The organism is Pseudarthrobacter sp. 05T312 (genome assembly GCF_056396685.1).
Genome location: NZ_JBFTLY010000010.1, coordinates 1 through 55,837, shown reverse-complemented (window position 1 = coordinate 55,837; position 55,837 = coordinate 1). Strand labels below are relative to the sequence as shown.

At 67.3% G+C, this 55,837-nt stretch carries 56 protein-coding genes (1 of these 56 cut by a window edge); 38 read left to right on the top strand and 18 right to left on the bottom strand.

Features of this window, described 5'->3' with window-relative positions:
- The 4 genes in view from AC1DIP_RS13920 to AC1DIP_RS13905 are tightly spaced (at most 32 nt apart) and all read right to left on the bottom strand, a layout consistent with a single transcriptional unit that may run on beyond the window.
- Positions 1-91 carry the 5' end (the start) of a sodium:solute symporter family transporter gene (locus AC1DIP_RS13920; RefSeq protein WP_476211861.1) on the bottom strand. It extends 1,376 nt beyond the left edge of the window, so 91 of the gene's 1,467 nt are visible here — the first part of the coding sequence; it begins with the start codon at positions 89-91; its stop codon lies beyond the left edge, outside the window.
- Positions 92-98: 7 nt separating this feature from the next.
- On the bottom strand, positions 99-470 hold the full coding sequence (locus AC1DIP_RS13915; protein WP_477734078.1) for a DUF485 domain-containing protein: 372 nt from the start codon (positions 468-470) through the stop codon (positions 99-101).
- Positions 467-1,183 carry a response regulator gene (locus AC1DIP_RS13910; RefSeq protein ID WP_476210249.1) on the bottom strand — a complete coding sequence of 239 codons (717 nt, stop codon included), beginning with the start codon at positions 1,181-1,183 and terminating at the stop codon, positions 467-469. Before AC1DIP_RS13910 ends, AC1DIP_RS13915 begins: the two co-directional genes overlap by 4 nt.
- A gap of 32 nt (positions 1,184-1,215) precedes the next feature.
- Positions 1,216-2,397, bottom strand: coding sequence for a sensor histidine kinase (locus AC1DIP_RS13905; protein WP_477734077.1), 1,182 nt, complete (start codon positions 2,395-2,397; stop codon positions 1,216-1,218).
- A 214-nt stretch (positions 2,398-2,611) separates the two neighbouring features.
- Between AC1DIP_RS13905 and AC1DIP_RS13900 the strand changes: the two genes are divergently transcribed.
- Both AC1DIP_RS13900 and AC1DIP_RS13895 read left to right on the top strand, forming a co-directional pair.
- Positions 2,612-2,992, top strand: a complete 381-nt coding sequence (locus AC1DIP_RS13900) for a DUF485 domain-containing protein (RefSeq protein ID WP_476210253.1) — start codon at positions 2,612-2,614, stop codon at positions 2,990-2,992.
- Complete coding sequence (locus AC1DIP_RS13895; protein ID WP_477734076.1) at positions 2,989-4,605, top strand: solute symporter family protein; 1,617 nt, start codon at positions 2,989-2,991, stop codon at positions 4,603-4,605. The genes AC1DIP_RS13900 and AC1DIP_RS13895 overlap by 4 nt, the downstream gene beginning before the upstream one ends.
- A 136-nt stretch (positions 4,606-4,741) precedes the next feature.
- Here AC1DIP_RS13895 and AC1DIP_RS13890 read toward each other — a convergent pair whose 3' ends face one another.
- The 4 genes from AC1DIP_RS13890 to AC1DIP_RS13875 all read right to left on the bottom strand — a co-directional run bounded on the left by AC1DIP_RS13890 (position 4,742) and on the right by AC1DIP_RS13875 (position 7,104).
- The gene (locus tag AC1DIP_RS13890) at positions 4,742-5,362 is read right to left on the bottom strand and encodes a hypothetical protein (RefSeq protein WP_477734075.1); all 621 of its coding nucleotides are present in this window, start codon (positions 5,360-5,362) and stop codon (positions 4,742-4,744) included.
- A 16-nt stretch (positions 5,363-5,378) separates the two neighbouring features.
- Positions 5,379-5,783, bottom strand: a complete 405-nt coding sequence (locus AC1DIP_RS13885; RefSeq protein WP_476210257.1) for a DUF4383 domain-containing protein — start codon at positions 5,781-5,783, stop codon at positions 5,379-5,381.
- 147 nt (positions 5,784-5,930) lie between these two features.
- Positions 5,931-6,494 (bottom strand): hypothetical protein, encoded by a 564-nt coding sequence (locus AC1DIP_RS13880; protein WP_477734074.1) that lies wholly within the window; start codon positions 6,492-6,494, stop codon positions 5,931-5,933.
- A gap of 136 nt (positions 6,495-6,630) precedes the next feature.
- Positions 6,631-7,104, bottom strand: a complete 474-nt coding sequence (locus AC1DIP_RS13875; RefSeq protein WP_476210260.1) for an Lrp/AsnC ligand binding domain-containing protein — start codon at positions 7,102-7,104, stop codon at positions 6,631-6,633.
- Positions 7,105-7,297: 193 nt separating this feature from the next.
- Here AC1DIP_RS13875 and pdhA point away from each other — a divergent pair, with 193 nt between their 5' ends.
- The 3 genes from pdhA to AC1DIP_RS13860 are packed head-to-tail and all read left to right on the top strand — an operon-like array spanning position 7,298 to position 10,895.
- On the top strand, positions 7,298-8,467 hold the full coding sequence (gene pdhA / locus AC1DIP_RS13870) for a pyruvate dehydrogenase (acetyl-transferring) E1 component subunit alpha (RefSeq protein WP_477734073.1): 1,170 nt from the start codon (positions 7,298-7,300) through the stop codon (positions 8,465-8,467).
- Entirely contained in the window at positions 8,467-9,477 is a 1,011-nt protein-coding gene (locus AC1DIP_RS13865; protein ID WP_477734072.1) for an alpha-ketoacid dehydrogenase subunit beta, read from the top strand. The genes pdhA and AC1DIP_RS13865 overlap by 1 nt, the downstream gene beginning before the upstream one ends.
- A complete protein-coding gene (locus AC1DIP_RS13860) occupies positions 9,474-10,895 on the top strand; it encodes a 2-oxo acid dehydrogenase subunit E2 (RefSeq protein ID WP_477734071.1) in 1,422 nt (473 codons plus the stop codon). The genes AC1DIP_RS13865 and AC1DIP_RS13860 overlap by 4 nt, the downstream gene beginning before the upstream one ends.
- A gap of 92 nt (positions 10,896-10,987) precedes the next feature.
- Here the strand turns inward: AC1DIP_RS13860 and AC1DIP_RS13855 are convergent, their stop codons facing one another.
- Entirely contained in the window at positions 10,988-11,626 is a 639-nt protein-coding gene (locus AC1DIP_RS13855) for an SACE_7040 family transcriptional regulator (RefSeq protein ID WP_477734070.1), read from the bottom strand.
- 147 nt (positions 11,627-11,773) lie between these two features.
- Between AC1DIP_RS13855 and AC1DIP_RS13850 the strand changes: the two genes are divergently transcribed.
- From AC1DIP_RS13850 to AC1DIP_RS13820, 7 genes are read left to right on the top strand one after another with little or no spacing between them, the layout of a single operon-like run.
- A complete protein-coding gene (locus AC1DIP_RS13850) occupies positions 11,774-13,381 on the top strand; it encodes a carboxyl transferase domain-containing protein (protein WP_477734069.1) in 1,608 nt (535 codons plus the stop codon).
- A gap of 7 nt (positions 13,382-13,388) precedes the next feature.
- On the top strand, positions 13,389-15,575 hold the full coding sequence (locus tag AC1DIP_RS13845; RefSeq protein WP_477734068.1) for an acetyl/propionyl/methylcrotonyl-CoA carboxylase subunit alpha: 2,187 nt from the start codon (positions 13,389-13,391) through the stop codon (positions 15,573-15,575).
- A 2-nt stretch (positions 15,576-15,577) separates the two neighbouring features.
- On the top strand, positions 15,578-16,741 hold the full coding sequence (locus AC1DIP_RS13840; protein ID WP_476210271.1) for an acyl-CoA dehydrogenase family protein: 1,164 nt from the start codon (positions 15,578-15,580) through the stop codon (positions 16,739-16,741).
- A gap of 19 nt (positions 16,742-16,760) precedes the next feature.
- On the top strand, positions 16,761-17,525 hold the full coding sequence (locus AC1DIP_RS13835; protein ID WP_477734124.1) for a CoA transferase subunit A: 765 nt from the start codon (positions 16,761-16,763) through the stop codon (positions 17,523-17,525).
- Positions 17,522-18,304, top strand: coding sequence for a 3-oxoacid CoA-transferase subunit B (locus AC1DIP_RS13830; protein WP_476210272.1), 783 nt, complete (start codon positions 17,522-17,524; stop codon positions 18,302-18,304). The genes AC1DIP_RS13835 and AC1DIP_RS13830 overlap by 4 nt, the downstream gene beginning before the upstream one ends.
- Positions 18,301-18,852, top strand: a complete 552-nt coding sequence (locus AC1DIP_RS13825) for a MaoC/PaaZ C-terminal domain-containing protein (RefSeq protein ID WP_476210273.1) — start codon at positions 18,301-18,303, stop codon at positions 18,850-18,852. The genes AC1DIP_RS13830 and AC1DIP_RS13825 overlap by 4 nt, the downstream gene beginning before the upstream one ends.
- 4 nt (positions 18,853-18,856) lie before the next feature.
- Positions 18,857-19,696: an aldolase/citrate lyase family protein gene (locus tag AC1DIP_RS13820; protein WP_476210274.1), complete on the top strand. Its 840-nt coding sequence runs from the start codon at positions 18,857-18,859 to the stop codon at positions 19,694-19,696.
- On the opposite strand, the gene AC1DIP_RS13815 is transcribed toward AC1DIP_RS13820, so the two are convergent.
- Positions 19,697-21,166 carry a lipase maturation factor family protein gene (locus AC1DIP_RS13815; RefSeq protein ID WP_477734067.1) on the bottom strand — a complete coding sequence of 490 codons (1,470 nt, stop codon included), beginning with the start codon at positions 21,164-21,166 and terminating at the stop codon, positions 19,697-19,699.
- A gap of 127 nt (positions 21,167-21,293) precedes the next feature.
- Between AC1DIP_RS13815 and dxr the strand changes: the two genes are divergently transcribed.
- The 8 genes from dxr (at position 21,294) to AC1DIP_RS13775 (ending at position 28,434) form a co-directional block, all read left to right on the top strand.
- A complete protein-coding gene (gene dxr / locus AC1DIP_RS13810; RefSeq protein ID WP_477734066.1) occupies positions 21,294-22,478 on the top strand; it encodes a 1-deoxy-D-xylulose-5-phosphate reductoisomerase in 1,185 nt (394 codons plus the stop codon).
- A 17-nt stretch (positions 22,479-22,495) separates the two neighbouring features.
- Complete coding sequence (locus tag AC1DIP_RS13805) at positions 22,496-23,827, top strand: M50 family metallopeptidase (RefSeq protein ID WP_477734065.1); 1,332 nt, start codon at positions 22,496-22,498, stop codon at positions 23,825-23,827.
- A gap of 77 nt (positions 23,828-23,904) precedes the next feature.
- The gene (locus AC1DIP_RS13800; RefSeq protein WP_477734064.1) at positions 23,905-24,660 is read left to right on the top strand and encodes a MarR family transcriptional regulator; all 756 of its coding nucleotides are present in this window, start codon (positions 23,905-23,907) and stop codon (positions 24,658-24,660) included.
- Positions 24,657-25,187: a hypothetical protein gene (locus AC1DIP_RS13795; protein ID WP_477734063.1), complete on the top strand. Its 531-nt coding sequence runs from the start codon at positions 24,657-24,659 to the stop codon at positions 25,185-25,187. Before AC1DIP_RS13800 ends, AC1DIP_RS13795 begins: the two co-directional genes overlap by 4 nt.
- 98 nt (positions 25,188-25,285) lie before the next feature.
- The gene (locus AC1DIP_RS13790) at positions 25,286-25,579 is read left to right on the top strand and encodes a YciI family protein (protein WP_387560272.1); all 294 of its coding nucleotides are present in this window, start codon (positions 25,286-25,288) and stop codon (positions 25,577-25,579) included.
- A 34-nt stretch (positions 25,580-25,613) separates the two neighbouring features.
- Positions 25,614-26,780 carry a flavodoxin-dependent (E)-4-hydroxy-3-methylbut-2-enyl-diphosphate synthase gene (gene ispG / locus AC1DIP_RS13785; RefSeq protein ID WP_018771945.1) on the top strand — a complete coding sequence of 389 codons (1,167 nt, stop codon included), beginning with the start codon at positions 25,614-25,616 and terminating at the stop codon, positions 26,778-26,780.
- Positions 26,743-27,633, top strand: coding sequence for a GNAT family N-acetyltransferase (locus AC1DIP_RS13780; RefSeq protein ID WP_477734123.1), 891 nt, complete (start codon positions 26,743-26,745; stop codon positions 27,631-27,633). Before ispG ends, AC1DIP_RS13780 begins: the two co-directional genes overlap by 38 nt.
- Before the next feature lie 36 nt (positions 27,634-27,669).
- On the top strand, positions 27,670-28,434 hold the full coding sequence (locus AC1DIP_RS13775) for a hypothetical protein (RefSeq protein ID WP_476210282.1): 765 nt from the start codon (positions 27,670-27,672) through the stop codon (positions 28,432-28,434).
- 30 nt (positions 28,435-28,464) lie between these two features.
- On the opposite strand, the gene AC1DIP_RS13770 is transcribed toward AC1DIP_RS13775, so the two are convergent.
- From AC1DIP_RS13770 to AC1DIP_RS13760, 3 genes are read right to left on the bottom strand one after another with little or no spacing between them, the layout of a single operon-like run.
- Positions 28,465-29,055: a TetR/AcrR family transcriptional regulator gene (locus AC1DIP_RS13770; RefSeq protein ID WP_476210283.1), complete on the bottom strand. Its 591-nt coding sequence runs from the start codon at positions 29,053-29,055 to the stop codon at positions 28,465-28,467.
- 44 nt (positions 29,056-29,099) lie between these two features.
- Positions 29,100-29,855 carry an ABC transporter permease gene (locus tag AC1DIP_RS13765; RefSeq protein ID WP_476210284.1) on the bottom strand — a complete coding sequence of 252 codons (756 nt, stop codon included), beginning with the start codon at positions 29,853-29,855 and terminating at the stop codon, positions 29,100-29,102.
- Entirely contained in the window at positions 29,855-30,682 is an 828-nt protein-coding gene (locus AC1DIP_RS13760) for an ABC transporter ATP-binding protein (RefSeq protein WP_477734062.1), read from the bottom strand. The genes AC1DIP_RS13765 and AC1DIP_RS13760 overlap by 1 nt, the downstream gene beginning before the upstream one ends.
- A 427-nt stretch (positions 30,683-31,109) precedes the next feature.
- Here AC1DIP_RS13760 and AC1DIP_RS13755 point away from each other — a divergent pair, with 427 nt between their 5' ends.
- From AC1DIP_RS13755 to AC1DIP_RS13745, 3 genes are read left to right on the top strand one after another with little or no spacing between them, the layout of a single operon-like run.
- The gene (locus tag AC1DIP_RS13755; protein WP_476210287.1) at positions 31,110-32,921 is read left to right on the top strand and encodes a proline--tRNA ligase; all 1,812 of its coding nucleotides are present in this window, start codon (positions 31,110-31,112) and stop codon (positions 32,919-32,921) included.
- Entirely contained in the window at positions 32,918-33,712 is a 795-nt protein-coding gene (locus AC1DIP_RS13750) for a TSUP family transporter (protein ID WP_476210288.1), read from the top strand. The genes AC1DIP_RS13755 and AC1DIP_RS13750 overlap by 4 nt, the downstream gene beginning before the upstream one ends.
- Positions 33,713-33,767: 55 nt before the next feature.
- Positions 33,768-35,162, top strand: a complete 1,395-nt coding sequence (locus AC1DIP_RS13745; RefSeq protein ID WP_476210289.1) for a pyridoxal-dependent decarboxylase — start codon at positions 33,768-33,770, stop codon at positions 35,160-35,162.
- Positions 35,163-35,184: 22 nt separating this feature from the next.
- Here AC1DIP_RS13745 and AC1DIP_RS13740 read toward each other — a convergent pair whose 3' ends face one another.
- The 3 genes from AC1DIP_RS13740 to AC1DIP_RS13730 form a co-directional block, all read right to left on the bottom strand.
- Complete coding sequence (locus tag AC1DIP_RS13740) at positions 35,185-36,198, bottom strand: aminoglycoside phosphotransferase family protein (RefSeq protein WP_476211864.1); 1,014 nt, start codon at positions 36,196-36,198, stop codon at positions 35,185-35,187.
- Between the two features lie 19 nt (positions 36,199-36,217).
- Positions 36,218-36,985, bottom strand: coding sequence for a VIT1/CCC1 transporter family protein (locus AC1DIP_RS13735; RefSeq protein WP_476210291.1), 768 nt, complete (start codon positions 36,983-36,985; stop codon positions 36,218-36,220).
- 102 nt (positions 36,986-37,087) lie between these two features.
- Positions 37,088-38,197 (bottom strand): DUF4439 domain-containing protein, encoded by a 1,110-nt coding sequence (locus AC1DIP_RS13730; RefSeq protein WP_477734061.1) that lies wholly within the window; start codon positions 38,195-38,197, stop codon positions 37,088-37,090.
- Between the two features lie 107 nt (positions 38,198-38,304).
- On the opposite strand from AC1DIP_RS13730, the gene AC1DIP_RS13725 reads away from it, so the two are divergent.
- The 5 genes from AC1DIP_RS13725 (at position 38,305) to rbfA (ending at position 44,230) form a co-directional block, all read left to right on the top strand.
- Positions 38,305-38,916: a ribosome maturation factor RimP gene (locus AC1DIP_RS13725; protein ID WP_476210295.1), complete on the top strand. Its 612-nt coding sequence runs from the start codon at positions 38,305-38,307 to the stop codon at positions 38,914-38,916.
- Positions 38,916-39,896 carry a transcription termination factor NusA gene (gene nusA / locus AC1DIP_RS13720; RefSeq protein WP_457949314.1) on the top strand — a complete coding sequence of 327 codons (981 nt, stop codon included), beginning with the start codon at positions 38,916-38,918 and terminating at the stop codon, positions 39,894-39,896. The genes AC1DIP_RS13725 and nusA overlap by 1 nt, the downstream gene beginning before the upstream one ends.
- 176 nt (positions 39,897-40,072) lie before the next feature.
- Positions 40,073-40,420: a DUF448 domain-containing protein gene (locus AC1DIP_RS13715; protein ID WP_476210298.1), complete on the top strand. Its 348-nt coding sequence runs from the start codon at positions 40,073-40,075 to the stop codon at positions 40,418-40,420.
- Positions 40,421-40,572: 152 nt separating this feature from the next.
- The gene (gene infB, locus AC1DIP_RS13710) at positions 40,573-43,485 is read left to right on the top strand and encodes a translation initiation factor IF-2 (RefSeq protein WP_477734060.1); all 2,913 of its coding nucleotides are present in this window, start codon (positions 40,573-40,575) and stop codon (positions 43,483-43,485) included.
- A gap of 235 nt (positions 43,486-43,720) precedes the next feature.
- Positions 43,721-44,230: a 30S ribosome-binding factor RbfA gene (gene rbfA / locus AC1DIP_RS13705; RefSeq protein WP_476210299.1), complete on the top strand. Its 510-nt coding sequence runs from the start codon at positions 43,721-43,723 to the stop codon at positions 44,228-44,230.
- 70 nt (positions 44,231-44,300) lie between these two features.
- On the opposite strand, the gene AC1DIP_RS13700 is transcribed toward rbfA, so the two are convergent.
- The gene (locus AC1DIP_RS13700) at positions 44,301-45,434 is read right to left on the bottom strand and encodes a ScyD/ScyE family protein (protein ID WP_477734059.1); all 1,134 of its coding nucleotides are present in this window, start codon (positions 45,432-45,434) and stop codon (positions 44,301-44,303) included.
- A gap of 174 nt (positions 45,435-45,608) precedes the next feature.
- Between AC1DIP_RS13700 and AC1DIP_RS13695 the strand changes: the two genes are divergently transcribed.
- Both AC1DIP_RS13695 and trxA read left to right on the top strand, forming a co-directional pair.
- Positions 45,609-46,112 carry a deaminase gene (locus tag AC1DIP_RS13695; RefSeq protein ID WP_476210303.1) on the top strand — a complete coding sequence of 168 codons (504 nt, stop codon included), beginning with the start codon at positions 45,609-45,611 and terminating at the stop codon, positions 46,110-46,112.
- A gap of 2 nt (positions 46,113-46,114) precedes the next feature.
- Positions 46,115-46,552, top strand: coding sequence for a thioredoxin (trxA, locus tag AC1DIP_RS13690; RefSeq protein ID WP_476210305.1), 438 nt, complete (start codon positions 46,115-46,117; stop codon positions 46,550-46,552).
- 9 nt (positions 46,553-46,561) lie between these two features.
- On the opposite strand, the gene AC1DIP_RS13685 is transcribed toward trxA, so the two are convergent.
- Entirely contained in the window at positions 46,562-47,719 is a 1,158-nt protein-coding gene (locus AC1DIP_RS13685) for an aminotransferase class I/II-fold pyridoxal phosphate-dependent enzyme (RefSeq protein ID WP_476210306.1), read from the bottom strand.
- A 135-nt stretch (positions 47,720-47,854) separates the two neighbouring features.
- On the opposite strand from AC1DIP_RS13685, the gene truB reads away from it, so the two are divergent.
- The 8 genes from truB (at position 47,855) to AC1DIP_RS13645 (ending at position 55,800) form a co-directional block, all read left to right on the top strand.
- Entirely contained in the window at positions 47,855-48,790 is a 936-nt protein-coding gene (truB, locus tag AC1DIP_RS13680; protein ID WP_476210307.1) for a tRNA pseudouridine(55) synthase TruB, read from the top strand.
- Positions 48,791-48,793: 3 nt separating this feature from the next.
- Positions 48,794-49,147, top strand: coding sequence for a hypothetical protein (locus AC1DIP_RS13675; RefSeq protein ID WP_476210309.1), 354 nt, complete (start codon positions 48,794-48,796; stop codon positions 49,145-49,147).
- 19 nt (positions 49,148-49,166) lie between these two features.
- Positions 49,167-49,616: a hypothetical protein gene (locus AC1DIP_RS13670; RefSeq protein WP_476210310.1), complete on the top strand. Its 450-nt coding sequence runs from the start codon at positions 49,167-49,169 to the stop codon at positions 49,614-49,616.
- 79 nt (positions 49,617-49,695) lie between these two features.
- The gene (locus AC1DIP_RS13665) at positions 49,696-50,679 is read left to right on the top strand and encodes a bifunctional riboflavin kinase/FAD synthetase (RefSeq protein ID WP_476210312.1); all 984 of its coding nucleotides are present in this window, start codon (positions 49,696-49,698) and stop codon (positions 50,677-50,679) included.
- Positions 50,680-50,717: 38 nt separating this feature from the next.
- A complete protein-coding gene (gene kynA, locus AC1DIP_RS13660; RefSeq protein WP_476211865.1) occupies positions 50,718-51,572 on the top strand; it encodes a tryptophan 2,3-dioxygenase in 855 nt (284 codons plus the stop codon).
- A complete protein-coding gene (locus tag AC1DIP_RS13655) occupies positions 51,569-52,828 on the top strand; it encodes a kynureninase (RefSeq protein WP_477734058.1) in 1,260 nt (419 codons plus the stop codon). The genes kynA and AC1DIP_RS13655 overlap by 4 nt, the downstream gene beginning before the upstream one ends.
- A 200-nt stretch (positions 52,829-53,028) precedes the next feature.
- On the top strand, positions 53,029-53,298 hold the full coding sequence (gene rpsO, locus AC1DIP_RS13650; RefSeq protein WP_043452786.1) for a 30S ribosomal protein S15: 270 nt from the start codon (positions 53,029-53,031) through the stop codon (positions 53,296-53,298).
- 243 nt (positions 53,299-53,541) lie between these two features.
- Entirely contained in the window at positions 53,542-55,800 is a 2,259-nt protein-coding gene (locus tag AC1DIP_RS13645; protein WP_476211866.1) for a polyribonucleotide nucleotidyltransferase, read from the top strand.
- Positions 55,801-55,837 lie beyond the last annotated feature (37 nt).

Below are 55,837 nucleotides of genomic sequence, written 5' to 3'. Positions count from 1 at the left end.
TGGTGCGTGAAATGCGCAGCCCGTAAAACCCGATGATGGCGGTGGCAAGGGACACCACCGTGACGGCGGTGATGGCGATGCCGGCATTCACGGCCGCGTCACTGGTCCCCGGCCAGGTCCCGGTAGCGCGCCTCATTGCGCGCCGCGGTCCTGACATACAGCCAGGCGCCCAACCCGATCACCGGGTAGATTCCCACGCCCAGCAGCAGCCAGCCGAACGGAATGCCGGCGATCCGGGTCTCTGCCAGGCCGGGAACCAGCACCAGCGTCAGCGGGAACGCGGCCAGGATCAGCAGGAAGCCGCCGGCCACCACCAGGGCCAGCCGCAGCTGGGACCTGATCAGCGACCTGACGAACACCTGGCCTACCTCGGAGTCCTGCGCGGCTTCCCGCGACTCAAACGGACGCGGGGCATTCCGGACCGCCGTGCGCGCAGACGCCCGCGGGGCCGTAACCCGGACCCGCGTCATGCGTGCGGCCTGATCCTGGTTGCCTCCAGCTTCTCCCGCACAATGGGCAGGTGCCGCCGGCTGATGGGCAGCCCGGCGCCGGCCACCGTGACGCGCGGCCCGTCGGCGGCCAGCTTCATCGAGGAAACGTGCTTGAGTGCCACCAGGTAGGAGCGGTGCGTCCGGATGAAGCCGGCGTCCGCCCATTGCTGTTCTAGGTCAGCCAGCGGCACCCGGATGAGGTAGCTTGCGTCGGCCGTGTGCAGCCGGGCGTAGTCGCCCTGGGCCTGCACGTACGTGACGTCGTCGCGCCGGATCATCCTGGTGGTCCCGCCCTGGTCCACCGTGATCATCTCCGGCGCCGCTCCGCCGTCGCGCAGCTCGCAGATCCGTCCCACCGAACGCGCCAGGCGCTCCGCACGCACCGGCTTGAGCAGGTAGTCCACGGCGGCAAGTTCGAACGCGGCCAGGGCGTGGTCCTCGTCGGCGGTGACAAAAACCACGGCCGGCGGATTGCTGCTCCGGGCGATGGCGGCGGCGATGTCCAGGCCCGAGACCGCAGGCATGTGGATGTCCAGGAAGACGGCGTCGATGCTGCCGCCGGACAGGGCCGTGAGCGCCTCTGCGCCGGACGTGGCCCGCAGGACCCTGCCGATGCGCTCGTCCCTGCCCAGCAGGAAGGCCAGCTCCTCAACGGCGGGCAGCTCATCATCAACGACGAGGACGTTAATCATGCTCCTAGGTTACTTCCAGCGGCAGGCCGGCCTCACGCATCATGCCCCGGCTGGGATTTCGGCACCCTCATGGTGATCAGCGTTCCCTCGCCCGGCGCCGTTTCCACCACCAGCCCGTGGTCGTTGCCGTACACCTGGCGCAGCCGCGCATCCACATTCCGCAGCCCCACGTGGTCCCCGTCGGTATGGCCCGCCAGCATGGACCTCAGCTGCTCCGGATCCATCCCCACACCGTCGTCCTCGATGGTGACCTCGGCGAACGCCCCCGCGTCCTCGGCCTTAATGGTGATGTGCCCCGGGCCTTCCTTGGCCTCGAGCCCGTGCCGGACGGCGTTTTCAACCAGCGGCTGCAGGCTGAGGAACGGGATAACGGTGCCCAGCACTTCCGGGGCGACCCGGAGGCTGACCTGGACGCGCTCGCCGAACCGGGCCCGCTCCAGGAGCAGGTAGCGGTCAATGCAGCGGAGCTCTTCGGCGAGGGTGGTGAAGTCGCCGTGCCGCCGGAAGGAGTAGCGGGTGAAATCCGCGAACTCCACCACCAGCTCCCTGGCCCGCTCCGGATCGGTGTTGATGAAGGAGGCGATGGCATTGAGCGAGTTGTAGATGAAGTGCGGGCTGATCTGGGCCCGCAGCGCCCGGACTTCCGCTTCCATCAGGAGGTTCCGTGACGCGTCCAGTTCGGCGAGTTCCACCTGGACAGCCACCCAGTCCGCCACTTCCCCGGTTGCCCTGACCAGGCCTGCCCCCGCGGACGGCGCGAAGGCTGCCACCGCGCCCACCACGCGGGTGCCGGCGCGTACCGGGGCGATGACCCCGGCAAGGTGCCCGCCGGTTCCCTCCGTGCCGGCGGACAGCACAGCCGTCCGGCCGGACGCCAGGACATCCGCTGCGAGTTCCATCAGGCGCGGCCGGATGTCCTCGGCTGCCCCGTCCCAGGCCAGTACACCGGAGGTGTCAGTGATCGCCAGGGCATCGCAGGCAAGGAGGGTCCGCAGCTGGCGGCTGGCTTTCGCGGCGCCGGCGGGGTTCAGGCCGCGCCTGAGGTGCTGCCCTGCCTGGGAGGCGGCGTGGAGCGTGTGGTACGTGGCGCGCTCAGCGTCGGTTCCCAGTTCCCGGAAGGAGCGGAGCACCTTCAGGCCAACGCCGACGACGACGGCAATGGCCATGGCGATCACCGCAACGGCTGCGGCGGTGAGGAGGGGGGAGTCCGGCATGGTGCCCAGCGTAGCGGCGGGCGCCGCTTGCCGCAGCATCGCAGCCGTTGAGCGACAGCGGGCGGTGAAGTGCTGGAACAGGGACACGGCAGGGCGGCACAGTGATTGGTGTCACATCTGCGGTGCCCCCGCGTGGTGCTGCCGGCCAGGGACCCTGTCCGGCGGTTCGGGGCCCTCCGCCCGGTGTGTTCCGGCAACTCAATGAGGAGGAACGATGGGTAATGATGCCCATACTCCGGACGCAGCGGCGTCCGTGGACTTCGAGCAGGTCCAGTCGACCGGGCAGTTCCAGGAATTGCGCAAGCGTCACCGCAGCTTTGTCTTCCCCATGGCAGTGGCCTTCCTGCTGTGGTACTTCGCCTATGTCCTGCTCGCGGACTATGCGGTGGGCTTCATGTCCACCAAGGTTTGGGGCAACATCAACATCGGACTGATCCTGGGCCTGCTCCAGTTCGTCTCGACGTTCGCGATCACCGGCTGGTACGTCCACTATTCCAACAAGCGGCTGGACCCCATTGCCACGGAGATCAGGCACGAGATCGAGGGCCACGAATTCGACAAGAACCCAAACCGAGTGGGCGGAGCCAACAAATGATCGCAATTCCCGCTGCGGTGGATGTCGCCGCGCTCAAGGACACCACCCTGCTGAACATGGGCATCTTCGGCCTCTTCGTGGCCGTGACCATGGTGATCGTGCTGCGCGCCAGCAGGAACAACAAGACCGCCGCCGACTACTACGCCGCCGGGCGCTCGTTCACCGGCTCACAAAACGGCACCGCCATCGCCGGCGATTACCTGTCCGCGGCATCCTTCCTGGGCATCACCGGCGCCATCGCCATCAACGGCTATGACGGGTTCATGTACTCCATCGGGTTCCTGGTGGCCTGGCTGGTGGCGCTGCTGCTGGTGGCCGAACTGCTGCGAAACACCGGCAAGTTCACCATGGCAGACGTACTGTCCTTCCGGCTCAAGCAGCGCCCGGTCCGGATCGCCGCCGCCATCTCCACCCTCGCGGTCTGCTTCTTCTACCTGCTGGCCCAGATGGCCGGCGCGGGAAGCCTGATCTCCCTCCTCCTGGGCATCAGCGACTGGACCGGACAGGCCCTGGTGATCATCGTCGTCGGCGCCCTCATGATCATGTACGTCCTGATCGGCGGCATGAAGGGCACCACCTGGGTCCAAATCATCAAGGCCATGCTGCTGATCGCAGGCGCCGCCGTGATGACCCTCTGGGTCCTGGCTATTTACGGCTTCAACCTCTCGGCCCTGCTGGGCGGCGCCGTGGAGACTGCCAACAACCCGGCAGTCCTCAACCCGGGCCTGCAGTACGGCAAGACGGAGACCTCCAAGCTGGACTTCATGTCCCTCGGCCTGGCCCTGGTCCTGGGCACGGCGGCCCTGCCACACGTGCTGATGCGCTTCTACACCGTGCCTACGGCCAAGGAAGCCCGCAAGTCCGTGGTCTGGTCCATCTGGCTGATCGGCCTGTTCTACCTGTTCACCCTGGTGCTGGGCTACGGTGCAGCTGCCCTGGTAGGAGCGGACACCATCAAGTCCGCCCCGGGCGGCGTCAACGCTGCCGCCCCGCTGCTGGCCTTCCACCTGGGCGGGCCACTGCTGCTGGGCTTCATCTCCGCGGTGGCGTTCGCCACCATCCTGGCGGTGGTGGCCGGCCTGACCATCACTGCCGCAGCATCCTTTGCGCATGACATCTACGCCAACGTCATCGCCAAGGGCAAGGCCGACGCCGCCACAGAAGTCCGGGTGGCCCGGCGCACCGTGGTGGTCATCGGCATCCTGGCCATCCTGGGCGGCATCTTCGCCAACGGCCAGAACGTGGCCTTCCTGGTGGCGCTGGCCTTTGCCGTCGCTGCGTCGGCGAACCTGCCCACCATCATCTACTCACTGTTCTGGCGGAAGTTCACCACCCAGGGCGCGGTGTGGAGCATGTACGGCGGCCTGGCCTCGGCGATCCTGCTCATCATCTTCTCCCCGGTGGTCTCGGGACTGAAGACCTCCATGATCCCCGGGGCAAACTTCGCCCTCTTCCCGCTCAGCAACCCGGGCATCGTCTCCATCCCGCTGGCCTTCTTCCTGGGCTGGCTGGGCACCACCCTGGACAAGAGGCGGGAAGACGTGTCGAAGCAGGCCGAGATGGAAGTCCGCTCGCTGACCGGCATCGGTGCCGAAAAGGCGGTGGACCACTAAGCCGGGGCGCCCGGAAACAGGGACCACGCCAACCTGCCCGGAACCTGTTCGGGTGACACGTGAAGAGCCTCCTGCCGCGGATGCGGCACGGAGGCTCTTTCGTTGGGACGGACCCGGTGTGTTTTCCGGCGGCCGATCAGGGATGGTGGTGGCCGCCCGGTGCCAGGTTCCCGTGTTCACCGTGTGGCACGGCGTACTGTCCCGCCGTCGAGGCGGCGAGGCCCGGCGTCGTAATGCCTGCCACGAGCACCGCACCGGCGAACGCTGCCAGCAACAGCCTGCCCGGTCGCATGCCGACCCCTGCTGGCTGCGGCGTCCCGTCCGCCGGGGTGCTGTGCCGCTGGAGCCACCCGAGCGAGGCGATGATCATCAGCGTCAGCAGCAGCGCCGACAGCTGCGTCAGGCTGAGCCGGGAGGACGTTGATAAGGGGAACGCAATGGCGCCCAGGTGGGCGGCGGCAGCGCCCGCCAGGGTGTACCGCGCCCACCTGTTGCCGGCCAGCCGGTCCTTGGCCAGGAACGCCACGGCTCCGGCCAGCAGGGCGGTGCCCCACAGGCCGGCCGTCAGGCCCGCAAGCAGGCCTGCCGGGGCCGGGGAGCCTGCCGCGAAGAAGCTGGACGAGATGGCCAGGTTGACCGCGGCTGCACCGAAGCCGGCGAACCCTGTGACCAGGCGGACCCAAGAGTCCGCCCGGGGTGCCGGGGGCTGCACCACCACGGGGCGGGCGCCCGGTGCCGTGGGCCGGAGCGGGGACATGCCGGACCTTGGCATGCTAGGCGCGGACAGCGGCGGGGGACTTGTCCAGGGACAGGCCCACGCCGAGGAGGAGCACGGCGCTGGCGAGGTGGAGGACGTTGTCGGCACCGTTCAGGGCGATGATGTTCAGCGGCGAATTCAGCAGGAACAGCCCCACGATGCCAACCAGGAGGTAGACGGCGCCGACGGCGGAGTTCACGGTGCGTGCGCTGTCAATCCCGCGGAGTCCGGCGAAGAGCAGTGCGGCGCCGATGGCCAGGTGGATCACGTTGTGCAGCGGGTTCACCTCGAAGATGATGAGGTTCGCGCCTTCCGTGGCGACGAATCCGACGCCTGAGGTTACGGCGAAGCCCAGGAGGCCCACCAGCAGGTAGACGGCTCCGAAAACGGAGGCGACGAGGCGGTTGGGTGAATTTCGCATGACCCGAATCCTTCCTTCAGGGCGGGTGGATTGTCCCGCCGGATATTGGCCCCCTGGTGGGGCCCTCGGAAGCGATTCGGATCATTGACCGGGTCGGATGGGTAAAAGGATCAGTAGCCTTTCCTTCTACCGTCCGGCTGGTGGTGCCTAGGCCGCAGGCCGCAGCTTGATGTTGGTCATCAGCAGTTTGTCGGTGCCCTCGAACCGGTAGGCGAGGTCCACCTTCTTGCCGGTGCAGCTGATCTGGCCCACCACTTCGGCCGACTTGACGCCGTTCTCCGTGGCCACCTTGAGGTCGGTGTAGGCGGGCTTGCAGGAACTGTCCATTTCCAGGCTCTGCACGCCCGAGATGAAAGCCTCCTTGGAAAGCTGCTTCTGCAGGGCAGGGTCAAGGTACTGGTCGTAGGCGCCCGAGGTATCGCCGGCAATCACCTTTTTGGTGAAATCATCGGCCAGGCCCCGGGCCTGGTTGGTGGCACTGCCCACCACATTCACCAGGATCACCACGCCGAGGATCACCAGGAGCAGCACCCCGCCAATGCTGCCCAGGATGATCCATAGCCGCCTGCGGCTCCTCGGCGGTGGTGGTTCCCCGGGGAGGCCGAACGGTGCCGGCCGGCCCGGCATCGGGGGCAACCCCTGTGGGGTGAAACCCGCCTGGCCTTGCCGGTACGGATCCTCGGGACTGCCCGGACCGTGGGAACTGCTCAAAGGGGAAGCCTTTCGTCGAACAGGCGCTGCGGCGCCGGCGAAGTGGTCCGGACCTCCCCGGCCCGGCGCATGACTTGGACCAGCCTATAACCCTGCCTGCCGGCGTCGTCCCTGTTGCTGTGGCCGGACGCTGCCGCTACCCGGCTTCGGAGCCCCGGTCCAGCAGCGGCTGCACCCGGAAGGGGATCAACTCGCCCATGGCGAGGGCGGTGTCTGCCCGCTCCACGCCATCGCAGGCCAGGATCTTGCCGTTAATGCGGAAGAGGTCCTCCGCGTCCCTGGCCACCACGCGCAGCAGCAGGTCTGCCGAACCCGTCAGCCCGTAGCCCTCCAAGACCTCGGGGATGGCGGCGATTTCCTCTGCCAGCCGCCCAAGTTTTTGTTGCTGCACGTGGACCGAAATGAAAGCCATGAGCGGGTAGCCCAGGGCTGCCGGATTGAGGCGCCGCTCGAAGGACAGGAAGACGTGCTTCTTTTCCAGCTGGGCCATGCGCGCCTGGACGGTATTGCGGGACAGGCCCAGCTTCTGGGCGAGGGCCACCACCGTCCGGCGGGGGTCCTGCGCCAACGCCGCCAGCAGGCGGGTGTCAGTGCCATCCAAAGCTCGCATAATGCGCAACGCTAGCACGGTACAGCGGAGCCGGACAGGGCACTTTGCTCAGTAATGGCAGCAGTGGTTGTACCTCCTGGCCGTTGTGAGTAGGGTCACAGTATCTGGAGCAATGACGCCCGGAAGGCCGGTGGCGGCAGGAGCCAAAAGCCCCAAAACCACAGGTCAACGACGTTCGAAGGTTGCGGCAATCGTGTCTACAGACCAAGCGGGCCATAGCGGCGCAAGTACCCCCGAAAGCGCAGGAAATGCCGGTGCAGCAGGGCCGGAATTCCTCCAGCTGATCACCCCCGCCGGTGAGCGGATCAGCCACCCGGAGTTCGATTTCTGGGTCAGGGACATCACGGACGACCAGCTGTGCTCCCTCTTCGAGGACATGACCGTCATCCGGCGGATCGATGTTGAAGCCACGGCGCTGCAGCGGCAGGGTGAGCTTGCCCTCTGGCCGCCGCTCCTGGGGCAGGAGGCAGCCCAGATCGGCTCCGGGCGGTCGCTGCGCGCGGACGATTTCGTGTTCTCCAGCTACCGCGAGAACGGCGTGGCCTACTGCCGCGGCGTGGACCTGACGGACCTGCTGCGGGTCTGGCGCGGCAACGCCTCCGGCGGCTGGGATCCGTACACCATCAACATGGCCACCCCGCAAATCATCATCGGCGCCCAGACCCTGCACGCCACCGGCTACGCCATGGGCATCCAAAACGACGGTGCCGATGCCGTGGCCGTCACCTACTTTGGCGACGGGGCCACCAGCGAGGGCGACGTCAACGAGGCCATGGTGTTCGCGGCCAGCTTCCAGGTCCCGGTGGTGTTCTTCTGCACCAACAACCACTGGGCCATCTCGGAGCCCGTGCGCCTGCAGTCGCACATCCAGCTCGCGGACCGCGCCGCCGGATTCGGCATCCCCAGCCTCCGGGTGGACGGCAATGACGTCCTGGCGGTCATGGCTGCCACCCGGCTGGCCCTGGACCGGGCGCGGCGCGGCGGCGGTCCCACCTTCATCGAAGCCGTCACCTACCGCATGGGCCCGCACACCACCGCCGATGATCCCACCCGTTACCGCGACGCCAACGAACTGGAGGACTGGGCAGCCAAGGACCCCATTTCCCGGCTGGCCGGCCTGCTGGAGCGGAAGGGGCTGCTGACCGCGGAGCTGCAGCAGCAGGTCAAGGACAAAGCCGACACCGTGGCAGCGCAGATGCGCCGTGGATGCACCACCATGCCGGAGCCCCAGCCCATGGACGTCTTTAAGCATGTCTACAGCACGCCCAATTCCTGGCTGGAACGCCAGCAGGACCACTATGCAAGGTATTTGGCCTCCTTCGGTGATCCCGCAGGAGCCGTTTCAGAAGAAGGTGCCCGCTGATGACCCAGTTGACCTTTGCCCGTGCCATCAACGCCGGGCTCCGAAAGTCCCTGGAAAACGACTCGAAGGTGGTCCTCCTCGGGGAAGACATTGGCGCCCTGGGCGGCGTGTTCCGGGTGACGGACGGGCTGCAGAAGGACTTCGGCGCCCACCGGGTGGTGGACACGCCCCTGGCGGAGTCCGCCATCGTGGGAACCGCCGTCGGCCTGGCCTACCGCGGCTACCGGCCCGTGGTGGAAATCCAGTTCGACGGGTTCATCTACCCTGCGTTCGACCAGATCGTCAGCCAGGTGGCCAAGCTGCACTACCGCACCCGCGGGGCAGTCAAGATGCCCATCACCATCAGGGTCCCGTTCGGTGGCGGCATCGGCTCGCCGGAGCACCATTCCGAGTCCCCGGAAGCGTATTTCACGCACACCTCCGGGCTGCGCGTGGTCACTGTTGCCAACCCGCAGGACGCCTACACCGTCATCCAGCAGGCCATCGCCTGTGACGATCCCGTCCTGTACTTCGAGCCCAAGCGCCGCTACCACGACAAGGGCGAAGTCGACGAGGGCGTGGATCCGGCCACAGCCGTGCCCATGGACAAGGCGCGGGTGCTGACCGACGGCAGTGACGTCACCCTGGTGGCCTACGGGCCACTGGTCAAGACCGCCCTGGACGCGGCATCCGCGGCGGCGGACGAAGGCATCTCCATCGAAGTCATCGACCTGCGCTCGCTGGCGCCCGTGGACTACGAACCTGTGGTGGCGTCCGTGCGGAAGACCGGGCGCCTGGTGGTCACGCACGAGGCAGGGCAGTCCGGCGGGCTCGGCGCGGAAGTGGCGGCCAGCATCACCGAGCGGTGCTTCTACCACCTTGAAGCCGCGCCGGTGCGCGTCACGGGCTTCGACATTCCCTACCCGTACTCCAAGCTGGAAATGCACCACCTGCCGGGCCTGGACCGCATCCTGGACGGCGTGGACCGTGCCCTTGGCCGCCCCAATTCCCTGAGTGGACTGGAAGGATGAGCGCCACCATGATCAAGGAATTCCGTCTCCCGGACCTGGGCGAGGGACTCACAGAATCCGAAATCCTCAGTTGGAAAGTGGACGTTGGCGACACCGTCAGCCTGAACCAGGTCATCGCCGAGGTGGAAACCGCCAAGGCCGTGGTGGAGCTTCCCTCGCCGTTCGCCGGGGTGATCAAGGAACTCCACGAACAACCTGGCTCCGTCGTGGAGGTGGGCAAGCCGATCGTCTCCTTTGAGGTGGCGGACGACGCCGGCGCCGCACCTTCGGCACCGTCCGGCGCCGTGGGCGCAGGGTCCGGGGAGGCCGTGGCTGAGACTCCGAAACGGGAACCTAACCTCGTGGGGTACGGCGCCGTCGTCGAAGGTTCCGGACGCCCCACCCGCCGGGCGCGGACGTTTGCTCCGGCGGTTGAGCCTGCCGAAACCACGCCCCCGGTGGTTGAGCCTGTCGAAACCAAGCCTGTCGAAACCAAGCCCGTCGAAACCGGTCCTGCTGAAACCCCGCCGGCTGACACCAGGCCAGCCGAACGTCCCCGGTCCACGCCTCCCGTCCGCAAGCTCGCCAAGGACCTGGGGCTGGACCTCGCACAGGTTCCGGGGACCGGTCCCGGCGGCCTGATTACGCGGGAGGACGTGCAGGCGTTTTCCGGCCACGGCGCGGAACCTGCCCCACAGGAGCGGGGTGCCGCGTCTTCAGCTGGAGCCGGGCCGGGGGAGCGGGAGACCCGGACGCCCATCAAGGGGGTGCGCAAGCACACCGCTGCCGCCATGGTGCAAAGCGCCTTCACCGCGCCCCATGCCACCGAGTTCCTGACCGTGGACGTCACGCCAAGCCTTGAACTCCTGGCCAAGCTCAAGACCGGCAGGGAATTCTCGGGAATCAAGCTGACCCCGTTGACGCTGGCCGCCAAAGCCGTGCTGATCGCCTTGGGGCGGAATCCGGCGCTGAACTCCCGCTGGGACGAGGAAAACCAGGAGATCGTCACTTTCAATTACGTGAACCTGGGCATCGCTGCCGCCACACCGCGCGGGCTCATGGTTCCCAATATCAAGGACGCAGACGCCCTGCCGTTCCCGAGGCTGGCGCAGGAGCTCGCGGCGCTCGCCGACGCCGCGCGGGCAGGCAAGACCACGCCGTCTGACCTCTCCGGCGGCACCATCTCCATTACCAACATCGGTGTCTTCGGCATCGACGCCGGTACCCCCATCCTCAACCCGGGGGAGGCAGCGATCCTTGGCCTCGGAGCTGTCCGGACCATGCCATGGGAATACCGGGGCGAGGTGGCGCTGCGCCAGGTGCTCACGTTGAGCCTGTCCTTCGACCACCGCCTGGTGGATGGGGAGCAGGGTTCCCGGTTCCTGGCGGACGTGGGAGCCATCCTGGCCGAGCCCGGCATGGTACTCACCATGGTCTAAGGGAGTCCCACCACCGGCCCCGGCCCGCACAGGCGGTGCTGTCCGGGGCCGGTTGTGCGGTCAGCGGCCGTTGGTGTCCGGGGTGGTGCGGGTCAGGCCGAGGGCACCGTCAGGGCGGCCATGGCCATGGCCTCCAGGAGGGGACGCGCGGTCCTCGAGGCCATCCTGCGGCCATGGCTGCGGACGGAGTGCGGGGTGGAATTGATGAGCCCGAATGTGGCATGGGCCCGCATCCGCAGGTCTGAAACGTCGGTATCGGGATGGATCCGGGCCAGGACGTCCACCCAGAGTTCCACGTAGCTGCGCTGGAGCGACCGCACGGCCAGCTGGTCCTGCTCCGACAGATTCGGAAGGTCCCGGTCCTGCACCCGGATCACGTCCGGCTTGCCGAGGGCGAAGTTGACCTGGAACTCCACCAGCTGCCGCAGGGCAGCCAGGGGGTCGGCCGTGCGCTCCACGACCTGCCGCCCGCCATCGAGCAGTTCCTGGCTCACGGTGACCAGCAGGTCGGCCAGGACTGCCTGCTTGCCGGAAAAGTGGCGGTACACGGCAGGACCGCTGACACCTGCCGCCGCGCCAAGGTCTTCCAGTGAAACCCGGTTGAAGCCGTTGGCCGCGAACAGGGAGGCGGCGGCGGAGAGCAACGCCTGCCGCCGGTTCTCCTTGGCCTTGCCGCGCTGGGTGGTGGGGGCCTGGGCGGCAGGGGCCGGCTGCGCGGTATTGCTGGACACTTTTCCTCCTTGGGCCGTCCCAGAGTCTAGCAATGCGATGCTGTGTTGGACATCACAGTTAATCGAGACTAACCTGAATTTCAGTTATTAGTCACTAACCGAGTTGGCCTTGGCAGCCGCACGGACCCACTCAAGGACGGAGCGTCGATGGAGACCCTGGCCACCCGGCTCGACCCGGCAAGCGAGTCCTTCCGCGCCAACCGGGAGGAGCAGTCATCGCTCGCGGGGGAGCTGCGGAAGAAGCTGGCAGATGCTGCCCTCGGCGGCCCCCAAAAGTCGCGGGACCGCCATGTGGCCCGTGGCAAGCTGCTGCCGCGGGACCGGATCGACCAGCTCCTGGATGACGGCAGCCCTTTCCTGGAAATCGCCCCGCTCGCCGCCAACGGCATGTACGGCGACGACGCTCCCGGTGCCGGAGTCATCGCAGGCATTGGCCTGGTGCATGGCCGGCAGGTCCTGGTCATCTCCAACGACGCCACCGTCAAGGGCGGCACCTATTACCCCATGACGGTGAAGAAGCACCTCCGCGCCCAGGAGATCGCCCTGGAAAACCGGCTGCCCTGCATCTACCTGGTCGATTCGGGCGGGGCCTTCCTGCCCATGCAGGACGAGGTCTTCCCGGACAAGGACCACTTTGGCCGGATCTTCTATAACCAGGCGCGGCTCTCCGCCGCCAAGATTCCGCAGCTCGCCGCCGTCATGGGGTCCTGCACTGCCGGCGGAGCCTACGTCCCCGCCATGAGCGACGAGACAGTCATTGTCCGGAACCAGGGCACCATCTTCCTCGGCGGGCCGCCGCTGGTAAAGGCAGCCATCGGAGAAATCGTCACCGCCGAGGAACTGGGCGGGGGCGACGTGCACTCGAAAATCTCCGGAGTCACCGATCATCTGGCAGAAAACGACGAACACGCCCTCCAGATCATCAGGGACATCGTTGCCACCCTGCCGCCTCCGGCCGCGCCCGCCTGGCAGGTGGAACCCGCCGTCGAACCGGCCGTGGACCCGGAAGGGCTCTACGGCGCCGTGCCCACGGACGTCAACGCCCCCTACGACGTCCACGAGGTCATTGCCCGGCTGGTGGACGGCAGTAAGTTCCACGAGTTCAAGAAGGATTACGGCACCACCCTGGTCACCGGATTCGCCCGGATTGATGGGCACCCCGTAGGGATTGTGGCCAACAACGGCGTGCTGTTCAGCGAGTCCTCGCTCAAGGGCGCGCATTTCATTGAACTGTGCGACCAGCGCGGCATCCCGCTGCTCTTCCTGCAGAACATCTCCGGCTTCATGGTGGGCAGGGACGCCGAGCAGGGTGGCATCGCCAAGAACGGCGCCAAGATGGTGACCGCCGTTGCCACGGCCCGGGTCCCCAAACTGACGGTGGTCATTGGCGGCTCCTTCGGCGCCGGAAACTACTCCATGTGCGGCCGGGCCTATTCGCCGCGGTTCCTGTGGATGTGGCCCGCGGCCCGGATCTCGGTGATGGGCGGCAACCAGGCCGCCAGCGTGCTGGCCACGGTCAAACGGGACCAGTACGAAGCCGCCGGGGAGGAATGGGCTGCCGACGACGAGGAAGCCTTCAAGGCACCCATCCGCCGGCAGTACGAGGACCAGGGCAGTCCCTACTACTCCACCGCCCGGCTGTGGGATGACGGCGTCATCGACCCCGCCGATACCCGCACCGTCCTGGGCCTGGCCCTCGATGTCGTCTCCCGCACCCCCTTGCCGGAAACTTCCTTCGGCCTCTTCCGGATGTGAGCCAGCAATGACCATGCAGACCAACACCGCAACGCAGCGGTCCACCCCAGGCACGCAGGCCGGCAGCGCCGAAACCCGCGGCGCAGCCCTCTTCAGCACCGTCCTGGTGGCCAACCGGGGGGAAATCGCCTGCCGCGTCATCCGCACGCTGCGCGCCCTGGGAATCCGTTCGGTGGCCGTTTACAGCGATGCCGACGCCGGTGCCCGCCACGTCCGTGAAGCTGACACGGCCCTGCGCATCGGCCCGGCAGCGGCAACCGAAAGCTACCTCAGCATCGACGCCATCCTTGAGGCCTGCCGGCAGTCCGGCGCGGAAGCGGTCCACCCCGGCTACGGTTTCCTGAGCGAGAATGCTGACTTCGCCCGTGCGCTCGGGAAGGCCGGCATTGCCTTCATTGGTCCCGGCGTGGATGCGTTGAACGTCATGGGCGACAAAATCCGCGCCAAAAACCATGTGGCAGGCTACTCCGTCCCGGTTGTCCCCGGCATCGCCAGGCCCGGCATGACGGACAGTGAGCTTGAGGAAGCCGCCGGCGCCGTCGGCTACCCGCTCCTGATCAAGCCCTCCGCCGGAGGCGGCGGCAAAGGCATGCACGTCGTCGAAAAGACGGCGGACCTGCCCGCCGCCCTGGCCACCGCGCGGCGGGTGGCCGCCGCCGCGTTCGGTGACGACAGCCTTTTCCTGGAGCGGCTGGTGACCACACCGCGGCATATCGAAGTCCAGGTGCTGGCGGACGGCCACGGCAATGTCATCCACCTGGGCGAACGCGAATGCTCCCTGCAGCGGCGGCACCAGAAGGTCATCGAGGAAGCCCCGTCGCCCCTGCTGGAGGGTCTGCCCAACGGGGCGGACGTGCGTGCGCGGATCGGCGAGGCCGCCTGCAACGCAGCCCGCAGCGTGAACTACACCGGGGCCGGAACCGTGGAGTTCCTGGTCTCGGACAACGCACCGGATGAGTTCTTCTTCATGGAGATGAACACCCGGCTGCAGGTGGAGCACCCCGTCACGGAAATGGTGACGGGCATCGACCTGGTGGAATGGCAGGTGCGGATCGCCGCCGGTGAACCGCTCACCATCCGGCAGGCTGACGTCGGGCTTTCGGGCCACGCGGTGGAGGCGCGCGTCTACGCCGAGGTGCCGGAGAAGAACTTCCTTCCCTCCACCGGGACGGTGCTCCGGCTGGCCGAGCTGCCCGACGCCGCTGACAGCCGGGTCCGGGTGGATTCCTCGCTGGTGGAAGGACTGGAGCTCTCCGCCAACTACGACCCCATGATCTCCAAAGTCATCGCCTGGGGCGGAGACCGTGCAGAGGCCCTGGAAACCCTCGACAGGGCGCTGGCCGGCTATACGGCACTGGGCATCGAGACCAACGTCGAGTACCTGCGGCTTCTGCTCAACGATCCCGACGTCCGCGCCGGGCGACTGGACACCGGACTGATCGAACGGAAAATGCCGGCGCTGGAATTTCGGCGCATTGGGGATCACGAACTGGTGGCTGCCGCGCTGTACTCACTCTCGCTGGAGGAAGAGAACCATCCCACTCCCGCCGGTGGGCCATGGCAGGCCAGGAGCGGCTGGCGGTTGGGGGCACCGGCGCCCCGCCGGATCAGCCTGGGAACGCCCGACGGCGGTGTGGCCACAGTGCAGATCAGCGGAAGTCCCACCGGTGCGGACACCGCCGTGGTTGCTGTTGACGGCGGCGCCAGGCAGGCCGCGGCGCTGAGCCTGGCGGAGGACGGCAGCTCAGTCCTTACCCTTGGCGGGGCGGCACGGGAGTACCAGGTGGCCACGGCCCCCGGGCAACTCTTCCTTGGCAGCGGCGGCTGGTCCTGCCGCCTGGAACGCCTGACGCGGGAAGCCCGGCTGGAACGGGTGCTCGCGGCAGTCCAGCGCCAGGAAGGTGCCGCCGATCCCGAGGTGCGGTCGCCGATGCCGGGAACCGTCGTGGCGGTCCCGGTCAGCGACGGAGATGCGGTGGAGGCGGGCGAGGTCCTGGTATCCGTCGAGGCCATGAAGATGGAACACCATCTGGTGGCCCCCCTGGCCGGCACCGTCCACCTCACCGCCCGTACCGGTGACCTTGTCAAGGCCGACCAAATCCTGGCCACCATCCACCCTGCGGATGCGGAACCCGCACACCCCGACGCAGACACCGCTACAGGCGCAGCTGCAGAACAAGGCGAAGGAGCCTGACCATGACCGGTTTTGAACTCACCGAGGAATACCAGGACCTCAGCGACACCGTCCGCGACTTCGCGGACAACGTGGTGGCCCCGGTGTCCGCCAAACACGACGAAGAGCACAGCTTCCCCTATGAAGTGGTGAAGCAGATGGCGGAAATGGGCCTGTTCGGACTGCCGTTCCCGGAGGAATACGGCGGCATGGGCGGGGACTATTTCGCCCTGGCCCTCGCACTGGAACAGCTGGGCCGCGTGGACCAGTCCGTCGCCATCACCCTGGAGGCCGGCGTGTCCCTCGGTGCCATGCCGGTGTACCGGTTCGGGACGGACGCACAGAAACAGGAATGGCTGCCCATGCTGGCGTCCGGCCAGGCGCTCGCCGGGTTCGGGCTCACCGAACCCGAAGCAGGCTCCGACGCCGGCGGCACCAAGACCCACGCCCGGCGGGAGGACGGCCACTGGGTCATCAACGGCAACAAGGAGTTCATCACCAACTCCGGAACCGACATCACCCGCCTGGTCACCGTTACCGCCGTCACCGGGCAGCAGGAACGCCCGGACGGCAGCATCAAGAAGGACATCTCCACCATCCTTGTGCCCACCGACACTCCGGGCTTCAAGGCGGAAAAGCCCTACAACAAGGTGGGCTGGAACGCCTCGGACACCCACCCCCTCACCCTGAAGGACGTCCGGGTACCGGAGGAAAACCTGCTAGGGACCGAGGGGCGCGGCTACGCCAACTTCCTGTCCATCCTGGACGAGGGCCGGATTGCCATCGCCGCCCTGGCCACCGGTGCCGCGCAGGGCTGCGTCGACCAGTCCGTCAGGTACGCCCGCGAGCGCCGCGCTTTCGGCCACGAAATCGGCAAGTACCAGGCCATCTCCTTCAAGATCGCCCGGATGGAGGCGCGCGCCCACACCGCCCGCCTGGCGTACTACGACGCGGCCGCCCGGATGCTTGCCGGCAAGCCGTTCAAGACCCAGGCGGCCATCGCTAAGATGGTCGCAGGCGAGGCGGCCATGGACAATGCGCGGGATGCCACCCAGGTATTCGGCGGCTATGGCTTCATCAACGAGTTCACCGTGGCACGTCACTACCGCGACTCCAAGATCCTTGAAGTGGGGGAGGGCACCACGGAGGTCCAGCTGATGCTGATCGCCCGCGAACTGGGACTCTAGCCGGCCGAAAGGATCAATGATGATTGACAAGGTTGTTGCGAGCGCTGAGGAAGCCGTCGCGGACATCCCCGATGGCGCCTCGCTGGCCGTGGGCGGATTCGGGCTCTGCGGAATCCCTGTGGCCCTGATCGACGCCCTCCACCGGGCCGGCACCACGGACCTGGAAACCGTCAGCAACAATTGCGGCGTGGACGACTGGGGGCTCGGCATCCTGCTTCGCGACGGCCGCATCCGCCGCACCATCAGCTCCTACGTAGGCGAGAACAAGGAGTTCGCCCGCCAGTACCTTGCCGGCGAGCTCGAGGTGGTGCTCACCCCGCAGGGCACGCTGGCCGAGAAGCTGCGGGCCGGCGGGGCTGGGATCCCGGCGTTCTATACCAAGGCGGGGGTAGGCACGCAGGTGTCCGACGGCGGCCTGCCGCAGAAGTACGACGCCAACGGCTGGATCGCGGTGGCCTCCGCCGCGAAGGAAGTGCGCCCCTTCGGGGGAGTGGACTACGTCCTGGAAGAGTCGCTCACACCGGACTTCGGGCTGGTGCACGCGTGGAAGGGCGACCGGCACGGCAACCTGGTCTTCCACGCCACGGCCATGAACTTCAACCCGCTGTGCGCCATGGCAGGGCGCATCACCATCGCCGAGGTGGAGGAACTCGTGGAGCCCGGCGAACTGGACCCCGAACATATCCACACCCCCGGCATTTTCGTCCAGCGGGTGGTCCTGGCCCAGGACGGGGAAAAGCGGATCGAAAAGCGGACGGTGGCACTCAACCAGGCAGGAGCATGACCATGGATCCTAACAGCCCCGACGCCCCGCGGCCCGAAGCCGTACGTCCGGAATACCGGCGGCCCGGTTCCCGGCAGCACACCGGTGCCGGTGATTCGGCATCGGCGGCGGAAACAAAAGGCTGGACGCGGAACGAGCTGGCCGCCCGGGTGGCCAAGGAACTCCGCAACGGCCAGTACGTGAACCTGGGCATCGGGATGCCCACCCTGATCCCCAACTACATCCCGGACGGAGTGGAGGTGGTGCTGCACTCCGAGAACGGCATCCTCGGCGTCGGCCCCTACCCGGCGGAGGACGCAATCGACCCCGACCTGATCAACGCCGGCAAGGAGACCGTGACCGTCAACAGGGGAGCGGCGTTCTTCGACTCGGCCACGTCCTTCGGCATGATCCGCGGCGGCCACGTTGACGTGGCCGTGCTCGGCGCCATGGAGGTGGCCGCCAACGGTGACCTGGCCAACTGGATGATCCCGGGAAAAATGGTCAAGGGAATGGGCGGGGCCATGGACCTGGTGTTCGGGGCCAAGCGCGTGATCGTGATGATGGAGCATGTTGACCGCAACGGCAAACCCAAGATCGTGACGGAATGCTCCCTCCCGCTGACCGGAAAGGGCTGCGTGGACCGGATCATCACGGACCTGGCCGTCATCGACGTCGTCCGGGACGGCAGCGGATCACGGCTGGTCCTGAGCGAACTGGCCCCCAACGTCTCGGTAGAGGATGTAGTGTCCGCCACCGGTGCGGATCTGTTCGAGGAAGACAGGGAACTCACCGTATGACCGGCAGCAACCCCATGGACGGCAACGCTGCGCCCGACGGCGGCCGGCGCGTCATCGAGCAGCGCGGGCTGTACTTCGACGAACTGGAGGAGGGGCTGGTGTACGCCCACCGTCCCGGCAGGACGGTGACGGAGACGGACAACGTCCTGTTCAGCACCCTGACCATGAACACCCAGGCGCTGCACCTGGACGCCGCCTGGAGCGCCGGCCAGCCTTTCGGGCAACGGCTAATGAACTCCATGTTCACGCTGGCCACCATGGTGGGCCAGTCCGTCACCCAGCTGACCCAGGGGACCATCATCGCCCAGCTGGGCCTGACGGACGTTTCCTTCCCGCACCCGCTGTACCACGGGGACACGCTGTACACGGAGACAGTCGTCACCGGCAGGAGGCTTTCGGCCTCACGCCCGGGCCAGGGCATCGTGACCATGGAGCACACCGGCCGCAACCAGGACGGAGCCGTAGTGGCACGGGCCACCCGCAGCTGCCTGATGTGGACACGGGAGGCCCATCAGAACGCGCAGAGCAGCCAAAACGTCGGAGAATAGCCTTATGACCTTTGTGATGGGCCCCGCCCTGCTCTTCTGCCCCGCCGACCGTCCCGAGCGCTACCAAAAGGCCGCGGCCCGGGCGGACGCGGTCATCCTGGACCTCGAGGACGCGGTGGCGCCGGCGGACAAGCAGCGGGCCCGCGGCGCCATCCTGGCCCAACTGGGAACCACCGGCGTGGAACCCGAGCTTGAGCCCAGCTGCACCATCGTCAGGGTGAACCCCGTGGGCACCGAGGATTTCGAAAAGGACCTGCACTGCCTGGCGCACACGCCCTACCGCACCATCATGCTGGCCAAGGCGGAATCGGCCGACCAGCTCAAGGCGCTGGAGGGCTACCAGGTGATTGCGCTGTGCGAAACGGCCCTGGGTGTGCTCAACGCCCCTGCCATCGCTGCTGCCCCCAACGTGGTGGGCCTGATGTGGGGGGCCGAGGACCTGCTGGCTTCCCTGGGCGGTACGTCCAGCCGGACGGACGACGGCGGCTACCGGGCAGTGGCGCTGCACGCCCGCTCGTCAGTGCTCCTGGCAGCGCGCGCCCACGGCAAGGAAGCAGTGGACGCCGTGTACACCAACATCCCGGACCTCGACGGGCTGGCTGCGGAAGCGGCCGACGCCGTCGCCTCCGGCTTCAGTTCCAAGGCCTGCATCCATCCCAGCCAGGCAGCCGTGGTCCGCAAGGCCTATGCGCCCTCGGCCGATGAGGTGGCCGCAGCTACCGCCCTGCTGGACGCTGCCGCGTCGGCGGGCTCCGGGGTCTTCAAGTACCAGGGCAAAATGATCGACGGCCCCATCCTCAAGCACGCCCAGGAGATCGTCCGGCGCGCCGCCGTGGAGGCATAACTACCGCTGCCGTCCCTCCGGCCGCCGGAGGGACGTGGCCGGGATCGGCTCATACAGCAGCGTCCGTACCCAGCGGTTCCCCGTTTCCCGGAACTCCTTCCGGCCGGCGAAGCGGTAATGGAAGCTGCGCACGCGCACCCAACGTGGCGCGGCGCCGTCGAACGGGTCCTTCCGCAGCAGCCGCAACATCTGCCGGTCCGCCGCCAGCAGCTTGCCCAGGAAGGCGTAGAACCATTCCTCGTGCACCGTCCGCAGGGGCAGGAACCACATCAGCCAGTCCAGCCGCAGGTGGTAGGGGGCCCACTGCCGAGGGATCCGGCGGACGTCCCCCGGCTTGCCCTTAAAGCCGTACTCGCGCCAGTCCGAACCGTCATCGGGATCCTCATCCAGCGTGCCCTCCACCACGATCTCGATGCGCTGTTTGGTCACCGTGCCGAACGCCCCGTAGGCATTGACCAGCTGCCACCGGTTGAAGCTGGCGTTCATCAGCTGCCGGCGGGAGAAGAGGTTCCGCAACGGCCAGTAGCTCAGCACCAGCAGCAGGACCGACGCCGCCAGGGTGACGGCCAGCCACCACAGCGGGGTTTCCGGCCTGGCGCCCGTGGCGGCGCTCCAGTCCGCGGGGATGGCCGGAAACACGGCGTGCGCCACGGGGTCGCTGACGGCCGCGAACGCCAGCACGATCGCCATCCAGTTGAGCCAGGCGAAGTTGCCGCTGGCCACCAGCCACAGCTGGGTCACCACCACCACCCCAGCAGCGACGCCCGCCACCGGCTGGGGTGCGAACAGCAGGAACGGCACCACCAGCTGGGCGATGTGGTTGCCCACCACCTCGATCCGGTGCAGCGGCCTGGGCAGCAGGTGCGCCTGCCGGCTCAACGGCCCGGGCATGGGCTGGGTTTCATGGTGGTAGTACAGGGCGGTCAGGTCGCGCCACTCCCTGCCGCCGCGGATCTTGATCATTCCCGCGCCGAACTCCAGCCGGAACACCAGCCACACGGTCAGGACCAGGATGGTCCGGGGCGGCTCCGTCTGGTTGGAACCCAGGAAGCCCACCGTGAAACCCGCCTCCAGGAGCAGCATTTCCCAGCCGAACCCGTAGAAAGTCTGCCCCACGTTCACGATGGACATGTACAGCAGCCACAGGGACAGGAACGCAAGCAGCGGCACCCAGGGCGGGCCCAGCTGCGGGATCCCGGCCACCAGCAGCGCCGACACCACCAGGCCGGCGGCGCAAACTCCGCGCAGCAGCCCGTCCGAGTACCGCCAGCGGAACAGCGTCGGGCGCCGCAACCGGCTGAACCCGGCCACGAGCGCCGGCACCGGCAGCAGCCCGCGCTCGCCGAGCAGGGCGGGGAACTGGTTCAGGGTGGACAGGAACGCCACGAAATAGAGCGCCGCGACACCCCGTTGCAGCACCTGCCGGGCGAATTGGTATTCCGGCGCATCAAACCACCACAGCCAGTCCACGCCTTCCACGTTACGCGCGGCCCCGTGCCGGTCAAGGGTCCAACAGCAGGTCAGGGCCGGGTGGGTGCTTTCCTGCTCCCAACTGGCCGGGCGCACGGAGCCGTGGAGGGTGCGGGATACTTAAAGGATGCAGCCACGCAGAATCGTCCTCCTCGGATCCACCGGTTCCATCGGCACCCAGGCGATTGACGTCGTCGACGGCGCCCCGCACCTGTTCGACGTAGTGGCCCTCAGCGCCGGGGGCGGCAACCTGGAACTCCTGGCGCAGCAGGCGGTCCACACCGGCGCCGCCGCGGTGGGGATTGCCGGCGGGGATCCTGCCCGGCTGGCAGCGCTGATCGGCGACGCCGCTGCTGCGGCAGGCCGCCAGGGGTACCGGCCGGAGATCGTGGCGGGCCCGGACGCCTCCGCCCGCATCGCGGCGATGGAAGCGGACGTGGTGCTCAACGGCATCACCGGGTCAATCGGCCTGGCCCCCACCCTCGCGGCCCTCAAGTCCGGAGCCACCCTGGCCCTTGCCAACAAGGAATCCCTGATCGTGGGTGGCAGCCTGGTCAAGGCAGGGGCGCGCGAAGGCCAGATTGTCCCGGTGGATTCGGAGCACTCGGCCATTGCCCAGTGCCTGCGCTCCGGCACCGCCGCGGAGGTGGACAAGCTCATCCTCACCGCATCCGGGGGACCGTTCCGTGGCCGGAGCCGGGCGGAACTCCACGCCGTCACCCCGCAGGAGGCCCTGGCCCACCCCACGTGGGACATGGGAGTCATGGTCACCACCAACTCCGCCACGCTGGTGAACAAGGGCCTGGAGGTCATTGAGGCGCACCTGTTGTTCGATATTCCGCTGGACCGGATCGACGTCGTGGTGCACCCCCAGTCCGTGGTCCACTCCATGGTCCAGTTCGTGGACGGCTCCACCATCGCCCAGGCCTCCCCGCCGGACATGCGCCTGCCCATCGCGCTGGGGCTCGGCTGGCCCGCCCGTGTGCCCAAGGCAGCCAGCCCCTGCGACTGGACCCAGGCCGCGGCGTGGACCTTCGAACCGCTGGACACCGCAGCATTCCCTGCCGTCGGACTGGCCAAGGACGCCGCCAAGCAGGGGAGCACCTATCCGGCTGTCTTCAACGCAGCCAATGAGGAAGCGGTCACGGCGTTCCATTCCGGCCGGATCCGGTTCACCGACATCGTCGATACCGTGGACAGCGTGCTCAGCGAACACTCAGGGTCCTCCGGGCTGACGGTGGATTCGGTGCTGGATGCTGAAAGCTGGGCACGTGCCCGGGCCCATGAACGTTTAGCAGTCAGCAGTCTCTAGGAAGCAGCAGCACCTCCATGACCCCTGTCCTACTTTTCATCCTCGGCGTCGTCTTCGTCGCCCTTGGCATTGCCGTGTCCATCGCGCTCCACGAAGTGGGGCACCTGGTCCCCGCAAAGCTCTTCAAGGTCCGTGTCACCAAGTACATGATCGGGTTCGGGCCGACGCTCTGGTCGCGCCGGAAGGGCGAGACCGAGTACGGCGTGAAGGCCGTGCCGCTGGGCGGCTACGTCTCGATGATCGGCATGTACCCGCCCAACAAGGAGGACGGCTCGGTCCGGCCCTCCAGCACCGGCATGTTCCAGACGTTGGCCACCGAGGCACGTTCCATGGCCCACGAGGAAGTGGGGCCGGGCGATGAAAACCGGGTCTTCTACCGGCTGCCCGTCTGGAAGAAAGTCATTGTCATGCTGGGCGGCCCGGCCATGAACATTATCCTGGGCGTGCTGCTCACCGCCGTGCTGCTGATGGGGTTCGGTGTTGCCACAGCCACCACCACCATTTCCGACGTCTCCAAATGCCAGGTGGCGGCGGGACAAACCGTTGATCCGAACTCCGCCGACTGCCAGCTGACGCCCGCCGCCGCGGCAGGCCTGAAGCCCAATGACACCATTACCTCCTTCGACGGAAAGCCCGTCACCCGGTGGGACCAGTTGACGGAGTGGATCCGCGCGTCCGCCGGCAAGGAGGTGGCCATTACGGTGCAGCGGGACGGCCAAACGGTGTCCACCACCGTGACGCCGGTGCTGTCGGCCCGGCCGGTGATGGGAAGCGATGGCCGCCAGGCCACCGACGCCGCCGGCAACCTCCAGTACCAGGACGTTGGATTCCTTGGCATCGGTGCCCAGACCGCACTGGTGCCCCAGCCGGCGTCGTCCGTCCTGCCCATGGCGGGGGAGAACATCCGCCAGGTGGCCGGCGTAGTCCTCAACCTGCCTGCCCGCGTAGTGGGGGTGGCCAAGGCTGCGTTCAGCGAAGAGCCGCGCGACCCCAACGGCCCCATCAGCGTGGTGGGCGTCGGCCGGGTGGCAGGCGAGGTGGCGGCCATGGAGGCTGTTCCGATGCAGTCCCGGGTGGCAACCCTCGTTGGCCTGCTGGCCGGCCTGAACTTCGCACTCGCGGTGTTCAACCTCGTCCCGCTCCTGCCGCTGGACGGCGGCCACGTCGCCGGCGCCCTGTACGAGGGTGCCCGGCGCAGGGTGGCAAAGCTGCGCGGACGGCCGGACCCGGGGGCGTTCGATATCGCCAAACTGCTTCCCGTCACCTACGTGGTCGCTGCCCTGCTGATGGGCATGAGTGCGCTGCTGATCTACGCGGACATCGTCAAGCCGGTCAATCTGTTCGGCTGATCGCCCCCTCATGGTTGACTTCGAGAAATCAGTCAAATCTGATTGATTGTCTGGCATCAACCGTCTATGGTTGAGGCATGTTTGTCATGACGATCGACCAGCGGGGAAGCACTGCAGACCAGGACCGCGTACCGGCCCTGCTTGAACAGCTGGCACGCCTCGAACTGCCGGGAACGGACAAGCCCATCTTCGACCGCTCCGTGGGGGATGAGGTCCAGGGCGTCGTGCGGGACGCGGCCGCCGTGGTGGAGATAGCCCTGCACGCGCTCCGGGAGGGGCGCTGGTACGTCGGAATCGGCGTCGGAACTGTAGCCCTGCCGCCCCATGCCAGCCCCCGGGAAGGCACCGGAACGGCCTTCGTTGCCGCCCGCCGGGCGGTCGAGCATGCCAAAGGAGCCGGATCCCAGGTGCCGCTGTCAGTGGTGCCCGGCATTATGGCTGGAGAAGCGGCCAAGGGCGCCGCCGGGGAAGGGGTGCAGGCATGCGCCAATGCGGAAGCAGTTCTCAGGCTGCTCGGCAGGCTCGTCCAGGACCGCACGCAGGCCCAGTGGCGGGTAGTGGATGCCCTGCGCCGCCTGGGCACCCCCGGGCAGGGGCAAGGCCGGCACGGAAGCCAGAAGCACGTGGCGATTGAACTCGGAATCTCGGAGCAATCGGTGAGCCGGACCGTAATCCGCTCCGGGTGGCAGGAAGAATGGGCAGCCAGGCCTGCCGCGTCCATGCTTCTTGGGTTTGCCGATTCCCGGGTCGGCCAGTCCCCGGAGGATGCGCCAGGCCGGAAGGATGTCCCGGCCGGCCAGAAGCCGGTGGACCGGATTGAAGGAGACAGGTGACCGCACTGTGGGTGGCAGTGGCCTTGGTGGTGGCAGGTTTCGCCGGCTGGCCGGTGACCGCGCTGGTCTTCAGGCTCGCCCGGACCATCGACGACAAGGCCGATGCCGCCAAGGCCGCCGGGGAAGCCCGGGCTGCGGAGGAGGACGCCTCGGCTGACGTCACCCTGGACGCCGTCCCCGTCCCCGACGCCGGAAGCGGAGGCGGCCAGGCGGTGGACAACGAGCTGACCGCCCCTCCCGGCCGGACGCCGTCGAACGACACCGCAGGCGGACCCGCCGCACCCAGCCAGCGCATCCTCCGCGGCGGGGCCATTATCGGCGTGCTGGAGCGGCTGGGGGTGTGCCTGGCCATCCTCACCGGCCAGCCCGTGGCCATCGCCTACATCGTGGCCATCAAGGGCCTGGGCAGGTTCGCCGAACTGAAGGAGACGCCGGTAGCCGCCGAGCGTTTCATCATCGGGACGCTCACTTCCATGCTCTGGGCGGCCGGCACCGCTGCCGCGGCCAAAGTCCTCTTCCTGCACTGACTGGAGCCCCCGGTGCAGGCGTGCACTCCGGCCCGGCACGTCCTCCGGTATTGGGGATTGGGACGGTACCAGGCCCGCCATGGCGATAGGGTAGCGGTATGACAGTTTTTGCCGTTGAGTACGTTTATGCCGCCAACTCCACCGAAACCCGCAACGAGGTCCGCCCCGCGCACCGGGAATGGACGGGCGGACTGGCGCAGGACAGCGTCATCGTGGCCAGCGGACCCTACGGCGACGGCGCGGGTGCCCTGCTGATCTTCAAGGCATCAGACGAAGCCGCCCTCAACTCGATCCTCAAGCAGGATCCTTTCGCCGAAGCCGGCGTGATTGCCGGAACCCGCATCACGGAATGGTCCCCGGTCACCGGCATGCTGGCCGGGATCGCCGCGTAGCCGCTTTTCTGCCCTTTCAACTCAAGGAGTCCACGTGACCTCGGTCAGCCTGGGAATGCCGTCAGCACCACCGCCCGTCCTTGCCCCCCGCCGCAAGACGCGCCAAATCAAAGTCGGCTCGGTAGGCGTCGGATCTGATTTCCCCATCAGCGTGCAGTCCATGACCACCACGCCCACCACGGATATCAACGCCACCCTGCAGCAAATCGCCGAACTCACGGCGTCCGGCTGCGACATTGTGCGCGTAGCCTGCCCGTCCGCCGACGATGCCGAAGCGCTGCCCATCATCGCCCGGAAGTCCCAGATCCCCGTCATCGCGGACATCCACTTCCAGCCAAAGTACGTCTTCGCGGCCATCGAGGCCGGGTGCGCGGCAGTACGCGTGAACCCCGGAAATATCCGTAAGTTCGATGACCAGGTCAAGGAAATCGCCGCCGCGGCCAAGGACCACGGCACCTCCATCCGCATCGGAGTCAACGCCGGCTCGCTGGAACCAGGCATCCTCAAGAAGTATGGCAAGGCCACCCCCGAAGCGCTGGTCGAATCGGCGGTCTGGGAAGCTTCGCTGTTTGAGGAACACGGCTTCCACGACTTCAAGATCTCCGTGAAGCACAACGACCCCGTCATCATGGTGGCCGCCTACGAGATGCTCGCCGAAAAAGGCGACTGGCCCCTGCACCTCGGCGTCACCGAAGCCGGGCCTGCCTTCCAGGGCACCATCAAGTCCGCCACAGCGTTCGGGGCGCTACTCTCCCGCGGCATCGGCGACACCATCCGGGTGTCCCTCTCCGCGCCGCCGGTGGAGGAAATCAAGGTAGGCAACCAGATCCTCCAGTCGCTGAACCTGCGGCCCCGCAAGCTTGAAATCGTGTCCTGCCCTTCCTGCGGCCGCGCCCAGGTGGACGTATACACCCTGGCCGAGCAGGTCACCGCCGGCCTCGAAGGGATGGAGATCCCGTTGCGCGTGGCGGTCATGGGCTGCGTCGTGAACGGGCCCGGTGAAGCGCGCGAGGCTGACCTCGGGGTCGCCTCAGGCAACGGCAAGGGGCAGATCTTCGTTAAGGGCGAGGTCATCAAGACTGTTCCCGAGAGCGCAATTGTTGAGACACTGATCGAAGAGGCTATGCGTATCGCGGAAGAGATGGGGGAGGCCGATGGCGAAGATGCTGTCAAAGGTAGCCCCGTGGTTAGCGTCTCGTAGGGACGCGGCAGACCCCGCGGGGCTTTCTGTCCGTACCCTTGACGGCCAGGACACCCCCGCGCTGGCATTGCTGGCCCAGCGGGATCCGGTTGCCAACGTATTCATCCTGGCGCATCTCCGTGCCACGGGGACGGCGGCGCCCACCAGCGGTGGGGCCGGGGTCATCGGGGTCTTCGACGACGGCATCCTCACCGGCGCGTGCTGGGCTGGAGCCAACCTGGTTCCGGTCCAGCTTGACCCCGTCCTGGCCCCGCTGGTGGCCGAGGCCGCCAACAGTTCCGGGCGCCGGTATGCGTCCGCTTTTGGGCCCGCTGACGCGGTGCTTGCACTCCATGCCCAACTCGCGGAGCTGGGCCACCGGGCCCACGAGGTCCGTGCCGACCAGCCCCTGATGGTTATTGAGGGACCGGCGTTGGTACAGCCCAACCCTGGCCTGGGCCTGGGAAACCTCGCCGATTTCGACCGCATCCTGCCCGCCTGCGCCGCCATGTTCGAGGAAGAGGTGGGCTATTCGCCCTACCTGGGCGGCCGGGAGTTCTACAGCCGCCGCGTGGAGGGCCTCATCAGGCAGGGACACTCCATGGTCCACCTCAACGACAAGGGGGACGTGGTTTTCAAGGCCGAGCTTGGGGCGGTCACGGAACTCGTCACCCAGGTCCAGGGGGTGTGGATGAACCCGGTCTTCCGCGGCCAGGGGCTGAGCGCCGGCTACATGTCCGCGGTAGTGGAAAAGGCCCAGCAGCTGGCCCCCGTGACCAGCCTCTATGTCAACGGATTCAACACCAGGGCGCGGTCCACCTACGAACGCGTAGGCTTCCGCCAGGTAGGCACCTTCGCTACAGTTCTCTTCTAGCGGCGATCGCCGCCAGAAGAGAATATTGGGGGAAAATTGAAGACGTCGGTGCTGGGAACTTTCGCGGTTTCTGTCCTTCTTGCCACAGCAGTCTCCGCCTGTGGTGGAACACCCGAACCGAAAGCGGCCGGGTCCACGCCGGCAGCGTCTGCCGGGTCCGCCACAACTGTTGCCACCACCCCCACGCCAACCCCAACACCCACGCCGACTGCCAAGGCGTACACGGCCGGGGAGCTCGCAACCATCGTCGGGCAGGTGAGGGACGCCGCCGACCGGAGGCTGACCGTCCTGCCCAGCGCAGACATTGCCACCACGCTGGAACAAACGAAGGCCATGCTTGCCTCTATCGACGTCAAGCCGGCCGAGTGCAAGGAACTCGCCGCCGCGAGTACTGTCCCGTCCGTCGACGGCGCCGCCATGGCCGTGGGCATGAGCACCGACGCTGCCACAGGCGCCGTCACTGCGCTCTCCCTGGTGTCCGGCCTGGACCAAAGCTTCCTTGCCAGGCTCAAGGGCCAGCAGGACCAACTGGCAAAGTGCTCCTCCATGACCATGACAGCCTCGGGGATGGAGGTGGCCGTCAACGTCACGGCGCTGCAGGGAGTCAGCAGCCGGCCCGGCACCTTTGCCTACCGCACCGACACCGCCCTGCCGAACGGCCAGAAGCAGTCGACGGTCACGGCACAGGTTGTCCAGCAGGGCGTGGTGCTTACCTCGGTGGCTTCCGGTGGGGCCAGCGAGGCCGACGCCGTGCAGCGGGCAGGGGCGCTCCTCGAGGCGGCGGGCGCGCTGGTCAAGTAAACACCGGCGGTCGAGGGTGGCCGGGCTCCCTCAACGCAGTGGGCCCGAGAGGTACCGTTGGACGTTGGGCGCAACAAGCCGTACTACTTCATCGGGCGGGACCGACGCCAGCGGCTCCAGACGAACAACGTAACGGACCATCATCAGGCCCACTATTTGGGTTGCCACCAGGTTTCCGCGCAGCGCCACCTCCTCAGGCGTTCCGGGAACGGAGGTCATGATCCTGTTGATTACCCTCCGGGACACCATTTCCCTCAGGGCCGCGGTCCTGGCCGTTGAACCGATCGTTCCACGGAGGAAGGCCATCAGGGCCGCCTGGGCAGGGCTTTCCCACAGCCGGAGAACAGCACGAATTATCAGTTCGGCCCGCTGGTCCGGTTCCGAGCCTGCCACGCCGGCCAGCACCTGGTCCGGATCGGCTGGAAGTTCGACGCTAAGGGCGAAAAGTTCGTCCTTGCCACTGAAGTAGTGGTGGATCATGCCCGGATCGACTCCCGCGGCGCGTGCCACCTGGCGCAGGCTGGTGCCGTCGAAGCCATGCTCGGCGAACAGTTGCCGCGCAGTGTCCAGGATGTGGTCGCGGGATTCCGTCGTGCCGCGCCTGCGTCCCTTGCGGGGCATGCCTGGCCCGGCTTCCGGTGCAGCAGCGCCTCGGTCCCGCATCGTCACGGGGAACGCCGGCGGAGGGTGAGCGCGGCGAGGACCAGGACGCCCAGCGCGATGGCTGTCATGGTGCCCGCATCCTGCCACAACCTATCGGTTGCCTCCGGGTGGGAAGCGACTTCCTGGAGGGCGTCAACTGAATAGGTCAGCGGCAGGACGTTGGAGGTTGCTTCGAGTACATCGTTCATCCGGTCACGTGCAACGAACAGCCCACACAGCAGGATTTGTGGCACCACCACTACCGGCATGAACTGGACTGCCTGGAACTCCGTCCTGGCAAACGCCGAACAGAACAGGCCCAGTGCCACGCCCAGGACGGCGTTAATGACTGCGATCAGTACCACATAGCCCGGGGCTCCCGAGATATCCAGTCCGAAGATCCAGTAGGCCACCGCGGTGGCCACCAACGACTGCAACGCCGCCATGATGGAAAATGCGACGCCGTAGCCGAACAGCAGGTCGGCTTTGTGCAGGGGGGTGGTCAGCAGCCGCTCCAGCGTCCCGGAGGTTCGCTCCCGCAGCATGGTGATGGACGTAACCAGGAACATCACCACGAAGGGGAAGATGGCAAGCATCATCAGGCCGACACGGTCGAACGTCCGTGGCATCCCCGGCGGGAGCGTTTCGTTTTCGTAGAGGAAGTACACGGCTGCGAGCAGCAGGGCCGGGACCACCAGGATCAGGGCGATGCTGCGATGGTCGTGCCGCAGCTGGCTGAGCACCCTGCGGGCTGTGGCCATCATCATCCGGATGTCCATCACCGCACGCTCCCTTTCTGTTCCAGGCCGGCTCCCTCGCCGCTGCCAGTGCGCCGGTTCGGAGAGGGCCTGCCGTCGTGGGTCTCCTGCTCCCGGATGATGGCCAGGAACGCCTGCTCCAGGTTGCTGCTGTGTCCCCGTTGGCCCAGTTCAGCAGGAGTCAGCTGGGCCAGAAGCCGGCCTTCGCGCAACAGCAGCAGTGTTTCGCAGCGGCTGGCCTCTTCCATGACGTGGCTCGAAACTAATAACGTGGTTCCTGTTTCTGCCATGGCGCGGAACCGGTCCCAAAGATCGGCCCGCAGGACCGGATCCAGCCCAACTGTAGGTTCATCCAGCACCAGCAGCCGGGGATGCGCCACCAGGGCGCAAGCCAGCGATACCCGGTTGAGCTGGCCACCGGACAGGTCCGCGGCCTTCCTTCGGGTCAGCGGTTCAAGTCCGACGGCGGCAATCGCCTCTGCTACGTCGGCTTTCCCTTTCCGGTGCATGGCGCCGAAATAGCGGACATTTGCTTCAACGGTCAGGTCCGGATAGACGCTGGGGGACTGGGTGACGTAACCCACCTGCCGCCGCAGGGCCGGCGTTCCGGCAGGAAGACCCAGGACGTTCACGGTGCCGCCGGCGATACGTTGAGCTCCCACAATGGTCCGCATCAAGGTTGTCTTACCGCTGCCGGAGGGTCCCAGGAGTCCGGTGATACGTCCGGCCGGGATGCTGAAGTCCAAAGCGTGAAGGACAGCCCGCCTGCGTAGCCTGACAGAAAGAGCCGTGGCAACCACCGCGGGAACGTCGACGGTGGATGACATGGATGCTGCGGAATGGGACATAGCTGCCTCCGGACGTTCCGCCAGGCGGGGCGCGGAATTTTCCCGCTAATTCATCACCTGGTGAATTAAAGCTATGCCCGCCCGGGAGCCGGGGCAAGCGGATTCCGAAAAATAAAAACACTTGTCAAACGTGCGCACGATCACATAAGTTCGATCTAGCTGCGCTGGAAGTGGGGTGGGCGGTCTCACCAGTCCTCACCAGTACTCAGGCGATAACGGCGTCGAGCCACGCCCGGATGCGATGACCAGCCCTATTGGGGGGCCAGGGGCTTTGCATTCCCGGGCGTGGCTCTACTGTTTCCCCGGCGTGGCCGGGGCGGCTGCCGGCCCGCCAGTCCGTACGGTCCGTTCTCTGCCGGTAGATTAGTACCCAGACGAATTGTCCGGCCCTGCTGACCCAGCACTTCCCCAGAAACGGAAACCACCCGTGGTCCTACGACTGTCCCAGCTTTTCCTGCGCACGCTGCGCGAAGACCCCGTCGATGCCGAGGTCGCCAGCCACAAACTCCTGGTCCGCGCCGGCTACATCCGCCGCGCCGCCCCCGGCATCTACACCTGGTTGCCGCTGGGGCTCAGCGTCCTGCGCAAGGTCGAGGAGATCATCCGCCAGGAAATGGCTGCCATCGGCGCCCAGGAAGTCCACTTCCCGGCGCTGCTGCCCAGGGAACCGTATGAGGCAACCAACCGCTGGACCGAGTACGGCGAAGGGCTGTTCCGGCTGCAGGACCGCAAGGGCGCAGACTACCTGCTGGCGCCCACGCACGAGGAGATGTTCACGCTCCTGGTCAAGGACCTGTACTCGTCCTACAAGGACCTGCCGCTGAGCCTCTACCAGATCCAGAACAAGTACCGGGACGAGGCGCGCCCCCGCGCCGGACTCCTCCGCGGCCGCGAATTCATCATGAAGGATTCCTACTCCTTCGACGTGGACGACGCCGGCCTGGATGCCAGCTACTCGGCGCACCGCGCCGCCTACCTGAAGATCTTCGAACGCCTGGGGCTCGAAGTTGTGCCGGTGGCAGCCACCGCCGGCGCAATGGGCGGGTCCAGGAGCGAGGAATTCCTGTTCCCCACCGAGATCGGCGAGGACACCTTCGTCCGCTCCGCGGGCGGCTACGCGGCCAACGTGGAGGCTGTCACCACGGTGGTTCCCGAGGAGCTCGACTTCACCAACGCCCCGGCCGCGGCAGTCCTGGACACCCCGGACACCCCCACCATCGATACCCTGGTTGCCGCGTCCAACCACATCGCCCCGCGGGCGGAGGCCGACGGCGGCGCCTGGACTGCGGCTGACACGCTCAAGAACGTGGTCCTCGCCGTCACCCTGCCGACGGGCGAGCGGCAGCTGGTGGTTATCGGCGTCCCGGGCGACCGGGCCGTGGACCTCAAGCGCGTCGAAGCAAACATTGGTGCGTTCCTGCCCATCGCGGGCGAGATCGGACTCGAGCAGGCCGGCGAGGAGGACCTCAAAAAGCAGCCGCTGATCGTCAAGGGCTACCTGGGCCCGGGCCTGAACCTGGACCAGGCACTTCTCGGCGCCGAAAGCGCAACAAAGCTCCTGTACCTGGTGGACCCGCGGGTGGTCCGCGGTACCGCCTGGATCACCGGCGCCAACCAGGCCGGCAAGCACGTCTTCGGCCTCGTGGCAGGCCGCGACTTCACGTGGGACGGCGTCATCGAGTGCACCGAAGTCCGCGCCGGCGATCCCTCTCCGGACGGCTCCGGCCCCCTCGAAACCGCCCGCGGCATCGAAATGGGCCACATTTTCCAGCTGGGCCGCAAGTACGCCGAAGCCCTGGACCTGAAGGTGCTGGACCAGAACGGCAAGCAGGTCGTGGTCACCATGGGTTCCTACGGCGTCGGTGTCACCCGCGCCGTGGCCGCGCTGGCTGAGGCCAATCATGACGACCGCGGACTGGTCTGGCCCCGCACCGTGGCCCCTGCCGATGTGCACGTGGTGGCAGTAGGCCGGGGTGAGGACATCTTCCAGGCAGCGGAGAAGCTCTCGGCAGACCTTGAAGCAGCAGGCCTCTCTGTCATCTACGACGACCGCCCCAAGGTCTCGCCCGGCGTGAAGTTCGGCGACGCCGAACTGGTGGGCGTCCCCACCATCCTGGCAGTGGGCCGCGGCCTGGTGGACGGCGTGGTGGAGATCAAGGACCGCCGCAGCGGTCAGGCCGAGAACATCGCGGTGGACAAGGCCGTCGACTACGTGGTCAACGCCGTCCGCAACCAGTGATCTCCGGCTTCGAGTCAATCCAGCTCACCACGATCATCCTGATTGTGGTGGCTGGATTCGCAGCAGGCTGGGTTGACGCGGTGGTGGGCGGCGGAGGACTCATCCAGCTTCCGGCGCTGCTCCTGGTTCCGGGCATCGCGCCCGTCCAGGCCCTTGCTACCAACAAGATGGGCTCCATCTTCGGGACCGCCACCAGCGCTGCGACGTACTACCGGAGAGTGGGGCCGGACCTCCGCACGGCCGTCCCCATGGCCGTCATTGCCCTGGCGGGCAGCTTCGGCGGAGCCAGCCTGGCGGCCACCCTGCCGGCCGGAGTCTTCAAGCCCATCATCGTGGTGGCCCTGGTCGCCGTCGCGCTTTTCACCGCCCTCAAACCGAATGTCGGTGAACTGACGGCGCTCCGGCACGAAGGCCACCGCCACTACGTCGTCGCCTGCATCATCGGTGCCGTGATCGGCTTCTATGACGGACTCATCGGGCCCGGGACGGGATCCTTCCTGGTCATCGCACTGGTGTCCGCCATGGGGTACGCCTTCCTGGAGGCGAGTGCCAAGGCAAAAATCGTCAACATGGCCACCAACGCCGGGGCACTGCTGTTCTTTGCGCCGCACGGGTCCATTCTGTGGGGGATCGGCCTGCTGCTGGGCGCGGCGAACATGGCCGGCGGCTACCTGGGAGCGCGGACCGCCGTGCAGCAGGGCAGCAAGTTTGTGCGGGTGGTCTTCCTGGTGGTTGTCGCGGCTTTGATCGTCAAACTCGGCTACGACGTCTGGCAGGAAAACTTCGCCTGATCCCGGCCGGAAACTCGTCCTCGTGGCACACGCACGCCCGGCGTAGCATGCAGGTATGGCACACGGCGATGACGACTATGCCGCGGCCCTGGCGGCCGCAGCGGGACACTCGCAGGCCTGGCTGGCCAGCCTCCGGCACCGCCCCGTGGGACCGCGGCTTCATGCGTCAGACCTTGGCGGGGTGTTCGGCGGCCCGCTTCCCGAAGCGGGCGTCCCGGCCGCTGAAGTGATCGATTTCCTGGCCACGCACGCCGAGCCCGGCCTCATGGCCATGCCTTCGGGCAGGTTTTTCGGCTGGGTCATTGGCGGTACCCTGCCGGCCGCCCTCGCCTCGGACTGGCTGGTCAGCGCCTGGGACCAGAACGCGTGCCTGCGCTACGCCACCCCCGCCACCGCCGCCATCGAGGACAGCGCCGGGCACTGGCTGCTGGAACTGCTGGGCCTGCCGTCCACGGCCGACGTCGGCTTCGTCACCGGCGCCACCATGGCCAACTTCACCGGGATGGCCGCTGCCCGTTGGCGGCTGCTGGCCGACGCGGGCTGGGACCTTGACCGGGACGGGCTGTCCGGCGCACCCCGGATCCGCTGTTTCGTGGGCCGGGAGCGGCATGACACCGTGGACGTCGCACTGCGGTACCTGGGGCTTGGGCAGCCCACGCAGGTCGATGCCGACGGGCAGGGCCGCCTGGTGCCGGCCGCGCTGGATGCTGCCCTTGCCTCCGGGAGCGGTCCGGCGCTGGTGTGCCTGCAGGCCGGCAACCTGCATTCCGGCGCCTTCGATCCCTTTCCCGAAGCCATCGCCGTGGCGCGCAAACATGGCGCCTGGGTCCACATCGATGGGGCCTTCGGCCTGTGGGCGGCCGCCGCGCCCGAACTGCGGCACCTCACCCAGGGATTTGAAGAAGCGGACTCGTGGGGCACGGATGCCCACAAGACCTTGAACGTTCCCTACGACTGCGGCATCGCCATCGTCCGGGACCCGTCTGCACTGCGGGCCGCGATGGGACTGCACGCGAGCTATTTGGTGCACGACGCCGAAGGCCCCGGAGATCCTTTCGAGAAGGTCCCGGAGCTGTCCCGGCGGGCGCGGGGCGTGCCGGTATGGGCGGCGCTGAAAAGCCTGGGCCGGGACGGTGTGGCGGCACAGGTGGGCGGCCTGGCCGCTGCGGCCAGGGCCATCGCGGAGGGGCTGGCGGCTCTGGACGGGGTGGAGGTCCTCAACGACGTCGGCTACACCCAGGTGTGCCTGGCGTTCGGGGACGATGACACTACCCGCGCGGTCACCGCCCGCATCATCGAGGAGGGAAAAGTCTGGATGTCCGGTTCGCACTGGCGGGACCGGGACATCCTCCGGGTATCTGTGAGCAACTGGCACACGGCGGGGGAGGACGTGGACACGGCAGTGGACGCTGTCCGGTCAGCCCTGGCCGCCGTGAAGGACCCGGCTTAACGTACTCCTGCGGCGCCGGACCCTATCCGCCCTGTCCGGGCTCCGGAAGGGAATGTGGATGCGGAAGGTCCGCCAGGGTGTTCCCCGCGAGGGTGCTCGCCACCCAGAGCGAGCGGGCCAGGTCGCCACGGTGGCCGTTCCGGGCGTACCACAGCGCGTTGTCAACTTCCCTGGCGATGGCCCACTCCCGGGCCGCGTCCGGGTCCAGCCCGGCGGCGGTGCTGAAGTCATGGCAGCGCTCCACCAGCGCAGGGCCCGGCCGGCCCGCAGGGAGGTCTTTGAGGCGGTTCCACAGCAGTGGAGCAACCGCGAATCCGGGCTCGCCGATCATGGGCTGGGGGTCGATCGCCGCGTAGCCGGCCGGAGTTGCCGCCGCCGTTCCCGGCCGCGCCAGGACGTTGTCGAAATGCAGGTCGGTGTGGACCAGGACATCGTGTGCGGACCTGCGTCCCACTGCGCCGCGCGTCTGGCACACCTCCAGGGCCGCCTCCAACAGCCACCTGGGAAAAGGGCGGCCCAGTTGGTCCCAGTCAGCGGGAAGGTCGTCGCTCCATTGCTCGGCCCGGGCGGCGATGTGGCTGAATTCCTGCCACTCCGGGCGGCGGTCCGGGACCAGCCCCAGTTCCCGTACCAGTCCGCCCCACACGTGCACGGCTTCATCCATCGGCAGGGCGGCCAGAGAGCGGCCGGCCTCAAGGCGCTCCAGCAGCATGGCACACGATGCGCCGTCCGAGGCCAGCAGGAGAACGGCGCCGCGGCCGCCCCATAATGCCAGCGCATGCCGCTCCACTTGGGCCTCGTCGTGGGGGAAAGCGATTTTGAGCGCCGCGGGGGATCCGTCGTCCTGCCGCACCGGGACCACGAGGGCGCCGTGGCCGCTCCACGGAAGGCTGCCTTGCTCGAGGTCCACCTCCAGGTGCCACTGCTCCAGGCGGTCGGCCAGCAGGCCCGGAAGGCTGCCAAGCCAGTCCCGGCCGGCGCTGCTGCGCGCATAGCGGGCAGCGAGCCCTGGCGGAATGGGGACCGCCGGCGCCATGGGGCGTGGCACAGCGGGATCAGACAACACCGGAGGCGCCGAGCAGGTTGCCGATCACGAACGTCGCCGCCAGCGCAAGGGCACCGCCCACCACCACCCGTACTGCTGCCCGGGTCTTCGACCCGCCGCCAATCCAGGCCCCGAGGGCGCCCGTCAATGCCAGGGCCACCAGTACCGAGATGAACGTGAGTGGTACCCGGATGCCCGGCGGCGGCAGCAGGATGGCCAGCATGGGCAGGATGGCCCCGATGGTGAAGGCGATTGCTGAAGCAAAGGCGGCATGCCACGGGCTGACGATGTCAGCTTCGTCGATGTTGAGTTCGGCGGACAGATGCGCCGCCAGGACGTCGTGGGCCGTCAGCTCCCTGGCAACCTTGGCTGCCGTTTCGGCGGTAAGGCCCTTCTCCTGGTAGATGGCGGCCAGCTCCGCCAGTTCCGCTTCCGGATCCTCGGCCAGCTCACGCCGTTCCTTCTCGATCAACGCCCGCTGGCTGTCGCTTTGGCTGCTGACGGATACGTACTCGCCCAGCGCCATGGACACTGCGCCGCCCACTACGCCGGCCACACCCGCGGTGAGGATGGGGGCCACTTCGGGGGTGGCCCCGGCCACGCCCACCACGATCGCGGCAACCGAGACGATGCCGTCGTTGGCCCCGAGGACACCGGCACGCAGCCAGTTGAGCCGGTGCGCAGTGTCATCACCGTGCGGTTCCGCCTCAAGGTGCCGGTCCAGGCCCCGGCCGGCTGCCGTGGGTTCCGGAAGTTCGGCCGGTTCGTCCCCGTTCATCCCTTCAGCAAACCATCCCGGGCCGCCCAACGCCACCCTCCAGATGGTCTTCCTTGCGGGCCTGGATTCCGGGCCGGAAAGATGCGCCGTTCCGGACGGGGTTCAGGATGCAGCGGACGACGGCGAGGGCCGGGATCCAGCAGCACGGCCGGCCCCGGCGGGAAGGGCCGGCAGTTGCCCTGCGTCCAGGGCGAGGCCCGGAACGGGCCCCGGATCCGCACCCCACTGCAGGGCGCGGGCTGCGGCTGACTGAAGGGCTGCCAGCGCCCACTTCCGGTCCTGGCCCTGCGCTGCCGCCACCAGGTCGCCGTAGGCCACCAACGTGGCCGCCTCAAGCCTGCCCAGCGCCGCTGCCGGGGCAGCCAGGAAACCGGGATCAAGGACGTACCCGGGCTGTTGCGGTACGTCCGTGCCGCAGGCCAGCCGCAGGCGTTCCACCGCCGCGCCAGCCAGTTGCTGGTGCGCACCCAGGAATTCCGACGCCGGGCCGGCGTCGGCGGGGGCGAGGCGGGGGAGCGCTGCCTGGTAGCCGTAGACGGCCTGCTGTTCGGCGGACACGGCGGCGGCCAAGGCGGCGGGGAATGAAACAGCGGAAGCCGGCGCGGCAGCCGGAGTGGATGGAGACGGGCACGGCGACGCGGCCGGTGCCGCTGCCTGGCCTTCGGTGCCGGGTCCTGCCGTTTCCTGCGGCACGGGAACGCCCGCCGCGGAAGCCAGCCGGGCGGCGGCGAGGAGCTGTGCGGTGCCGGTGCCAGCGAGAAGCCGGGCCATGCCGCCGTCGGCCGTTTCCGCGTCCTTGAGGCGGGATGTCCCGCTGCCGGCAAGGGCCCGCACCAGCTCCACGGTGTTGTGGGGACCGGCGTCCGCGGACGGCGATGCCGCTGCCGGTGGCGGGGAAGCCTCCGTGGGTGCGGACGGGGACGGGGCCATCAGGGCCCTGGCCTGGATGGTCAGCAAGGTCACAACAGGGCCCAGCGCAGTGGATTGAGCGGTGTCTGCTGATGCGAGGGCCAATCCCGCGGTGCGCATCTCCAGGACCGCACCCAAGGCCGCCGCGCGGGCCCGCTCGGAAAACGGCGGCCCGGCAGGTGCTGGTTTTTCCGCGGGAATCAGGGCAAAACCGAGGCTCAGGACAACCAGGGCGGCAAGGGCAAGGACGGCATACCCGAACGGGCGCATGCTGTGCTTGGGGTCCTGGCGGCGGTCATTCACAACAGACCATGGTGTCACGCCGAGGGGGCACCCGGGTGCACCACTGGGCCGGTAAAATAGCTACGCTAGTAAACACCACATCATCTATAGGGAGGGCGGCCGGCATCGTGAGCAATGCAGAAGCCACAGCTTCACCAGACCATACCGGTACGGGAAGCGGATCCGCGCCGGCCCACAATCCCGAAGCCGCCCGGCTCCGGGCCCTCCTGGAACCCGCCGTCCAGGCCAACCGCCTTTACCTGGAGGATGTAGCCATCATCCCCGGCTCCCACCGCGTGGTCCACGTGGTGGTGGACCTGCCGCAGGAAGAGACCGGCGGAGTCAGCCTGGACGTCATTGCGGATATCTCCAGGGTGCTCTCCGATGTCCTGGACAACGACCCCAACGACGACGGCCGCCCCTATGACCTCGAAGTGTCCTCACCCGGCGTCGGGCGTCCCCTGACCGAACCCCGGCACTGGCACCGCGCCCGCGGCCGGATGGTCAAGGTCAACGTCCTCCAGGGCGAAAACGTCACCGGCCGCATCCAGGCGGTGGACGGCGGGGGAGTGACGCTCATCCCCGAAGTGCCCGTCAAGAAGGGCATGAAGCCCCGGCAGGGTGAACCAGTAACGCTTCCTTTCGACAGGATCCGCAACGGAAAAGTCGAGATCGAATTCAGCCACCTCCCGGAGGATGGTCTGGAACCTGAACACAATGGACCTTCCGAGGAGGCCTGATGGATATTGACATGAGCGCACTGAGACTTTTGGAGCGTGAGCGTGAAATCCCGCTGGACCTCCTGATCCCCACCATCGAGCAGGCGCTCCTGGTGGCGTATCACAAGTCGCCCGGCGCCTTCGAAAAAGCGCGCGCCGAACTGGACCGCAAGAGCGGCCACGTCACCATCTGGGCTGTCGAAATTGACGACGACGGCGCCCCCATCGGTGAATTCGAGCACACCCCCGAAGGGTTCGGCCGCATCGCCGCAAGCACCGCACGGCAGATCATCCTGCAGCGGCTCCGCGACGTGGAGGACGATAACGTCCTGGGCGAATTCAAGGGCCGCGAAGGCGAACTGGTCTCCGGCACCATCCAGCAGGGAAACAACCCGCACATGATCCAGGTCAACCTTGGATCGCTGGAGGCGCTCCTGCCGCCGCCCGAACAGGTTCCCGGCGAAAAGTACATCCACGGCAACCGGCTCCGCGCCCTGGTCATCGATGTGCACCGCGGCACCAAGGGCCCGTCCGTGACGCTGTCCCGCTCGCACCCGGGCCTGGTCCGCAAGCTCTTCGAACTCGAAGTGCCCGAAATTGCCGACCACTCGGTGGAAATCGTGGCACTGGCCCGCGAAGCCGGGCACCGGACCAAGATCGCCGTGAAGGCCAACACCCCGGGGATCAACGCCAAGGGTGCCTGCATCGGTGAAATGGGCTCCCGCGTCCGGGCCGTCATGACCGAACTGAACGACGAAAAGATCGACATCGTCGACTTCAGCGAGAACCCGGCAACGTTCATTGCCAGCGCCCTGTCGCCGTCGCGCGTGAATTCGGTCACCATCACGGACGAGGCCACGCGCTCCGCCCGGGTTGTGGTCCCGGACTACCAGCTGTCCCTGGCCATCGGCAAGGAGGGCCAGAACGCCCGCCTGGCGGCCAAGTTGACAGGCTGGCGCATCGACATCGTCTCCGACGCCGCGGGCAACCGCGATAAGTAAGCCGGACCGGGTGGCTGATGCAGGGCAGCAGCCCCCCGGTTTCGGGCAGAACGGCCCGAAGGGGCTAGAATAGATAAGACCGCGCCTAACGGCCGGCAGTCGTGTGCCTTGGGCGTGCTCGTTTCCGTGACTGCGGAAGCGGACAGCCTGCGGCCAGCAGAAAGAACGTCAGGACGATGACCGTGGCAGAAGTGCTTTCCACCGGGAATCAGCCCCAACGTACCTGCATCGGATGCCGGAAGAAGGGTCCGCGGTCGCAGTTGCTCCGGCTCGTCGCCGAAGGCAGCGGGTCAACCGCTGTCCTGGTGGACGAACGACGCCGGATGGCTGGCCGGGGTGCATGGCTGCACCCCAGCACATCGTGCCTGGCTCTGGCGATCAAGCGGCGAGCCTTCGGACGTGCCCTCCAGGGCGCGGCCGGGACTGCCGCCGTCGAACACCGGATCATGTCAGGCCCGAACGTTGACGCCGCCCCGGTGGCTGCAACACCAACCGTCCAACCTGAAAGCGGGTCAGAAATCTGATGGAAACCCGATGAGTTCCCAGCGATGAGTGCGTAACGATGACAACTTTGTTGCGCTCTGCAATGGGCCCCTTCGCATCAACAGCGGCTGGGGTCCGCAGTAAGAAGTAGACGGTTCGTGCCTGGCTCGGTGCGGACCGAGACAGGAGAAATGTGGCCAAGGTCCGCGTACATGAGCTCGCCAAAGAGCTCGGTATAACTTCCAAAGATGCAGTAACCAAACTGCAGGAACTGGGCGAATTCGTTCGCTCCGCCTCGTCAACCATCGAGGCCCCCGTTGTGCGTAAACTGCGCAACGCCTTCCCCGACGCCGCCGCGAAGTCGGCAGCACCGGCCGCAGCGCCCGCCGCTGCCCCCAAGGCACCCGCCCCCGCAGCAGGCAACCGTCCTTCGGCACCTGCTCCCGGCCCGGCTGCGCCCAAGGCACCGGCCCCCAAGGCAGAGGCGCCGGCTCCGGCAGCCCCCGCCGAACCGGCAGCCAAGGCAGATGCACCGGCAGCCCCGGCTCCCGCAGCGCCGGCCGCCCCGGCAGCACCGTCTGCGGGTGCTCCGTCCACCGGCGCCAAGCCCGGTGCACGTCCGGCTCCCAAGGCCGAGACCCCTGCTCCCTCCGCACGTCCGGGCGGTTCAACGCCCGGTGGTTCCGGTCCCCGTCCCGGCGGCCCCCGCCCGGGCAACAACCCCTTCGCCACCTCACAGGGCATGCCCCGTGGCCGCGGTGGAGACGGTGACCGCGCTCCGCGGCCCGGTAACAACCCGTTCGCCACGTCCCAGGGCATGCCCCGTCCGGGCGGAGGCCGCGACGGCGACCGCCCCGGTGGTCCGCGTCCCGCGGCCGGTGCCGGCGGTCCGCGTCCCGGTGGGCCGCGTCCCGCAGCCGGTGCCGGTGGCCCCCGCCCCGCCGCAGGCGCAGGCGGACCCCGTCCGGGTGCACCGCGTCCCGGCGGTCCCCGTCCCACTCCCGGCATGATGCCCAACCGCACTGAACGTCCCGCACCCGCAGGTGCAGGCCGTCCCGGCGGCGGCCGCGGTCCCGGACGCCCCGGTGGCGCTCCCGGTACCGGTGGTCCCGGTGGCGGCGGTGCTCCCGCCGGCGGTGGCTTCGGCAAGGGCGGCCGCGGCCGCGGCGGCACCCAGGGTGCCTTCGGCAAGGGCGGCGCAGGCCGTGGCAAGCAGCGCAAGTCCAAGCGCGCCAAGCGCCAGGAACTTGAGCAGATGAGTGCCCCGTCGCTGGGTGGCGTGAGCGTACCCCGCGGCGACGGCAACACCGTCATCCGCCTTCGCCGTGGCTCGTCCATCACGGACTTTGCCGACAAGATCGAGGCAAACCCCGCCGCACTGGTCACCGTGCTGTTCCACCTCGGTGAAATGGCCACCGCGACCCAGTCGCTGGACGAAGACACCTTCGCCCTGCTCGGCGAGGAACTGGGCTACAAGCTCCAGGTCGTTTCGCCGGAAGACGAAGAGCGCGAGCTGCTCTCCAGCTTCGACATCGACTTTGATGCTGAACTCGAAGCTGAAGGCGACGAGGAACTCGAGGCCCGTCCTCCAGTAGTCACCGTCATGGGCCACGTCGACCACGGTAAGACCCGCCTGCTCGATGCCATCCGCAAGTCCGACGTCATGGCGGGCGAACACGGCGGCATCACCCAGCACATCGGTGCCTACCAGGTCACCCACAACCACGAAGGCAACGATCGCAAGATCACCTTCATCGATACCCCGGGCCACGAGGCGTTCACCGCCATGCGTGCCCGTGGTGCGAAGGTCACCGACATCGCCATCCTGGTGGTCGCAGCGGACGACGGCGTTATGCCCCAGACCGTTGAAGCCCTCAACCACGCCCAGGCGGCCAACGTGCCGATCGTCGTGGCAGTGAACAAGATCGACAAGGAAGGCGCCAACCCTGAAAAGGTCCGTGGCCAGCTGACCGAGTACGGCCTGGTTCCCGAGGAATACGGTGGCGACACCATGTTCGTGGAGGTCTCTGCCCGCCAGAACCTCAACATCGACGAGCTGCTCGAGGCCGTCCTGCTCACCGCAGACGCTGCCCTGGACATGCGCGCCAACCCGAACAAGGACGCCCGCGGTATCGCGATCGAAGCCAACCTGGACAAGGGCCGCGGTGCGGTTGCCACCGTCCTGGTGCAGTCCGGCACCCTGCGCGTCGGCGACACCATCGTGGCAGGCACGGCCCACGGCCGCGTCCGTGCGATGTTCGACGACGACGGCAGCGCCCTGACCGAGGCCGGCCCGTCCCGCCCCGTCCAGGTGCTGGGTCTGTCCAACGTGCCGCGCGCCGGCGACACCTTCTTCGTGACCGCTGACGAGCGCACCGCCCGCCAGATCGCCGAGAAGCGTGAAGCAGCCGACCGCAACGCCGCCCTGGCCAAGCGCCGCAAGCGCATCAGCCTGGAAGACTTCGACCAGGCCGTCGCCGAAGGCAAGATCGACACCCTTAACCTCATCCTCAAGGGTGACGTGTCCGGTGCCGTGGAAGCCCTCGAAGACGCGCTGCTCAAGATCGACGTCGGCGAAGGCGTGCAGCTGCGCGTCATCCACCGCGGTGTGGGTGCCATCACGCAGAACGACGTCAACCTGGCAACGGTCGACTCCGCCGTCATCATCGGCTTCAACGTCAAGCCCGCCGAGCGGGTTGCCGAACTGGCAGACCGCGAAGGCGTGGACATGCGCTTCTACTCCGTCATCTACGCAGCAATCGATGACATCGAAGCAGCGCTCAAGGGCATGCTCAAGCCGGAATACGAAGAAGTCCAGCTCGGCACCGCCGAGGTCCGCGAAGTCTTCCGCTCCTCCAAGTTCGGAAACATCGCCGGCTCGATCGTCCGCTCGGGCATCATCCGACGCAACGCCAAGGCACGCGTCACCCGTGACGGCAAGATCATCGGTGACAACCTCACCGTTGAGTCGCTCAAGCGCTTCAAGGACGACGCCACCGAGGTCCGCACGGACTTCGAATGTGGTATCGGACTTGGGTCGTACAACGACATCACCGAAGGCGACATCATCGAGACCTTCGAGATGCGCGAGAAGCCGCGCGTCTAGTCTGTGTGTCGTGGGGCCGTCGGAATTTTTCCGGCGGCCCCGCCCCTTCGCTGGGTGGCCAACGTCTTACGACGTCGGCCACCCAGCTTCGGCAGGCCCGATGCCACTCCCAGGCCGCCGGAAAAATCCCGCCGGGTCCGCCGATTGGCTCGCCTTGGGTGCGTGGCATTCAACTGAATCGTACGACGCAGCCCACGCACCGCCGTCGTACGTCCCAATTTCTTAGGAGTTGTTCATGGCCGATCCCGCACGTGCTGCCAAGTTGGCGCAGCGGATTAAGGTTGTTGTTGCTGAGGCCCTGGGCCGGAAGGTCAAGGATCCCCGGCTCGAGGGCATTACTGTCACCGATGCCCGTGTGACCAATGATCTGCAGCATGCCACCGTTTACTACACCGTCTTCGGTGACCAGGCCGTCCAGGCTGATGCCGCCAAGGGCCTTGAGAAGGCCAAGGGGGTGCTTCGGCAGGAGGTGGGACGCAACATTACTGTGCGCCTGACCCCCACCCTCGAGTTTGTCGCTGACCAGATCCCTGTGGTTGCTTCCAACCTCGAAGAACTCCTTCGTGAGGCTAAGAAGCGCGATGCGGAGGTTGCCGCGCTTGCTGCCAACGCACAGCACGCCGGGGATGCCGACCCCTACAAGACCGATGCCTCCGGTGAGGTGGAGATCGACGAAGACGACTTCGACGAGGAAGACACCGACCTCAGCGATGACGGCGATGTCGATGAGGACAGCAACAAGTAGGACCCGGCAACAGCCACGCATCATGGAAACGGCAGGACCGCGCGCGGTCCTGCCGTTTTCCTGTCCGGGTTTAGCGGTGGTCGACTTCGATCAGGCGGCCTCCGGGTTGCGGCGTCGGACCGCCGCTGGGTGCCATGGGATCGGGTGCACCGACCAGTGCGTCAACGGTGGCAAAGACGTCCCCGTCCCTGAACTCAACGTCGGCGGGCTGGTTGACGGCCAGGAACTGTGAACGGTGGCCCTGGCAGTTGAACTTCAGGATTTCTCCGCCGAAAAGGGATGCAACATAGACGTCACCCTTGTCGCTCACAGCGAGGCCGGTGGGGCTCATGATGTGGTCCGCCCACACGTCCGCGTCGCCGCTCCACGGATTGATCTTGAAGATAGCTCCACGTTCACCGAGGGATGGGTCCTCGGGTCCACCCGGCAGCGACGTTACATACAGCCAGCCGTCCGGACCGATTTCCACGTCCGTGGGCACTGGCTCAAAAGCGTACGAGAAGCCGGCGCAGTCCGGGGCCCCCAGGGTGGCAGCAATCTTCTTGGTCAGGGTCAGCGGACGGGGCGGAAGGACTGCCACCGTGGAAATCTGCCCGGACTCAAGGTCGACTTTCAGGATGGCGTTCATGCCCGCGTCGGCGACATAGGCCGTGTCTTTCCAGAGGGCCAGGGCGTAAGGATGCGAGTCCACGGTGCCCTTGTACTGCGGCGGGGGAGCGTCCGGCAGGCCACCAGCCTGGGTGAGGCACTGCTGGCTGGCGTCCGCTTCCAGGCCATAATGCTGCTTGGCGTCGGGATTGGCTTTCCGTTCGTAGTCGGCGAAGTTGGCGATCGTGTCAACATGGCCCTTGGCGTCGATGGACTTCAGGTAGCCATGCAGTGCGGCCGGGTCACCTTGGCCGGCTCCAATACTTTCCAGGAAATAGGTCTTGTCGCCGCGGAGCTCCGCCCCGGCAACTTCCCACCCTTGCTTGGCGGTGTAGACGTCGTGGCGTGTTCCATCGTGCTCGACGTGCGTGAGCATTCCGGAAAAGTCCTGGCTGACCTGTACGGATTCGCCGTCGCCTACCGCCAGGTGCAGGGGTGAAAGCAGGCCGGTGGCCATGACTTCATAATCCTGGTGGGGATCCGAGGCGAACGCCGGCGCGGCCTGCACCACCGTTGCGGCGGCCACGCAGGCGATAAAAGTGAGTTTGCGTTTCATGGGGTACTCCGGGTGCGAGGCCCTTGCGGGCAGGATATGGAAGCCTCGGTAGAGGCAAAATACTTCCCCCGGGCGCCAGCGTAGGCCGCTACCAGCCGGTAGGCCTGCGGTGGGCCTCCCCTTCTTGGCCCCCAATTCATCCCCCAACGCGGTCCCCGTGGCTAGGATCGTGCTATGACCTCCGCGGACCCCGGCAACAGCCCCGCCAACCACCCCGAGTCCAGCCGCTATCTCGGGCAGGCCGTGGACCTCGCTGTGCAGAATGTCGGCCAGGGCGGTGGCCCCTTCGGCGCGGTGGTGGTGACGCCGGACGGGCGGGTCCACACCGGCGTCAACAGGGTGACCCGGGACAACGACCCCACCGCCCACGCAGAGGTGGTGGCCATCCGGGCAGCAGCGGCGGCAACCGCTGACTTCGACCTCAGCGGCTCCGTCCTCTATGCCAGCTGCGAGCCGTGCCCCATGTGCCTGGCCTCTGCTTTGTGGGCCAGGATCGGCCGCGTCTACTTCGCCGCGGACCGGCACGGGGCTGCGGCAGCAGGGTTTGACGACGCACTCTTCTACGACTACTTCAGCGGCGCCGCGCCGGAGCTGATGCCGGTCACCAGGGGTGAGGTCCCGACGTCGGACCTTCCCTTCCAGGCGTGGCGCGACTTTGACAGCAGGAAGGAATACTAGCCATGGAACCCACGCTCCTCAGCTGCCCGCAGTGCGGGAAGACCAACCGGGTGCCGGCACAGGCTGCCGGCCACCCCCGCTGCGGGAACTGCAAGGCGGACCTGCCGTGGATCGTGTCCGCGGGCGATGCTGACTTCGCTGCCGTGGCGGAGCAGTCCTCAGTTCCGGTGCTGGTCGATTTCTGGGCGGCGTGGTGCGGCCCCTGCCGGATGGTCAGCCCCGTCCTGGACAAGCTGGCACGGGAACGGCCGGGGAAGATCAAGCTGGTGAAAGTGGACGTGGACACATCGCCCGGCCTGTCGCGGCGGTTCGACGTGCAGGCCATTCCCACGCTGATGGTGCTCGTGGACGGTAAGGTCGCGGCCCGGCAGGCAGGCGCCGCCCCGGCGGAGGCGCTCCGCACCTGGCTGGACAAAGCGCTGGCCGGCGCCCGCCGCTGATCCCCCCTGTTACCTGCCGGCGGCAGGAAGCCGGGACAGTCCTTCCAGCAGGTCCTGCTTACGGCCGCACAGCGCGATCCGGACCCACCCCTCGCCGATGGATCCAAAGGCGGTTCCGGGAGCCAGCGCCACGCCGGAGTCGGCAAGGAACTGCCGGACCCAGCTCCGCACGTCCCCGCCGGTCACATGGGACATGTCCGCCCACAGATAGAACGCGCCCTGGGCCGGCAGGTAGCGGATCCCCTTCGCGGCCAGGACCGCGGAGGCGGCATCCCGGTTTTCCCGGTAGTGCCGGTGCGCGTGCCGCACGTAGTCCTGCGGCCCGGTGAGGGCTGCGAGCGCGGCGTACTGCGGGGCGGAGGCCACGCAGGAGACGATCGACTCCATGACGTTGTCCATCCTCTGTTCAAGCCCCGGCGGGCAAATCAGCGCGCCGATCCGCAGGCCGGTCAGGCCGTAGGTCTTGGACAGCGTCAACGAGGTGAACACCCGGGCCTGCTCCGCCGTGCCGCCGTCGAACCGTGCCGGGCTGACGTGCGGGACATCGTAGGTGAACGCCTCGTAGCATTCGTCCGAGATGACCCAGATGTCATGCCTGCGGGCCAGCTCCACCAGCTCCCGGACCAGGTCTTCACTGAGCACGGCGCCCAGCGGGTTGGACGGGGAGTTGAGTACCAGGACCCGGGTGCGGCTGGTGATGAGGGCTTCCACGTCGGGAACCCGGGGCTGGAAGCCGTGGTCCGGGTGCAGGGGATAGCCCACCGGAACGGCGTTCAGCAGCCGGCTGGTCATGGCGAACGTGGGGTAGCCCGGGTTCGGGATCAGGATCTCGTCGCCGGGGGATAGCAGCAGGCTCATGGCGAAGTGCAGGCCCTGCTGCGCGCCGGAGACCACGTACACCCGCTCCGCGCCGACGTCCACGCCCTGCTCTTCCCGGAACCTGGCGGCGAACGCTTCGCGGAGGGCCGGGATCCCGGCGTTGGGCGTGTAGTTGGTCTCGTCCCGGTCCAGGCAGGCGATGCCCGCGTCCAGGACGTGTCGGGGGAGGGGAAAGCCGGGCTCCCCGATGCTGAGCACCACGGCGCCGGGAGTGCGCCACGCTGCCTCGGTAATCTCACGGATCTGGTTGACGGGCACGTCGCGGACATGGGCGGCAAGCTCAGGCATGCCAGCCATCCTAGCCGTCCCCTGCTCTGCCTCCGCCCCGCCCGGTGACGCGGCCGCCGTGGTGGGGCCGCCGTCGTCCGCTCCCTGCCGGTTCCCTGCACATGCGCCCCAACCTGCGCCCATATACTGGGAGGCGTGCTTTCTGGACTGGTGATAGTGGACAAGCCGCAGGGATGGACCAGCCATGATGTGGTTGGCCGGATGCGGCGCCTCGCAGGGACCCGGAAAGTGGGGCATGCAGGAACCCTCGACCCCATGGCCACCGGCGTTCTGGTGCTGGGCATCAACAAAGCCACCCGGCTACTGACTTACATCGTGGGCACCTCCAAGACCTACACCGCCACCATCCGGCTGGGCCAGTCCACGGTGACCGACGACGCGGAGGGCGAGGTCACCGCCACCACCAGCGCGGCCGGCATCACCGACCAACAGATTCACGACGGCGTTGCGACGCTCACCGGGGACATCCAGCAGGTGCCCAGCAGCGTCAGCGCGATCAAAGTCAACGGCGAACGCGCCTATGCCCGCGTGCGGTCCGGCGAGGACGTCAAGCTCGCCGCGCGCCCCGTCACCATCCACCGCTTTGATGTCCACGGCATCCGCCGGGACGATGAAGCAGGGGTAGTGGACCTGGACGTGACGGTCGAATGCTCTTCCGGCACGTATATCCGCGCCCTGGCCCGGGACCTCGGAAACGGCCTTGGCGTGGGAGGCCACCTGACGGTGCTCCGGCGGACCCAGGTGGGCCCCTACTCCCTCGACCAGGCGCGTACCCTCGAACAGCTCGCCGGGGAACTCGACGTCCTGGACATGTCCCTCGCCGCCAGGGCGCTGATGCCCAACCGGGAACTCACCGCCGAAGAAACCGCCGAAATCTCCTTCGGCCGGCGGATCGCGGCCGGTGCCGCAGCCGGGATGCCCGGCGCCGCCACGGTGGAGCGTCCTGCCGCGGCCTTCGCCCCGGACGGCAGCCTGGTGGCCCTTCTTGCCGACGCGGGCAGTTACGCCAAACCGGTCCTGGTCTTCGCCCCCGGCACCGGTGCGGCCGCGACCGCGCCGGCGGAGGCATAGCGGATGGACGCATATTTTTGGATCATCCTGGTGGTCGGCCTGGTGTCCACGCTGCTGTGCCTGGGCGCCGGGATCCTGAAGAAGGCACCCAACGACATCACCATCCTGTCCGTCGTGGCCGTGGAGGTGGCCCTGGTGGTCTACCTGGTGGGATCGATCATCCGCGTGATCGCCGGCGAACCGATTGCCGGGGAAGCCTGGGAGTTCTGGGGCTACATGGCCACCGCGATGCTCCTGCCGCCCGCCGCCATCTACTGGTCCATCCTGGAGCGCACGCGGTGGAGCAACTTTGTCCTGGCCGCCGTCGGCGTCACCGCGCTGGTGATGGCGGCCCGAATGAACCAGATCTGGTACTGAAGTGGAAGAAGCAGCAAAAATGAAAGACCAGCAGTCCCAGCCGGCCACCGGAGGAGCCGTGCGCAACACCCGCAACACGGGGCCCGGGCGCCTCCTGATCGCGGTGTACGGTGTGTTCGCCATCTCGGCCACCGCCCGCGCCGGCTACCAGATCCTCACCAAGTTCTCCGACGCGCCCCTGGCCTACCTGCTCTCCGCCTTTGCCGCCCTGGTGTACATCCTGGCCACCGTGTCACTGGCCAAGGCCGGAACCACGTGGTTCAAGGTGTCGGTTGCGGCGGTGCTGGTTGAACTGGCCGGCGTCCTGGTGGTGGGCACCCTGAGCATCCTGGACTCCGTGCAGTTCCCGCATGAAACCGTCTGGTCGCTGTTCGGACGCGGCTACGGCTTCATCCCGCTGCTGCTGCCCATCCTTGGGTTGGTGTGGCTGTACCGGCGCCGGCCATCGCGCGCCAAAGCTGCGCAGTGAATCCGGGTAACCTTGAAGAGTTCCGCGGCCGGAAGGGTCCGGGAACGTTGATGCTTTCAGGCAGCTTAAGGCGAGGGTGATGGTTTACATCTGGAACGATCCGTCCGATGTCCCGGCGGACTTCGGCCCATCCGTTGTCACTTTCGGCAACTTCGACGGCGTTCACCGCGGCCACCAGCAGGTGCTGTCCCAGCTGATCCGCTCGGCCCGCCTGTCCCATGCCAAGGCAGTGGCCGTGACGTTCGACCCCCACCCGGCAGTAATCCACCGCCCGGAGGCCGCGCCGGAACTGATCATGGGGCTCGATGACAAGCTGGACGCGCTGGGTGAGCTGGGCCTGGACGCCATCCTGGTGGTCAAGTACTCGCTGGACCTCGCCAGCCTCACGGCCGAAGAGTTCGTGGAGCAGTACCTCGTGGACTGCCTGCACGCCAGCCACGTGGTCATCGGCCACGATGCCAGGTTCGGCCGCGGCAACTCCGGCGACCTGGACACCATGAAGGCGCTGGGCGAAAAATTTGGCTTCGATGTCCAGGTGATCAGCGAATTCGGGGCCGAGGGCTACCCCCTGCACGACGACGGCGGCACGGACCGCCGCTGTTCCTCCACCTGGGTGCGCGAAGCCCTGCAGGCCGGAGACGTCACCACCGCCGCGTCGGTCCTGGGCCGGGCGCACCGGATGCGCGGCGAAGTGGTCCACGGAGCCGCCCGCGGCCGGGCGCTTGGCTTCCCCACGGCCAACCTCGCCTCCAACGCCACGGGGCTGATTCCCGCAGACGGCATCTACGCCGGTTGGCTGGTGGACCAGGCCGGCAAGCGCTGGCCGGCAGCCATCTCCGTAGGCTCCAACCCCACCTTCGACGGCGTCAGCCGCCAGGTCGAGGCCCACGTGATTGACCGGCCCAAGGAGGCCGTTGAGGACTTCGATCTGTACGGCCAGACAGTGATCGTCGAATTCGTGGAACGGCTTCGGGGCATGGTGGCTTACCGTGGCCCTGAGGCCCTGGTGGAACAGATGCGCCTGGACGTGGCGCAGGCCCACCAGCTCCTGGCCGGCCACTGACAATACTGCCCCGGGTGGCAGCAAGCGAAAGGCAGGACGTGTCCGTCGAAAAGAACACCCGCACGCTGGATGAAGGGATCGTCCGCGACTTCAGCTCCCGGATGAGCTACGCCTCCTACCTGCAGCTTCCCACCCTGCTCAGCGCCCAGCAGCCCGTCAGCCAGCCTGAGCACCACGATGAGCTGCTGTTCATCATCCAGCACCAAACCACTGAACTGTGGCTGAAACTGGTCCTGCATGAACTCCGCAGCGCGGCCGCCTGGCTCCGCGGGGACGATCTTGGTTCGGCGCTCAAGGGCATCGCCCGGGTCAAGCACATCCAGAAGACCCTCACCGAGCAGTGGTCCGTGCTGGCCACCCTGACGCCCACCGAGTACTCGCAGTTCCGCGGCTTCCTGGGCAACTCTTCAGGTTTCCAGTCTGCGCAGTACCGGGCCGTCGAGTTCGTCCTGGGGAACAAGAACCGCAAGATGCTGCCGGTCTTCGAATCCGATCCTGAGGCGCACGCCATGCTGGCGGAACTGCTTGCCGCCCCCAGCATTTACGACGAGTTCCTGGCCTACCTCTCCCGGCAGGGGTTTAATGTCCCGCCGGCAGTCCTGGAACGGGACGTGACCCTGGCCCACGAGTTCGTCCCGGAACTGGTACCGCTCTTCAAGCACATTTACGAGAATGCGGCGGACAACTGGGCGGCCTACGAGGCCTGCGAGGAACTGGTGGACCTGGAGGATAACTTCCAGCTCTGGCGGTTCCGGCACCTGCGGACCGTCCAGCGGACCATCGGCATGAAGTCCGGAACCGGCGGATCCAGCGGTGTGACGTTCCTGCAGAAGGCCCTGGAGCTGACGTTCTTCCCGGAATTATTCGCCGTCAGGACGGAGATCGGACAATGAGGATCCACCAAGAAGACACCGCCGGCGGGGCAGCAGGGACGCTGCGGCAGCGCGCCGAAGAGCTGGACCGGAAAGACGCCCTGGCGCACTACCGGGACCACTTCATCGGCACGGACACGCCCCTGTCCTACCTGGACGGAAACTCGCTCGGCAGGCCGCTGAAGCGCACGGCGGACGATGTCGCGGCCTTCATCCGTGACGACTGGGGCGGCCGGCTGATCCGAGGCTGGGACGAACAGTGGCTCGCCATGCCGGAGGCCATCGGGGACCAGCTGGGCCGCGCCGTCCTGGGTGCGGCGCCGGGGCAGACCATCATCGCGGACTCCACCACCGTGGTGCTGTACAAGCTGATCCGGGCTGCCCTCGCCGCCGTCGCGGACCCGGACCGCAATGAACTGGTGCTGGATACCGAGAACTTTCCCACGGACCGCTACCTGGTGGAGGGCATCGCCCTCGAGGAAGGCCTGACCCTCCGCTGGATCGAACCGGACCCTGCCGCTGGGGTCACCCTTGAACAGGTGCGCCAGGCCACCGGGCCGCGCACCGCCGTCGTCCTCCTTAGCCAGATCGCCTACCGTTCGGGCCACCTGGCTGACCTGCCGGGCATCACCGCGGCAGTGCACGACGCCGGCGCCCTGGTGGTGTGGGACCTTTGCCATTCGGCGGGGTCGGTGGAGATCGACCTGGACGGCGCGGATGTCGACTTCGCCGCGGGCTGCACCTACAAGTACCTCAACGGGGGCCCCGGCTCCCCGGCGTTCGCCTACGTCAACGCCCGGCACCTGCCCTCGCTGAACCAGCCCATCTGGGGCTGGATGGGACGCAAGGACGCTTTCGAAATGGCGGCCGGCTATGAACCGGCGCAAGGGATCCGCGGGTTCCTCAGCGGCACTCCCGCCATCTTCGGCATGATCGCCATGCAGGGCACACTGGACATCATCGAAGAAGCCGGCATGGCTGCCATCCGTTCGAAGTCCGAAGACCTCACCGCCTTCGCCGTTGAGGTCTTCGACGCGTGGCTGGCACCCCTGGGCGCCGAACTGGCTACGCCACGGAATCCGGGGGAGCGGGGCGGCCACATCACGGTGGACCATCCGGGCTTCACGAAGGGCACCGTCGAGGCCCTGTGGGACGGCGACGTCCTCCCCGACTTCCGCTCCCCGCGCGGCATCAGGGTGGGGCTGTCACCGCTGAGTACCAGCTTCGCCGAAGTGCTGCAGGGCATGGCGGCCATCCGGGACAGGCTGCAGGGCTGAGCGCAGCGCGGTCCTGCCGCGCGTGTTTCGACAAGGTTAGGCCCGGGCCGGTAAACTGGACGATGGATCCGGCTGCAGTCCGTGGCGGCTGGTTCCTGTTGTTGTCGGTTCCCTCCGGTTGACCGGGGCGGGACCACCGCGGCAGACCCGGCAGTGAGTTACTGACCTGGGCCCTCACGGCACATCCCCAAGGAGTTATTGTGGCACTTGACGCCGCTGTAAAGCAGTCCATCATCAAGGAATACGCAACCGCCGAAGGCGACACCGGTTCACCCGAGGTCCAGGTTGCCGTCCTGACCCAGCGGATCAAGGATCTGACTGAGCACATGAAGGAGCACAAGCACGACTACCACACCCAGCGCGGTCTGCTGGCCATGGTTGGTCGCCGCAAGCGCATGCTGAGCTACCTCAAGAAGACTGACATCGCCCGCTACCGTTCGCTCATCGAGCGCCTCGGCCTGCGCCGCTAGTCTGGCTTTGGGGCGGCCCTTTCCTGCCGGAACGGGCCGCCTTCTCCAAATGAAAAACTAAACAGGAGGATCAACCGCATCACGCATTCGCGGTCCTCGGTAGTGATCCCCGGGAACGGCTTCGTTGACTGAAGCCGGCGGCCCGTGGGTCTCGATCGATGACCGGGTGCAGGGCCAGTAGACAGATGCTGGGCTGGGTTGATGCGGCTGGACTTCCGTGAAACAGAAACGGAGGTGACTCTCTTGGAGGGTCCCGAAATCCAGTTCTCAGAGGCAGTCATTGACAATGGCCGCTTCGGCAAGCGTGTAATCCGCTTCGAAACCGGCCGCCTCGCCAAGCAGGCCGCCGGCGCAGCCATGGTGTACATCGACGACGACACCGCGCTGCTGTCCGCCACCACCGCCGGCAAGCACCCGCGCGAAGGCTTCGACTTCTTCCCGCTGACGGTTGATGTCGAAGAGCGCATGTACGCTGCCGGCCGCATCCCGGGCTCGTTCTTCCGCCGCGAAGGCCGCCCGTCCACCGAAGCCATCCTGGCCTGCCGCCTGATGGACCGCCCGCTGCGCCCCGCCTTCATCAAGGGCCTGCGCAACGAGGTCCAGATCGTGGTGACCGTCCTGGCCATCAACCCTGACGAGCTCTACGACGTGGTGGCCATCAACGCCTCCTCCATGTCCACCCAGCTGTCCGGCCTGCCGTTCTCCGGCCCCATCGGCGGCGTCCGCGTTGCCCTGGTCAACGACGAAAACGGCTCCCAGTGGGTTGCTTTCCCCAAGCACTCCCAGCTGGAAAACTCCGTGTTCAACATGGTGGTTGCCGGCCGCGTTGCCGGTGACGACGTCGCCATCATGATGGTCGAAGCCGAAGCCACGGACAACTCCTGGAACCTCATCAAGGAACAGGGCGCCACCGCCCCCACCGAAGAGGTTGTGGCCGAGGGCCTGGAGGCTGCCAAGCCGTTCATCAAGGCACTGTGCGACGCCCAGGCCGACCTGGCCGCCCGCGCCGCCAAGCCCACGGTCGAGTTCCCGGTCTTCCTGGACTACGAGGACGACGCTTACGCCGCCGTCGAATCCGCCGCTGCCGACAAGCTGGCCGCCGTTTTCCAGATCGCCGACAAGCAGGAACGCGACAACGCTTCCGACGCACTCAAGGACGAGGTCCTCTCCGGCCTCGCCGGCCAGTTCGAAGGCCGCGAGAAGGAACTCTCCGCAGCATTCCGCTCGGTCACCAAGCACGTTGTGCGCCAGCGGATCCTCAAGGACCAGGTCCGCATCGACGGCCGTGGCCTGACGGACATCCGCCAGCTCACCGCCGAGGTCGAGGTCCTGCCCCGCGTCCACGGCTCCGCCATCTTCGAACGCGGCGAAACCCAGATCATGGGTGTCACCACGCTGAACATGCTCAAGATGGAACAGCAGATCGACTCGCTGTCGCCGGTGACGCGCAAGCGCTACATGCACAACTACAACTTCCCGCCGTACTCCACCGGTGAAACCGGCCGCGTGGGCTCGCCCAAGCGCCGCGAAATCGGCCACGGCGCCCTGGCCGAACGTGCACTCGTGCCCGTCCTGCCGTCCCGCGAGGAATTCCCCTACGCCATCCGCCAGGTGTCCGAGGCCCTCGGCTCCAACGGTTCGACGTCGATGGGTTCCGTCTGCGCCTCCACCCTGTCCCTGCTGAACGCCGGTGTGCCCCTGAAGGCCGCCGTCGCCGGCATCGCCATGGGCCTGGTCTCCGACCAGGTGGACGGCCAGACCCGCTACGCAGCGCTGACCGACATCCTCGGCGCCGAAGACGCCTTCGGTGACATGGACTTCAAGGTTGCCGGTACCTCCGAGTTCGTCACGGCCATCCAGCTGGACACCAAGCTCGACGGCATCCCCGCCTCGGTCCTCGCCGCGGCCCTGAAGCAGGCCCGCGAAGCCCGCCTGCACATCCTCGAGGTCATCAACTCGGCCATCGACACCCCGGACGAGCTCTCCGAGTTCGCACCGCGCGTCATCGCCGTGAAGATCCCCGTGGACAAGATCGGCGAGGTCATCGGCCCCAAGGGCAAGATGATCAACCAGATCCAGGAAGACACCGGCGCCGACATCTCCATCGAGGACGACGGCACCGTCTACATTGGCGCCACGAACGGTCCGTCTGCCGACGCAGCACGCTCCGCCATCAACGCCATCGCGAACCCGCAGGTCCCGGAAATCGGCGAACGCTACCTGGGTACGGTCGTCAAGACGACCACCTTCGGTGCCTTCGTGTCGCTGACCCCGGGCAAGGACGGCCTCCTGCACATCTCCGAGCTCCGCAAGCTGGCCAACGGCAAGCGCGTGGACAACGTGGAAGACGTGGTCTCCGTCGGACAGAAGATCCAGGTGGAAATCACCAAGATCGACGACCGCGGAAAGCTCTCGCTCGCCCCGGTGGTTGCCGAGGAAGAGGCTCCGGCCGACTCCGAGCGCGCCCACGCCACGGAGCCTGCTGAAGGCGCTGACGTCTAACAGCCCGGGCTTCCCGGCACAAGCATGAAGCGGCGGG

What these genes read in the sequence shown, in the direction of transcription:
- AC1DIP_RS13790 (WP_387560272.1), top strand. Translation starts at nt 25,286, where the DNA reads ATGACAGTTTTTGCCGTTGAGTACGTTTATGCCGCCAACTCCACCGAA.
- AC1DIP_RS13860 (WP_477734071.1), top strand. Translation starts at nt 9,474, where the DNA reads ATGAGCGCCACCATGATCAAGGAATTCCGTCTCCCGGACCTGGGCGAG.
- AC1DIP_RS13875 (WP_476210260.1), bottom strand. Translation starts at nt 7,104, where the DNA reads ATGCGAGCTTTGGATGGCACTGACACCCGCCTGCTGGCGGCGTTGGCG.
- AC1DIP_RS13765 (WP_476210284.1), bottom strand. Translation starts at nt 29,855, where the DNA reads ATGGACATCCGGATGATGATGGCCACAGCCCGCAGGGTGCTCAGCCAG.
- AC1DIP_RS13850 (WP_477734069.1), top strand. Translation starts at nt 11,774, where the DNA reads ATGGAGACCCTGGCCACCCGGCTCGACCCGGCAAGCGAGTCCTTCCGC.
- dxr (WP_477734066.1), top strand. Translation starts at nt 21,294, where the DNA reads ATGCAGCCACGCAGAATCGTCCTCCTCGGATCCACCGGTTCCATCGGC.
- AC1DIP_RS13865 (WP_477734072.1), top strand. Translation starts at nt 8,467, where the DNA reads ATGACCCAGTTGACCTTTGCCCGTGCCATCAACGCCGGGCTCCGAAAG.
- trxA (WP_476210305.1), top strand. Translation starts at nt 46,115, where the DNA reads ATGGAACCCACGCTCCTCAGCTGCCCGCAGTGCGGGAAGACCAACCGG.
- AC1DIP_RS13825 (WP_476210273.1), top strand. Translation starts at nt 18,301, where the DNA reads ATGACCGGCAGCAACCCCATGGACGGCAACGCTGCGCCCGACGGCGGC.
- AC1DIP_RS13800 (WP_477734064.1), top strand. Translation starts at nt 23,905, where the DNA reads ATGTTTGTCATGACGATCGACCAGCGGGGAAGCACTGCAGACCAGGAC.
- AC1DIP_RS13770 (WP_476210283.1), bottom strand. Translation starts at nt 29,055, where the DNA reads ATGCCCCGCAAGGGACGCAGGCGCGGCACGACGGAATCCCGCGACCAC.
- AC1DIP_RS13890 (WP_477734075.1), bottom strand. Translation starts at nt 5,362, where the DNA reads ATGTCCCCGCTCCGGCCCACGGCACCGGGCGCCCGCCCCGTGGTGGTG.
- AC1DIP_RS13830 (WP_476210272.1), top strand. Translation starts at nt 17,522, where the DNA reads ATGACCATGGATCCTAACAGCCCCGACGCCCCGCGGCCCGAAGCCGTA.
- AC1DIP_RS13840 (WP_476210271.1), top strand. Translation starts at nt 15,578, where the DNA reads ATGACCGGTTTTGAACTCACCGAGGAATACCAGGACCTCAGCGACACC.
- AC1DIP_RS13655 (WP_477734058.1), top strand. Translation starts at nt 51,569, where the DNA reads ATGAGGATCCACCAAGAAGACACCGCCGGCGGGGCAGCAGGGACGCTG.
- AC1DIP_RS13885 (WP_476210257.1), bottom strand. Translation starts at nt 5,783, where the DNA reads ATGCGAAATTCACCCAACCGCCTCGTCGCCTCCGTTTTCGGAGCCGTC.
- AC1DIP_RS13820 (WP_476210274.1), top strand. Translation starts at nt 18,857, where the DNA reads ATGACCTTTGTGATGGGCCCCGCCCTGCTCTTCTGCCCCGCCGACCGT.
- AC1DIP_RS13735 (WP_476210291.1), bottom strand. Translation starts at nt 36,985, where the DNA reads ATGAACGGGGACGAACCGGCCGAACTTCCGGAACCCACGGCAGCCGGC.
- AC1DIP_RS13670 (WP_476210310.1), top strand. Translation starts at nt 49,167, where the DNA reads ATGAAAGACCAGCAGTCCCAGCCGGCCACCGGAGGAGCCGTGCGCAAC.
- AC1DIP_RS13675 (WP_476210309.1), top strand. Translation starts at nt 48,794, where the DNA reads ATGGACGCATATTTTTGGATCATCCTGGTGGTCGGCCTGGTGTCCACG.
- AC1DIP_RS13900 (WP_476210253.1), top strand. Translation starts at nt 2,612, where the DNA reads ATGGGTAATGATGCCCATACTCCGGACGCAGCGGCGTCCGTGGACTTC.
- AC1DIP_RS13835 (WP_477734124.1), top strand. Translation starts at nt 16,761, where the DNA reads ATGATTGACAAGGTTGTTGCGAGCGCTGAGGAAGCCGTCGCGGACATC.
- AC1DIP_RS13910 (WP_476210249.1), bottom strand. Translation starts at nt 1,183, where the DNA reads ATGATTAACGTCCTCGTCGTTGATGATGAGCTGCCCGCCGTTGAGGAG.
- AC1DIP_RS13715 (WP_476210298.1), top strand. Translation starts at nt 40,073, where the DNA reads ATGACCGTGGCAGAAGTGCTTTCCACCGGGAATCAGCCCCAACGTACC.
- nusA (WP_457949314.1), top strand. Translation starts at nt 38,916, where the DNA reads ATGGATATTGACATGAGCGCACTGAGACTTTTGGAGCGTGAGCGTGAA.
- AC1DIP_RS13685 (WP_476210306.1), bottom strand. Translation starts at nt 47,719, where the DNA reads ATGCCTGAGCTTGCCGCCCATGTCCGCGACGTGCCCGTCAACCAGATC.
- AC1DIP_RS13845 (WP_477734068.1), top strand. Translation starts at nt 13,389, where the DNA reads ATGACCATGCAGACCAACACCGCAACGCAGCGGTCCACCCCAGGCACG.
- AC1DIP_RS13895 (WP_477734076.1), top strand. Translation starts at nt 2,989, where the DNA reads ATGATCGCAATTCCCGCTGCGGTGGATGTCGCCGCGCTCAAGGACACC.
- AC1DIP_RS13665 (WP_476210312.1), top strand. Translation starts at nt 49,696, where the DNA reads ATGGTTTACATCTGGAACGATCCGTCCGATGTCCCGGCGGACTTCGGC.
- AC1DIP_RS13760 (WP_477734062.1), bottom strand. Translation starts at nt 30,682, where the DNA reads ATGTCCCATTCCGCAGCATCCATGTCATCCACCGTCGACGTTCCCGCG.
- AC1DIP_RS13905 (WP_477734077.1), bottom strand. Translation starts at nt 2,397, where the DNA reads ATGCCGGACTCCCCCCTCCTCACCGCCGCAGCCGTTGCGGTGATCGCC.
- AC1DIP_RS13805 (WP_477734065.1), top strand. Translation starts at nt 22,496, where the DNA reads ATGACCCCTGTCCTACTTTTCATCCTCGGCGTCGTCTTCGTCGCCCTT.
- AC1DIP_RS13740 (WP_476211864.1), bottom strand. Translation starts at nt 36,198, where the DNA reads ATGGCGCCGGCGGTCCCCATTCCGCCAGGGCTCGCTGCCCGCTATGCG.
- AC1DIP_RS13780 (WP_477734123.1), top strand. Translation starts at nt 26,743, where the DNA reads ATGCTGTCAAAGGTAGCCCCGTGGTTAGCGTCTCGTAGGGACGCGGCA.
- rbfA (WP_476210299.1), top strand. Translation starts at nt 43,721, where the DNA reads ATGGCCGATCCCGCACGTGCTGCCAAGTTGGCGCAGCGGATTAAGGTT.
- AC1DIP_RS13700 (WP_477734059.1), bottom strand. Translation starts at nt 45,434, where the DNA reads ATGAAACGCAAACTCACTTTTATCGCCTGCGTGGCCGCCGCAACGGTG.
- AC1DIP_RS13695 (WP_476210303.1), top strand. Translation starts at nt 45,609, where the DNA reads ATGACCTCCGCGGACCCCGGCAACAGCCCCGCCAACCACCCCGAGTCC.
- AC1DIP_RS13745 (WP_476210289.1), top strand. Translation starts at nt 33,768, where the DNA reads ATGGCACACGGCGATGACGACTATGCCGCGGCCCTGGCGGCCGCAGCG.
- AC1DIP_RS13915 (WP_477734078.1), bottom strand. Translation starts at nt 470, where the DNA reads ATGACGCGGGTCCGGGTTACGGCCCCGCGGGCGTCTGCGCGCACGGCG.